Consider the following 41,566-nt stretch of genomic DNA (forward strand, 5'->3'; position numbering starts at 1 on the left):
CACTCATCCGTTGCTCAAGCGGAGCACGACTAGCGTACAAATACGGTTCAACGCAATACGAAAAAACAATGATAGCCAGTTTTGAGAGCGCAAAGCTTTCAACTAAATAAGTGCGGTGGCGATAGCGAGAAGGATACACCTGTTCCCATGCCGAACACAGAAGTTAAGCTTCTCTACGCCGAGAGTAGTTGGTGGGTGACTGCCTGCGAGGGTAGGAAGCTGCCGCGCAATTTGGAACCGGTCGAAAGATCGGTTTTTTTGTATGTTCACGACGCTGAAAACCTGCTAGACTACTGCTAACTGTTCGTTTTAAGGAGATGACCCTCATGCCAACTGCCGTTACCGCTAAAACGTTGCCGGATGCCGTGAAGACCGGTACCGTTATCGTCGATTTATGGGCGCCTTGGTGTGGCCCCTGCAAAATCTTGAGCCCGATTCTCGCGGAGCTTGAAACCGAGCTGCCACTGCGCGTCGTGACGTTGAACGTGGATGACGACAAAACGGTTGCCGCTCAGTATCAGGTCCAGTCAATTCCCACCATGCTGGTGTTTCAAAATGGCCAGGCCGTGGAGAAAATCACCGGTGCGTACCCGAAGGCGAAGCTAATGCAGCATTTTACTCAGGTATTGGAGCAGGCGCATGGCGGAAAGTGAGTTACTGACCACCTGCTTGTTGGCGGGGCGAATCATGATCGAAAGTGGCGCGGAGATGTACCGCGTCGATGACACGATGACCCGAATCGCGCACAATGGTGGGGAAGCCGCGGCGGTGGTGTTCACCACCCCGACTGGCTTGTTCATTGGCAGCGAGCACAGTCCGTTGGTGAAACTCGGGACGATTCGCAAGCGCACCATCGACATGGAAAAAGTCATGCGCGTGAATGCCTTATCGCGCCGCTTTGCCGCCGGGGAGTGTTCCCTGCATGAGTTGCATGAAGCCCTGATTGGCATCGATGCCAACACTCCGACGTTTCCCTTGTGGCTACAGGTCGTTGCTGCCGCGGTGTGCTCGGCGCTGTTGATGGTGTTGTTTGCGCAACAAAACGACTGGCGGGACCTGCCGCTAGCCGCCGTGGCCGGCGGGGCTGGGTTTTACGCCTTCGCTTGGTTAGATCGGGTCACCCGCGTGCAGTTTATCAGTTCCGTGGCCGGCGCCTTCGTTGTGGCGGCGCTGGCCTGGCTCGGCGTGCGCATCGGGATTGGCCGCAGCCTGGATAACATCATCATTGGCGCAGTGATGCCGCTGGTCCCTGGGGTGGCGATCACCAACTCGATTCGCGACATGTTAGCGGGCCATTTGGTGTCCGGCATGGTCCGCGGCATGGAAGCCATCTTGAGTGCGGCAGCGATTGGCGTGGGCGTGGCTGTCATCTTTCGCTTTTTCTAGGAGTCGGCATGGAAATCTTGATTCAAGCAAGTTTTAGTTACTTGGCGACGGTGGCGTTTGCCATCATCATCAACGTGCCTCGGCGCAACCTCAACCTCGCCGGGTGGGCCGGGCTGATCGGCTGGATGACCTATTGGGGGCTGATGGTGACCGTTCACCCTGGGCGGATGCTGGCCAACCTCCTGGGGGCGCTGGCGATTGGCTTAGCCGCGATGTGGTTCGCACGCTGGCAGAAAACACCGGTGATTCTGTTCACCATTCCAGGCCTCGTCCCCTTGGTGCCAGGCGCCACAGCCTACCAGGCGGTACGGGCGCTGGTGCTCGGCGAGCGGGCCGATGCCGGGATGTATTTCGTCCGCGTGGTGTTGGTGGCCGGCGCCATTGCGGTGGGGTTCATGCTGGCGCAACTGGTGGCCGAGCTAATGTACCGCACGGTGTGGCGGGCGCGGTGATGTGGTATACTATCTGTATGCGATGAGTCGAGTAACCATTTTAAAATGGTGAAAGCACAGCTGACGCGGCGCAAGCCACCCGCCGGATTTGCGGGGTCAGTGGGCACAGGTTGTGGAGCCGAGATACCCTTATTCGCTTCGGCGAGTACTGTGGCATGCGTGAGTCATTCTTGACCCACGCTTTTTTTGTGGCCGGCGGGATTCATGGTAAGATGAAGCTAATTTAGCACACAAAGGAGCAAGTCATGGATAAACCATTAGCAAAATACATTGATCACACGTTGTTGAAGCCGGACGCCACAGAGGCGCAAATCGACAACGTCCTCGCTGAGGCCAAGGCGCACGATTTCGCCTCGGTTTGCCTCAACCCATATTGGGTGCCGCGCGCCGTGGCCGCGCTGAAGGGCACGGACGTCAACGTCTGCACAGTGATCGGCTTCCCGCTGGGGGCGAACACGACCTTCATCAAGGTCGCCGAGGCTGATGAGGCGCTGGCTGCCGGCGCCAAAGAGGTCGACATGGTGCTGAACATCGGCGAGTTGAAGGCGGGCCACAATGAAGCCGTGCAGGCCGACATCGCTGCCGTCGCCGGCGCCGCCCACGCGAAAAATGGATTGCTGAAGGTGATTATCGAAGCCGTGTTGCTCACCGATGCGGAAAAGGTCACGGCTTGCCAGCTGGCCGAGGCCGCCGGCGCCGATTTTGTCAAAACTTCGACGGGCTTCGCCGCCGGTGGGGCCACGGTGCATGACGTGGCCTTAATGCGGCAAACGGTCGGGGACCGGCTCGGCGTCAAGGCCGCCGGTGGGATTCATAGTTATGCCGAAGCCAAGGCGCTGATCGACGCCGGGGCCAGCCGGCTCGGGGCCAGCGCCGGCATCAAGATCCTGGAGGAGGCGCCGCATGCCTAAGTTTGACCGCGTGATCGCGATTGTCACCGATTCGATTGGCATCGGCGAGGCCCCGGACGCCGCCAAGTTTCACGACACCGGCGCCGACACGTTGGGCCACATCGGCGCCCACTTCGGCGAAACCGGGTGGGCCTTGCCTAATTGGCAGCGCCTCGGCCTCGGCAACATTCAGCGGCCGACGCCGATTCCCGGCGTGCCGGCGGTTCCGGCACCGATTGGCTACTTTGGCAAAATGGCGGAGATTTCCGCGGGTAAGGACAGCATGGACGGCCACTGGGAGATGATGGGCCTGCCTGTCACCGAGCCGCTGGGCTTTTTTCCGAATGGGTTCCCTGCGGAGTTGATACAACAACTCGAGGATTTCTCCGGGCGGAAGGTCATCGTCAACCAGCCGTATTCCGGCACCGAGGTCATCAACGACTACGGCGAGCGCCAGCTGCAAACCGGCGAGCTGATTGTGTACACGTCAGGCGACTCGGTGCTGCAAATCGCCGCCAACACTGCCGTGATTCCGCTGGCCGAGCTGTACAAGATCTGTGAATACGCGCGTAAAATTACCACCGGCGCGCCGTATCGCATCGGGCGCATCATCGCGCGGCCTTACGTTGGCACGAACAAGGCCAACTTCACGCGCACCAGCGACCGGCACGACTACGCCTTGTTGCCGACAGCCGAAACCGACCTCGACCGCCTGCAAGCCGCCGGTGTCGCCACGTACGGCGTCGGGAAAATCAACGATATTTTCTCCGGTCAAGGGCTGGCTGATGGGGTGCACACCGTCAGCAACAGCGATGGCATGGACCAAACGATTGCCGCCGTGCAGTCGGCGCGCACCGGGTTTATTTTCACCAACCTGGTGGACTTCGACGCCATGTATGGACACCGCCGCAACCCGCAAGGCGACGGCGAAGCGCTGATGGCCTTCGATCGGCAGCTGGGCGACTTGCTGGCGGCAATACAGCCAAGCGACTTGCTACTGATCACGTCCGATCACGGCAACGATCCCGGCTTCACCGGCACCGACCACACACGCGAGTACGTGCCGCTGATTGCGTACTCGCCGAGCTTGCCGGGGAACGGCGACCTCGGGGTGCGGTCACCGTTTGCCGACCTGGGCGCCACCGTGCTGGAGAACTTCGGCGTGGCGGGGAATGGCGTTGGCCAGTCGTTTCTGGGGCTGTTGAAGTAACGGGAGTCCGGGTGACTATGTTTAAATGGAGGCAAATATAAGATGAGTACGCATATCGATGCACCGGCGGGAGCCATTGCCGATGTCGTGTTGTTGCCAGGGGATCCGCTGCGGGCGCAATACATTGCTGAGACCTATTTGACCAAGCCGGTGCGCTACAACACGGTGCGCAACGCCTTCGGGTACACCGGAGAGTATGCCGGCCGGCGGATTTCCGTGCAGGCGACGGGGATGGGTATTCCTTCCATTAGCATCTACGCCACGGAGCTGATTCAAGACTATGGCGTGCAAACCTTGATTCGCGTCGGTACCGCCGGCGGGTTGGGGCCAGACGTGCACGTGCGCGACGTGGTGCTGGCGCAAGGCAGCACCACCGACAGCAGTATCATCTTGAATACCTTCGGGGCGGGGATGTACTTCGCACCATTGGCCGATTTTGGCCTGTTACACGCGGCCTACGATCTGGCGGGGGATTCGCACCTGCCCGTGCAAGTCGGCAACGTGCTGGGCGAGGATCGCTTCTACAACGACGAGATGGATCGCCACAAGCTAATCAAGTATGGCGTGCTCGCCACGGAAATGGAGACCCCGGCGCTGTACCTGTTGGCCGCGAAGTACCACCGGCGGGCGTTATCGATTCTGACCGTTTCGAATCACCTGGTCACCGGCGAGGAGACAACAGCCGCCGAGCGGCAAACGAGTTTCGATGACATGATCAAGCTAGGCTTAGCGGTGGCAAAGCAGGCGTAACATAAATGTAATATAACCCGTTTGCTCGGTCTTAAGGCCGATGCGGCGGGCTTTTTTGTTGGCAATTCTGATAGAACTTTAATTTTTTTAGTGCATGGTGGTCCAGACCGTGGTAACCTACTTACAGACGCTTAAGAATTCTTTAAAATGATAATTTTCTCTAAAACAAACAAATGTTGAAACGGAGGAGTTTTCATGGAGAAGAACCCGATTAAAACTACACTAACATTAACTGCAGGACTGGCTGGTGCAGCCGGCCTCGCCGCTATCGCGACGACGCCGAATGCCACGCACGCAGCAACCACAACCGGCACCGTGACATACAAAGATGGCGCGACGACGGTGTGGGGCAGCCCTGAGTTCGACACGCAATCGGTTAAACGCTATGTCGTTTACAACCAAAGCGTGAATATTTTGGACCAGAAAACAGTTGATGGTGCCACCTGGTACAAGATCGGCGAGAATGAATGGATTCCTGCGCTGTATCTGAAGTCCGGTGATGACACCAAGACTGCTGACGAGAAGACCAATGACAACATTGATCTGAGTTTGTCGTACACCAAGAGTGCTGTCACCGTTTGGGCTGACCCAAGCTACGCCAACCCGACCGGCGACTATTTGACGACTGACGATACCAACATTACTGCTGTTTCTAAGGAAACTGTCAACGGTGAGGTTTGGTACAAGTTGAGTAATGGCGGTTACGTGCCTGCTCGCTACGCCGGCACGGCTAGTGAAGTGGCGGCGGCCCAAGCGGCTGCTGCGCAAACCAGCACGACCACCACGACTCAGGCGGCTCAGGCCACGACCGCGCAGCAAAGCACGGCGGCTAGCCAAAGCACTGACTCGACGACGACCACGAGTGCCGCGAAAACCGACACGACGGCCACCACGACGAAGCTGAAGGTCAACTACCCAGCTGGCCCTGTCACGGTTTGGCAGGATACCAGCTACGCGCAAGCAACTGGGACTTACCTGGATAACGGGAGCATCGTTTCTGCCGTTGCTTCCACGACGGTTAACGGCGAGGCTTGGTACCAACTGAGTAACGGCGGCTATGTGCCAGCGCGCTTCGTGACGACCAACCTCAACACGCCAACCACTACCAAGAAGGCTGCGACTACTACCGCCGCCAGCACGACGACGACTCAGCAGGCGCCGGCCAGCACCCAAAGCACGACGCCGGCCAAGCCTGCAACGCCAGCCGTTCAGACGACTACGATGAAGGTGGTTTACGCCGGTGGTGTCGTCACGGTGTGGAATTCTGCTAGCACGGCCAGCGGCGCCGCTTCTTACCTGTCCAATGGCCAAAAGGTCACGGTCACAGGGAGCAAGGTCGCTGGTGCTGACGGGCTCAGCTATTACAAGCTGAGTGATGGCGGCTATGTGCCTGCGCAATACGTTACCACGAACCTGAACCAGTCCGTTGCCACTAAGGCGGCGACGCCAGCTAAGGCAACCACGACGACCCGCAAGGCCTCGACTTATGTTGCCCCTAAGCGGACGACCACCACGACTCGCCGCACGACGACCGTGGCCAAGACGCCTACGTACAACACGAGCTCCAGCGCTTCCCGTTCCGCCAAGGTGCAAGCGGTCATCTCGATGGCCCGCGCCCAAATCGGCACGCCGTATGTCTGGGGTGGGAAAACCACGAGCGGCTTCGACTGTTCCGGGTTGATGTACTACGTCTTCCTGCATGCCGCAGGGAAGAACATCGGTGGCTGGACGGTACCACAAGAATCTTCTGGTTACCGCGTCTCCGTTTCTAACCTGCAGGCCGGCGACTTGGTCTTCTGGGGTTCCGCGGGTTCCACTTACCACGTTGGCCTGTACATCGGCGGTGGTCAGTACATCCACGCGCCACAACCAGGACAAACCGTCACGACCGCGTCGATCTCCAGTTACTTCCAGCCATCCTTCGGGGTGCACGTCAATATGTAATCGTTCCGCAGCCACGCGCAAGCGTGGCTGTTTTTAGTTTGTCGTCAACTCGGTGGCACCCGTTGCGGGTACCGCCATTTTTGTTCGGTAAAACGGCGCTTATGAAGCCACGTTCAGATAGTTGCAAGGACCACCCGGGTGGGGACTACAATTGGCGAGTAAGCATATTGAAAGCGGTGAATGCAGAAGGGGATGACCGTGTGAACGGCGCGTAACCATTAATGAACCGTGGTGAGAGGGCAGGTACACCTTGATTCGACCACAGTCGTTTCGTGTGATTAACTACAAGCCAAATCCTTGACATGGCGCTATTTAGAACCGATACGCCGTTTAGGAATGCGCTTGCTTGTGATAAATATTTCAACTTTTTTGTGCCACCTTCGTCATTTAGATATACAATTGTCCTGTAAGCAACCGATGTAACGCGAGACAGGAGATGAGTTCGTGAAATTACTTGCGATAGTTGGCAACAACGCGACGGTGTCGTACAACCGCCTGCTGTTGCAGTATATGAAGCGGCACTTTGCACCAACGGCTGAGATTGAATTGCAGGAGATCAAAGGGTTGCCTCTGTTTAACGAGGATGACCTGAAGCACTTCCCTGCTGCCATCGAGGCTTTGATTCAGCGGGTTAAGGCGGCGGATGGCGTGATTATTGCCACGCCGGAATACGATCACTCGATGACCGCCAGCCTGAAAAGCGTGATTGAGTGGCTGTCTGCCAGCTACCATTCACTGGCCGGCAAGCCGGTGATGGTGGTCGGCGCGTCGTTTGGTGCGCAAGGCACGGTGCGGGCGCAGATGGATCTGCGCCATGTGCTCGATGCACCAGGCGTTGATGCCCATGTGCTGCCGGGCAACGAGTTTATGTTGCCCAATTGCAAGACGGCCTTTGATGCCGCCGGTAACCTGAAGGACCAGTCAACCGTCAAGTTTCTCGAGGAATGCTTCACTGCATTTGTGAAATTTGTTCACCTCACAGAGGGGACAAAGAAGGAGGATACTGAAATGTCGGACAAGCGTAATTGGGATCAGAGTTTTGATGTCGTGGTCTTAGGCTTTGGTGGTGCCGGCGCGACCGCCGCGCGGTTTGCCGCTGATGCCGGCGCCAAGGTGCTGCTGGTAGATTCCGCACCGGAGGGCCACGAAGGCGGGAATACCCGCTATGCCGGCCAACTGGTGGGCTCCGGCAGTGACTTCGACCAGTTGAAGGCTTATTACAAGGCGTTAACCGCGCCGATGAACCTCGACGAAGACATGATTGATACCTATGTCACCGGGATGGTGAACATGCCGGATTACATGCGCAAGTATCTGGGTGTTGAGCCATTCAGCACGGTTAAGGATGGCAAGCAACTCTCCGGCGACTTGGATATCGGGTCGATGTCGCATGAATTCCCAGAGTATCCAGGGGCCAACTCATACGACATGCTGCTGGTTCACGCCGGGTACTTCGACAGCGCCTTGTGGAAGAAGCTGCGCAAGGCCGTGCTGGATCGGCGCGACAAGATCACCGTTTGGTACAGTTCACCGGCCAAGCACTTGATTCAAGACCCACACACCAATGCGGTGATTGGCGCGCAAATTGAGCACGACCACGTGTTGCTCGACGTTCAGGCACGCGGCGGCGTCATCCTGGCCACCGGCGGCTTTGAAAACAATCCTGAAATGATTCAGGACTACTTGAAGGCTTCGAAGCTGGCGCCCGTTGGCTCTATTTACAACAAAGGCGACGGCGTCAAAATGGGCCTGGAAGTCGGGGCCGACATGTGGCACATGGCCAATTACGAGTCTCTGGGCATGTTGCACGGCTTGACCATTGCGACGCCAGCCGGTGAGCGCGGACGCTTGATTCTGGCATGGCCGCACATCAACGACGGCAGTGTGTTCGTCGCCGGGGATGACGGTTCGCGGTACTTCAACGAAACCGAGGATAACCGGCATGGCCATCTGTACTACCATGGCATGTGGCAAGTGCCGATTGCCAACGACCATCCACACTTGATTTTCGACCAGACGCAGTGGGAGACCTTCAAGCAAAGCCAGCTGCCAATCGACAACTTTGACGATTTGACGGTGAAGGCCGATACACTAGAAGACCTGGCGAAGCTCATCAACGCCAAGCCGGACATCTTGGCCAAGACCCGCGCGGACTTCGATCACTTTACCGAGCTCGGTGAGGACTATGCCTATGGGCGCAAGATTGAGTCGATGCGCGCCTTCGATGACGGCCCGTATTACGCGCTGCCGCTTGAGCAGGCGATGCTCAACACCCAAGGCGGCCCGCGGCGCAACACGCGTGCCGAGGTCTTGGCGCCGAATGGCAAGCCAATCACCAACCTGTACTCCGCTGGTGAGCTGGGCGGGATCAACGCCAACCAGTATCAAGGCGGCAACAACATCGCCGAGTGCCTGATTTGGGGTAAAATCGCCGGTGAAAACGCGGCGCATGGCCTCACGCCGACCACGGCGAGTGAAGAACCGACCGCTGATGCGACGAGTGGCGCCTCCGAGGAGGAAGCTACGCCGACTGCCACCACCAGCTCTGCTGAATCGACCCAATTCCCGACTGGCCCGAACCAGTACATCGGCGTCAGCGATGAAGGCATGGGCAACGAAATCGTCGTGCGAGTCACCTACGCAGACGGCAAGCTCGAAAACGTCGAAGTGCTGAAGCAAAGCGAAAGCGCCGACGTGGGCTTGAAGGCCATCAAGACCTTGCCACAGGAAATGGTCGCGGCTAACTCCACCGACGTCGATGCCGTGTCTGGGGCGTCGGTCACCAGCCACGCCTTACAAGACGCCGTGGCGGATGCCTTGAAGAAAGCCAAGGCCACCGTTACCGCCTAATTGGCATGACGCAGGAAAGATCCCAGCGATGGGATCTTTTTTTCGTGACCAAAGTGACACTTGCCAAATTAAGCGCGTCACGATAAAACATCAGCCCTATAATAATCACGCGAGCTCGTTCACTGCTTCACCAAATTCAGCGGCTGAACGTGTGAAAACATGTGCATGAGGGAGGAACCAAAGAATGACAACGAACCAGAATTGGGATCAGACTTTTGATGTCGTCGTGCTCGGCTTTGGCGGTGCGGGCGCCACGGCGGCCCGCTTTGCCGCCGATGCCGGCGCCAAGGTGCTGCTGGTGGATGCCGCACCGGAAGGCCATGAAGGCGGCAACACCCGCTACGCCGGCCAAGTCGTCGGCGCCGGGACCGATTTTGACCAGCTGAAGACCTACTACAAGGCGATGACCGCGCCGATGCAGCTGGATGACGACATGATCGATACTTACGTCCAAGGTATGGTCGATATGCCGGATTACTTCCGCCGCTACCTCGGCGTGGAGCCATTGAGCATCGCCAAGGACTGGGACCACAGTAAGGTCGACTTGCACGGCATCCTGCACGAGTTCCCGGACTTCCCCGGCGTGAACGCCTATGATCTACTGGTCGTCCACGAGCGGCAATTCGACTCTGCGCTTTGGAAAAAGCTGCGGCAGGAAGTGCTGGCGCGGCAGGACAAGATCACGGTGTGGTACAGCTCACCGGCCAAGCACCTGATTCAAGCTGCCGATGGCGCCGTTACCGGGGCCCAAATCGAGCACGACCACGTGGTGTTGAACATCCAAGCACGCGGTGGGGTCGTGCTGGCCACCGGCGGGTTTGAGAACAACCCGTCGATGATCCAAGACTACCTGAAGGCGTCGCGCCTGGCGCCCATCGGCTCGCTTTACAACAAGGGTGATGGCATTCGCATGGGCCTGGAGGTCGGCGCCGATATGTGGCACATGGCCAACTACGAGTCGTTGGGGATGCTGCACGGGCTGACGTTTGCCGGCCCGGCCGGCACCCGCGGCCGGCTGCTGCTGAGCTGGCCAGAATCCGCCAATGGCAGCACCTTCACGGTTGGCGACGACGGGTCGCGGTACTTCAACGAAGCCGAGCCGAACAAGCACGGCCACATTTATTACCACGGCACGTGGCAGGTGCCGATTGCTAACGATCACCCGCATTTGATTTTCGACCAAACGCAGTGGCAGGCGATTCACGCCGGGAAGCTGCCGGTCGACAACTTCGATGCCATCACGGTGAAGGCGGCGACGCTTGAGGAATTGGCCAAGTTGATCGACGCCAAACCAGCCGTGCTGGCTAAGGCCCGCCAGGACTTCGACGACTTCGCCAAGGCCGGCCGCGACTACGCCTTCGACCGGCCAGCCGAAACGATGCGCGCCTTTGACGCCGGCCCGTACTACGCCGTGCCGCTGCGGCAAACCGTGCTGAACACGCAAGGCGGCCCGCGGCGCAACAGTCGCGCGCAGGTGCTTAACCCCCGCGGAGCGGCCATCGCCCACCTGTACTCGGCCGGCGAACTCGGCGGCATCAACGCCAATCAGTACCAAGGCGGCAACAACCTGGCCGAGTGCCTGATTTGGGGCAAGATCGCCGGTGAAAACGCGGCGCACAACCTCGGCCTGACCGCGACTACCGCTGACGCGAAGCCAGACGCCACCAGCGGCGCCTCGGCCACCGAAGCGGCCACGCCGGCGGCTAGCCAGTCGGCGTCGCAGTATCCCGTCGGCCCGAACCAGTACATCGGCAGAAGCGACGAGGGGATGGGCGACGGCATCGTCGTGCGCGTCACCTACGCGGATGGCAAGCTGGAAAACGTCGAGGTGCTGGAACAAAGCGAAAGCGCCGACGTGGGCTTGAAGGCCATCAAGACGTTGCCCCAGGCGATGGTCGCGGCCAACTCCACCGAAGTCGACGCGGTGTCCGGGGCGTCGGTCACCAGTCACGCCTTGAAGGCCGCCGTGGCGGATGCGTTGCAACAAGCCAAGGCTGGCGCCACGGCCTAATTGCATGCGTATGGAAAGATCCCGCGAACGGGATCTTTTTTTTGGCGCTGGCCTGAAAAAACCGCGACTCAGGATAGGCCTGAGCCGCGGTAGGCGGTTAGCGCGGTAACAATGGGGTCAACAGATCGATCAGGCCCACCGTGGCACTGGGGAAGGCAAAGATCTGTTGCTGCAGGGTGGTGGCGGTGTAGCGGCCGTTGATGATCAGCGTGAGCAGGTTGATCAAGTCCTCGCTGTCATCGGCATACAGGCTCGCGCCGACCAAGTAGCCCTGCTGGTCGAACACGAGAGTCGCTTCAGCGTCTAGCGCCCGCTTGTACTGGAAGGCCAGCTGTTGGCCGAATGGCACGACTTGCGTGTGGTACTGAGCGGGCTGGGCGGCGGCAGTGGCCGGGCTCACGCCCACTTCGGCCAATCGCGGCATCGTGAAGGCGACGCTTGGAATCGCCGGGTAGTGAATCGGTGCCGAGTTGCCGGCAATCACACTGGCGATATAGTTGGACTCGAATGTTGCGACAGGAGTCAACTTCGGTTGTGGCTTGTCGATGACATCGCCACTGGCGAAAATATTCGCCACCGTTGTTTGCAGGTGATCATTCACCTTGATCCCGCGCCGGGAGGCTTCAATCCCCAGGGCTTCAAGGCCCAGGCCTTCGACGTTGGCTACGCGACCGGTGGCGCCCAGGATGTAGTCTGTCTCGAGGGTCAAGCCGTTGGCCGTGGTGACCGTGTAGCCGGTCGCGGTTTTCGTGACGGCGTTGACGGCTTCGTTAAAGTGGAACTCGACGCCTTGCGCGCGCAGCTTCTCCCGCAGGCGGGCGACATAGGGCTGATGGAACGGGGCAAGGGCCTTGTCGCTGAATTCAACAATATGCACCTGCTTCCCCATGGTTGCAGCCATTGCGGCAAATTCCATGGCGATGATCCCGGCGCCGATGAAGACGAGGCGCTCTGGCATCTCGGGGAGGTCAAGGAACTCGCGGCTGTCGTGAATGTACTCGGCTCCGGGAATGGTCAGCTGCGCTGGCCGCTGCCCGGTCCCGATGACGATATACTCACTGGTGTAGGACTGGCCAGCGACTTCGACGGTATGCGCGTCACGAAGCTTGGCGCTGCCGGTGATCATGGTGATCCCGCCTTGGGCAAACAACTTCGTCATTGTTGGCGCCAGCGGGTCGATGATCTGGTGCTTGTAGGTCATCAAATCCGACCAGTTCACTGCCGGCAACGTTTCGACGCCGTGGCCTTGAAACCGGCGCAGCTGTTCAATCAATTGAAACGGGCCATCTAACGCGATTTTCGCATCGCAGCCGTAATTGGTGCACGTGCCACCGACCAAGTCACGCTCAACAATGGCAACGCGTTTGCCCTGTTGCAGTAAGGCGACTGCGGCGTGCCAGGTGGCATGGCCGGAGCCAATCATTAAGACATCAAAATCCATAGGTGTTACCTCCATTTTAGGCGTGCACGACTAATCGGGGAAAAGCGCATCCGGCTATGCGCGCATTGCGGCCATCAGTTTCTGATTCAAGGCGAGCGCCTGTTCATAGTCTGCAGCCGTCAGGTGGTAGCGGCCGAGGCATTCGGCAAGCGCCGCTTGAATCGGCGCCTCATCAGCCTTGGCCTTGGCCGTCAGGCTGACGATCAGCCGCCGCTTGTCCTCAGCCGGGTGCACCCGCGTCACCCAGCCGCGCGCCTCAAGCCGCTTCACCAGCGGGGTGAGGGTATTCGAGCTCAGCTTCAACCGCTCGCCTAAATCACGCAGTTCCTGGTGGTCTTGATTCCATAGTTCGGTGAGCAACAGGTATTGCGGGTAGGTGAGGTGATAAGCGCTAAGGGCCTCTTGGTAAAATTGGTTGAACAGGCGATTAACGTTATAGACACTGAAGCACAGCTGGTTGGCGAGATTAACATGAGTCGGCATAGTGGTTGCTCCTTATTAGTCGTGCACGATTAATACGAGCATACGCTTGTTCGGCTGCAATGGCAAGCCGGTGCGACCAGTTGACTTTTGCGGCCAATTTGGTATACTAAAGTTAGTAAAAGTTGTGTACAACCTAATCGTAGGAGGGATATTATGAACATCACCATTAAGCATGCGGCGAAGGATTATCTGGCAGGCAAGTTCATCGCCGGGCAGCACCTGTTCTTAGCCTTGGATGACGGTTCGAGCAAGTACTCGCAGCTCGGCGGCTCCTGTGCCATCGGGAATAAGTGGCAAATCGTCGTTGCCGACGCGCCGGATGCCGATTATGCCCTCCCGGTTGTTAACGACGCGGGCCTGGATCTGACCACAGGCGAAGAAGAAACCATGTACCTCGACAACGGCCTGGTGCTCGACTACCGCATGGGCGCGTTGGCTTTGCGCGCCGACTCCGGCATTCTCGACGGGGCGGTGACGGTGAGTCACGCCCAGCCGCAAACCGCAGGCGTGACCCAAGCCATCGGCGCCAAGACCTGCTAAATCGTCATCACGTTGCGCTTGCCCACTCGGCAGGCGCTTTTTAGTGTCCAGGCAGGAAAACTATGCACGCGCATAGTTTTGTGGTACACTCATGGCTGTTCACCGACACGCATCGCCAGGAGGCCATGATGAAACTCATTACCGTAGAAGAACATTACGATACCGACGCGAATATTGCCCAGTTCAAGCAGTACTCGACCGTCAAGAACAACAACCCACGCCAGGACCAGCTGCGGCCGGACCTGGTCGACTTCGACCGCAAAATCGCCTACATGGACGCGCATGGCATCGATATGCAGATCATCTCAGATGCCGGCAACTCGCCGCAGGTCTTGCCCGACCAATACGCCGTTGCAGGCGCCCATGCGCAAAATGAGGCGCTAGCTGAGGCCATCAGCCACCATCCCGACCGCTTTGCCGGCTTGGCGACGCTGCCGGCCAACCTGCCGGAGCAAGCCGCCGAAGAACTCGACTACGCCGTGACCAAGCTCGGACTGAAGGGCGCCATCATCAGCGGCAGCGTCGATGGCCAATTCCTCGACGCGCCGAAGTTCGACCCGATTTTTGCCGCCGCCGATCGGCTGGGCACCACGCTGTACTTGCACCCGGGCATCATCTCCAACCAGCAAAAGGCCGTGCTGTACGACAGCGAAGCTTACTCGGCGCTCACGGCGACCATGATGGCCGGGGCGATGTGGGGCTGGCACATGGAGGCCGGCATTCAACTCGTGCGCCTCATCACCGCCGGCGTGTTGGAGCGCTATCCCCATGTGAAAATTGCCACCGGCCACTGGGGTGAGTTCGTGCCGATGTTCATCGAGCGCATCGATGGCTTCGGCCCGTTCGTGTCCAAGCTGCCGCTGAAGTTCTCCGAGTACTACCGGCGCCAGGTGTACCTGTCACCATCGGGGATGTTCACGACACCACAAATGCAACTGGCCCTGGCGGAAGTCGGTGCCGATCACATCATGTGGTCCGAGGATTATCCTTATGTGCAAACCGGCGACACCACCCGCAGCTTCCTGGAGCAGGCGGCGCTCACCCAACCGGAGCGCGAACAAATCGCCCATGGCACCGCCGAAGCCGTGTTTGACCTCGAGGTGTAACTATGATCGACCAGCACGATGACACCATCACCAAGCAGCTGCACGTTGCCGCCACCACCGCCACGCGGCGGCTGGAGCGGCGGCTGGCCCCGCTTGGCGTCAACACCAGCCAGTTCTTCTTTATCCTGAAGCTGCACGACAATCCGGGGCTGTTGCAGGATCAGCTGGTGCGCCAGGACACGCTGCACCAAAGTAACGTCAACCGCGAAATCGCCAAGCTGGCTAAGCTCGGCCTCGTGGACAAGCAGCCGGCTACCGCCGACCGGCGCAAGTACACGCTGGCCTTGACCCCAGCAGGCGAGGCGCTGTACCCGCAGATCAAGGCGGCGCTGGCCGCGCAGGAAGCCGACTTGGCCGCCAGCCTCACCGGCACCGGGGTCACACCGGCCGCGCTAGTCGCGGCGTTGCGGCAACTCGGCCGTTAACCAAAGGAGATATCATGAAAAAAACGATTATCATTACTGGCGCCAACTCCGGTTTGGGCTATGAAACCACCCGGCAGCTGGCCGCGACCGGGGCCGACTACCAGCTCGTCATGGCCTGTCGCAATCAGGCCAAGGCCGAAGCCGCGCGCAAACAAATTCTGGCCGAATCCCCTCAGGCCGACATCGTTTGCCTGCCGCTAGACACCGCCGATTTGGCGGCGGTGCGGCGCTTTGTCACCGCATTCTCTGCGCTTGATACGCAGGTCTTCGGATTGGTGTTGAACGCCGGCATCGCCGGGACCAGCGTCACCACCACGGCTGATGGCTTCAACAACATCTTTGAAACCAACTACCTCGGCCATTTTTTGCTGACGCAGTTGTTGCTGCCCAAGCTGGCCAAGCAGCCGCGCATCATCATGGTCAGCAGCGACCGCCACGACGCCATCAAGCACCTGACTTGGCCCGGGGCGGAAACGGTGGCGCACGCCGGCCTCGATCCGGTGGTCGACCAGCGCAGCTACATCTACTCCAAGCTCTGCATGATTCTCTTCGCCTATGAGTTGAAGCGGCAGCTGACGGCGCAAGGCAAGCCCGCCGCCGTGAACGCGGTGAATCCAGGGCTGATGACCGAAACCGGTTTGGCCAAGGACAAGTCGCGCTTCACCCCGGAGATGCTGGCGAAGTTCGCCGACATCCTCAGTACCGCCAAAGACTCGGCCAAGATGGTCGTGGACCTACTGACGCTGCCCGAGTTTGCCACCGGGGCCGCGCGGTACTACGATCGCCGCAGCACCAACCCGATTCCGTCGTCGGCCTTGTCGCATGACGAAGCGGTAGCGCGCGGATTGTGGCATTACAGCATGAAGGCGGTTGGCTTAGTCGCTGACGCCTAACGCACAAATGGCGGTTGTTCCCAGTCGGGAGCAACCGCCATTTGTGTATTCAAGCCGAACCTGTGTTTCACGTGGAACGATTAGTCGAGTTGCAACAGCACCTGCAAAATCGGCTTTGCGTTAGCCTCGAGGTAATTTCGGCTCAGGGTGCCGGCCTGGGCGGCGGCCAAGAGGCGCTGCGGGTCGCCGTCTGGCATCTTCAAGTTGTTGCCCGCTTCAACTTCTTTGGCGTGGTCAACGAGGTTCCACCAGTCGGTCATGATCAGGCCTGCGTAGCCCCATTCGCCGCGCAGGATGCCTTGTAGCAGCTCGCGGTCGGCGGAAGGGTGGCGGCCGTTGACCTGATTGTAGCTGGTCATCAGGCACAGTGGCTTGGCTGTGGACACCGCGAGCTCAAAGCCGCGCAGGTAGATTTCGCGCAAGGCCCGCTCGGAGACGCGCGAGTCGGCGTGGTTGCGGTTGGTTTCCTTGTTATTGCAGGCAAAATGCTTGATGCACGCCGCCACGCCTTCGCCTTGCACGCCGCGAACGATGGCGGCGGCCATGGTCCCCGCCACCAGCGGGTCCTCGGCAAAGTATTCAAAGTTGCGCCCGGTCAGCGGGTTGCGGTGAATGTTCAGCGCTGGAGCCAGCCAGACGCCGATGTTGTTCTCCTTGACCTCGCGCGCCGCCCCGCGGCCGACCTCGGTGACCAACGCAGGATCCCAGGTTTGCGCCAGAAGCGTTGCGCTGGGCCAGGCCGTGGTGATGACGCCACGGTCAGGTGGGATTCGTAAGCCGGCCGGTCCATCGGCGGTCATCATATCGGGGATGCCGTAGTCGGGCAACGCCCCAAACCCGCCGGTGTCAGCGGCGCCGACGCAGGGCTGGCCACACAGCAGGTGCACCAAGTCGCCGTTGGTGAGTTGGGCGATGAAGTCGCCGAGCGTGGTTGCTCCGGTGGCGACATCTGCCAATTGCCACGGCTCCTCGCGGGAGATCGTGGCGCCTTGGTCCAGCCACTCCGCCACCGGCAACTGGAACGGCGCGTGGTGCGGGCCGGGGTCGCCGACACTGTATTCCGGCGGCTGTGGTCCGGTTGGCAACGCCTGCATGGCACCACTGGCCGTCAGCCGTTGGGCCAGCTGATTCGGGGCACAATAGTCATGCAGCTGGCGCACAATGCGGGTTGCCGGCTCAACATGAGTGACCGGTAGCAAGGCCGCCGAGCGCACATCCGTCCCGAGGTAAAACTGGTAGTCGCCGGCTTCAAGAATCATGGCGGCTTTTGCCACCACGCCGAGGTCGTCGAAGCTGGCACAATCGGAGAGTTGTACCGTCAACTGAACCTGCTGGGTTTCGCCTGGCTGTAGTATCCGTGTCTTCGCAAACGCCACGAGACTGCGGTGCGGCTTACCGAGTTTCCCTTGTGGCGCGGCCAAGTACAGCTGCACCACTTCCTGACCGGCACAAGCCCCTGTGTTCGTCACGGCGACGCTGACCTGGTAGGCGGCTGGCGAATCGGTTACCGTCGCGTCGGTCAGCGCGAAGGTCGTGTAGGACAGGCCGAAGCCAAAGGGGTAGTTCACGTGTTGTTGCTGATCGGGCAGGGTCTCGAAATAGCGGTAGCCGACGTAGATGTCTTCCGTGTAGTCGACCGCGTCGTCGCTTTGGTTGAACGTCGCGGAGCTCGGGTAGGCCGCGTAACTGTCGGCCAGCGTGTCGGTGAGTTTGCCAGACGGCGTGACCTTACCCGTCAGCAAATCGGCAATAGCACCGCCGCCTTGACTGCCGCCTTGCGCCGCCAGCAGCACCGCTTGAATGTGCGGATCGGCCACGAACCAAGACGTGTCCATCATGCCGCCGATGTTCAACACCACGACGATGTGGGCGAAGTGCTCACGCAGCGCCGCCAGTAAGGCCTGTTCCGTGTCGCTGAGGCTGTAATCCCCTGGCACCGCCTGGCGATCGCTGCCTTCCCCAGAAGTCCGACCCAGGACATACACCGCCGTATCCGCAAACGCGGCGGCGGATTTTACCGTGGCCTCAGGCACCGGTTCCTCGGCGTAAATGCTGGTAGGCTCGTCTGGTTTGACCAGCGGCAGTGCCTGGTAAAATTTGGACAATTCAGCGGCCAACCGCACGTCACCGGCGGCTTCGGCTTCGGTGAACGCGGCCAGCGGGGTCAGCGGGGTGGGGCCGGTGACCTCACCGCTACCCCAGCCGCCTTGAATGTAGTCGACTTGTGCCTTGCCAAACAGCGCGATGTGTTGCCCGCGGTGTAGCGGCAGAAAGGCGCCTTCATTCTTGAGTAACACTGCCCCGGCCGCAGCCGCGCGGCGTGACAACCCTAGCTGTGCCGGTGAGGCGGTCAGCAATTGATGATTCGGCCCCAGCGGCTTCACCGGTTGATAAAATGCCCGTGCCCATTTCGTCATATTGAGTCCTCCATTGTGTGGTGATCTGGTAATCGTGTAAACGCTAACACCTTAATTTGAAAAATGCAATTGTCTGTTCATTGTATTGATTGGTGGTTACAAAAACGCGCCACCCCAATTAGGGACAGGCGCTGAATGACTCATGTATTGTTTGAAAGTTCCTTATTAGATATCTCCAGAAAGAAATACTTTAACTTCGTAAGGGCGCAAAGAGTTTACTACTTCGTCAGTGTAGTTGCTTTGTATGATTCTGGCTCCTAAATCTGGGTTTGAACGACTTAATGTCTTACTAGTGAAGTTTGCCATGACCGTTAGTACTTGGTCATCTAGACGACGTTGGTAAATCCAAGATTCATCATCATCGGGATTCAACAACGAATAATTCCCATAGGTTATGATTGGGTACTGTCTACGTAGAAGATTCATTTTCTTGTAAAAAGAAAAAATCGAGTTGGGATCAGACACCTGGGCAATGGCATTAATTTCAGTGTAATTTGAGTTCACTTTGATCCATGGTGTGACATTGGCACTCGTAAACCCTGCGTTTGCAGTGGCATCCCACTGCATCGGTGTTCGAGCGTTATCCCGGCTGGAGCGCTGAATGGCGTTCATCATATCTGTCGTTGTGAGGATATGTCGAGCTTCAACTAGATCGTGGAACGCATTTAGAGTCTCAATATCACGATAATCGCTAATATCAGTAAAGTTTTTAACATTGGTCATGCCAATTTCTTCACCTTGGTATATGTAAGGAGTCCCTTGCTGATAATGCAGCACTGCCCCAAGCATTTTTGCAGATAACGCCCAGTATTTTGATGTGTCGTTACCGAATCGTGATACGATACGCGGCTGATCATGATTGTTCCAGTATAGTGAATTCCATGCCTTACCGTCTAACTCGATTTGCCACTGAGACATGATACGTTTCAATTCCCGTATGTCAAGAGACTTTGGTCGCCATTTTCCGAGTTCTGGGTCGGCGTCAACATCCATATGTTGAAATTGGAAAATCATATTTAGTTCGTGTGTCTTGAAACCGGCATACTGTAGAGCATCTTGGGGGGTAGTCCCACCCATTTCACCGACGGTCATTATGTCATAGTCTTGCAAGACTGCTTGATTCATCTCCTGCAAATATTCATGAACGTGTGGGCCGTTCGCTGGGGAGCTATGTGAGTCGGTTAAATCAGCAGGTTTAGAAATATCGTTGATGACATCCATACGAAAGCCATCAATTCCTCGATCTAACCACTTGCGCATCATTGAAAATATATTGCGCCGAACGTTCTTATTGTCCCAGTTTAAATCAGGCTGTTTTGTTGAAAATAGGTGAAGATAATATTGGCCAGAATGTTCATCAAATTGCCATGCGGATCCAGAAAATGAAGAATGCCACGTGTTTGGTTCATGTCCATTTACTGGGTCATGCCAAATGTAGTAGTCCCGATATTGATTGTTTTTGTCTTTTTTGCTTTCAGTGAACCAATAGTGTTCATCGCTTGTGTGGTTCACAACCAAATCCATCACGATTTTCAAACCTAAAGTATGGGCGTCATGTAACAAGTCTTCGAAATCCGACATTGTGCCAAATGCAGGCTGAATCGACTCGTAGTCACTAATATCATACCCGTTATCGTCATCGGGAGAAGAGTATATCGGATTGAGCCAGATGACGTCTACCCCCAGTTCTTTTATGTAAGGCAATCTTCTCCGGATGCCTTGGAGATCTCCAACTCCATCCCCATTTGAATCCTGAAACGATCGTGGATAAACCTGATATACGACAGCTTCTTGCCACCAGTGCTTTTCCATAATTGTCCTCCAATGTTATATTCTATGAATACGTGTAAACGCTAACATCAATAACCAATACTTTCAAGCAAAAAAAGAAATTTCGGTGTAATGGTATTGGTACATATTTGACGTATGTTATTTAAACACGTTGGTTTCAGGCCTTAATGTACTCAAAAATTTGCGACACACCGTTCAATATTGCGGCTTATAAATATTGGTGTGTTAATAAATATTCAGATAATTCAGGCCGTTGTGTTTGTATCTCCTGAGTTACTATTAATGACATTCATATTCTTTAAATTGGGGTCTCAACTTAGTTATTAATGACTAGGAACAGAATGTAGGTTATTGTAAACGCTTGACAATTTCTATTGGTCAGAATACACTACGATTGCAAACAACAAAATACGAGGAACTAGCGTACGCTCGAAAACGTTTTTGTAAGCGCACACATATTTTTGCGTTTGTTATGTTAAATTGGAGTGTTTTGGACGGGTCAAAATGCACACTAGGAGGGTGGCAACTATGAAGTGGAACCGCAAAGTTTCAGGATTTTTGCTAGCTGTCGGAGCGATTGCTGCATTTGCGCTAGCGGGCTGTGGCGCAAAGAATTCTTCGAACGACGGTGGAAGTAGTAAGACCCTAACCATTGGTTTCTGGAAAGGAGATTCACCACAGGAAAGTAAAGGGCGGAATACACTTTTCAAAAACTTCACTAAAGCTACAGGAATCAAAATTAAGCAGAAGGTGTACAACGATTACAATACTCAGCTGATGACAGATCTTGTTGGCGGAACAGCTCCCGATGTATTCTATGTTGATTCATCAGTTCTGGCATCTTTACAAACTAAAGGTGTTCTCGAGCCTTTGAACAGCTATATGAAGAAAGACAATTTCAAGACCGGTGATTTTTATACCCCTACATACAAAGCATTCACCGGTAATGATGGTAAACAGTACGGATTACCCAAAGATTACTCAACTATGGGCCTGTATTACAACAATGACTTACTGAAGAAAGCGGGATATTCCGCAAGCGATATTCCAAAGACGGATACTGAATTCTTTGCATTTCTCAAAAAATTAAAGACAAAATTACCCGGAATTACTCCTCTGACTATCAGTCCTTTGTTAGCACGGCAGATGTTCATTATGCAATCTACCGGCGCAAAAATTATTACAAAAACCGGTAAGTCGAATTTGGATGATCCACGAATTATCAAGGCGTTGCAGCCGTTAGTTGATGCTGATGCTAAAGATAAGACTGTTCGCACATTTAAAGAAATCGGTTTTGGTTCAGCCATGGATGCATTTGGCGGAGGGAAAACTGTATTTAGTGATGAGGGGGCGTGGCAGGTTTCGGGTCTAAAGACAAACTTTAAGAAACTAAACTGGGGTACCACCGAATTTCCGACTATCAATGGGAAAAAAGCCAATATGATTTTTACAGTAGGCTGGTCAATGAACGCTGACTCGAAGGACAAAAGTGATTCCTGGAAGTTTATCAAGTTTGTCACAAGTAAAAAGCAATCCCAACAGTATTCAACAACTGCTTCGGTATTGCCTTCACGTAAATCGGTAGCTAAGGCGATGGGCTTGAATGATGACAAGGACATGGCCCCGTTCGTTGAAGCGGCTAATTATGCGACGCCTTGGATTGCTGGTGTAAACCTTGATACTATTCAAGTTCGTTATGAGAACATCATCCCATCAGCATTCCAAGGAAAAATTTCTTTGAAAGATGCCCTGACGCAAGCAACAGAGTCTGCGAACAAGGATATCGATAAGCAGAAGTAGCCAGTTTGTCTTGGTGCTGATCTGTAATGCGTGCTTCGGTGGAATGCCAAGGAGGCACGCATTTTTAAGTGGAGGTGAGTCTTATGGCAAGAAGTAGTGAGAGAAAACGTGACATTACACAAGCGGCTGCATTTGTTTTACCTATGCTACTTGTATTGTTGATCTTTACGCTTTTTCCAATATTTTATTCATTGTATCTATCATTCAACAAGGTAAATCTGGTTGGGGATGTAAGCTACAATTTTGTGGGGTTTAAGAATTTTACGAATGCAATCACGGATGAGCGTGTGATTATCGCCTTAAAAAACACCTTAAAGTATGTTGTTGTGGTGGTTCCAATCCAGAGCATCTTAGCTTTAGTTCTCGCTACGGTATTGAATTCTGGCATCCGGTTTCAGAAAACATTTCGCTCTCTTTTGTTTATTCCAACATTAACATCGAGCTCGGCACTAACTTTGATATTCATGTTTATCTTCAGTTTAAATGGGCCATTAAATAGTCTGCTTCTCGATTTACACATTCTAAATAACCCGATCAATTACCTTAATGATCAGGGCTCCGTAATGTGGGCAATAATTGTTATGAACATCTGGTCCACTGTCCCGATGTTTATGACAATCTATCTATCGGGTCTTCAAGATATTGATTCGGCAATGTATGAGGCAGCAGATATTGATGGAGCGAATATGTTTCAGAAATGGTTTAAGATTACTGTTCCTCAGATTGCGCCCGTAACCAATTATGTTGTTATGATGGGATTGACGTCTACATTCCAGTTGTTTGATCAGCCCTATATCGTTTCTGGTGGTTCAGGAGGTCCTAATAACGCCACTCTCACTCTATCTCTGGTTATTTACCAATACGCTTTTCGTCAGTTTGGGACAATGGGATATGCATCTGCAATCGCGCTCCTGTTAACCATCGCAATTTTTGTTGTATCGATGATTTTCAGACACTTCTCCAGCGAGAATGTTACAGGGGAGGGACGATAGCATGCAAACAAAAAAGAAACGTATTACTCGAACAGTTGCATATGTATTGCTCACAATTTACTCAATAATTACTATCTATCCATTCTTGTGGGCGTTTTTGGCTTCATTTAAGCCCTATAGTGAGATTGTTCGGATTGGGGCACCTTTGTTCAGTTCAAACATGAGCTTAACTAATTATCAATATATTTTTACGCAGGATCCAATGTTCCCTCATTGGATAGTCAATTCTCTATTCATTGCCATCGTGGGTACTGCATTAAATATTCTTTTTAATAGTATGGGCGGTTATGCCCTGGCTCGGTTGAGCTTTCCGGGAAGACGAACATTGTTTATGGTGGTCTTAGTGTGCATTATGGTTCCTTCGCAGATTCTATTAATTCCAAACTATCTGATTATGAAGGCATTTGGGATCCTGGATTCTTATAATGCTTTGATATTGCCTTCAGCGATTAATTTTGCATATATTTTTATGATGCGACAGTTTTTCATTACATTTCCTAAGGAATTAGAAGAGTCAGCTCAATTGGATGGACTTGGTCGAATGGGTATATTTTTCCGAATTGTTGTACCAATGGCGAAATCATCAATTGCAACTCAAGGAATCTTTGTATTTATGGGCTTTTGGAATGATTTCATGCGTCCATTACTCTACATAACTTCAGAAAATAAATATACATTAACCTTGGGATTACAATCTTTCCAGACGCAGCATGGGATGCAATGGAACTACATTATGGCTGCAGCAATGATTACAATTTTACCGATTATATTTTTATACATAATCCTAAATAAGTACTTTATGACAGGAATGCGTATTGGCGGGGAAAAATAGTCTTGTGAGGGCATATGATGATGGTTTTCATTCAATTTGTGTCAGATGGAATCGAATTTTGGCGACCACATCTACATCCCCATCGCTCTGCAATCCAGTCACTGACTATGCTAATGACGTTGTTAGGGCTTGGAATGTTGTTGATGGTAGGCATACAGGGATACCGGGTTAATCAAGCAATTGGCCAGTCGATTATAGAAGTTGATCGAGCGGATATTAGATTGTTTCATAATCAGGCTATTCTCCAAGGAGATGTATCGGAGCTCAAAGTTCAGTCTCAAGGGCTTACGGTAAGTATGGATAAACATGCCATGACAATTTTGAATGAAACATTTATGTATGCTGATATGCCGACTTCTCCGCGGGGAAAGAGCGGGAGTGAGCGCATGAGCACTTGGTTAAAAGAAAATCGAGGAAAGATAGTTCAATCATCATTCTTATACGAATATATATATGCTGTTTCAATATTGTTTATAGGACTAGCAACTGTGGTGATTGGATCATACTTATATCGCAGTCAGGTTCAACGACAAATTCAGATGCCGCTGTTAGATGCACTGTATGTGGCTAGCTCTAATATTGTCATTCCGCTTCTAGCGCTGTTAGTTTTGAGCGGTTTTAACGTTCCGCATAGCCTTTCGACTGGACTTTTTCTTATTAGCTATTTGCTCTTACTATTTATTTCGGGCCGGAGCGCTCGGACGCCGATGGCTCAGACGGGGGCACAATCCTATGGAAAGCATCAATGATATTTTTGGTTACGACTCCTCAGGCGTAGGGACTTTAGTTGAGAAGCAGTTCAATTTAATGTGGCAGAATAAGATTGAATCTGTTTTCTCCCTTGGAAATGGATATTTAGGGCTAAGATCGGCTTTTGATGAAACATATCCTGGCCAGGTCCGTGGATTATATGTAGCTGGAACATTTCAAACTGCGGGTGGTTCAGAAATTTCGGAATTACCTAATTTTCCTGATGCAACAGCACTAAATGTTATCCTCGATGGGGAACCTATAGATCTTCGGCATGATGAATTCACTGATTATTCAAGGCAATTAAACCTCGCTAATGGCGAGTTATTACGTAAGTTTACAATTCGGCGGGAAGACAGGTCGTATGAACTATCTTTTCGGAGGTTTGTTTCATTCTCTCAAAAGCACTTGATTGTTACACAGCTACAAGTCATACCGAGTCATAATGGACAGTTAGTTTTTCAAGAAACGATTGATGGGACCCAGACTAATCATGGTGCACAACATTTTTTGGAAGGTGATAAGAGGGCAACGAATGATGGAATAGCGTATCAAACAGCTGCTCGTGATGGGAATCTTGAAGTGACACTATACCGATCAACAACTTTTAATTCGAAGCCCAGCCATGTTCGGACACTGTTTCCTAGGCGCCAAGTTAATCGCGAATGGACTTTATGCCTAGCTGCTGGACAGCCCTTGTCCATTACCAGTTGTGTGGTTGTTCTTACCTCACAAGATTCTGATCAACTCTACGTTGATAGAACCAGTCTTCTTAAACGTGCTGAAGATATTTCACAGGATGCGCAGACACAAGGTTATAAGAAAGAGCTTGAAAAAAGCGCATACGTTTGGAACCAACAAGTGTGGGCGGGCGTACCAGTAAGGATTACAAGTAATAACTCTTTTGATCAGTTTGTACTGAACTTTGGCCGTTATCATACTCATATTATGACTCCACAGGATAGTAGTCGGGTTAACATTGCAGCTAAAGGGCTCTCTGGGGAGGGATATCGGGGACATTCATTTTGGGATACCGATATATTTATGCTTCCATATTTTCAATATGAATACCCAAACATAGCCCGTAATTTACTGAAATACCGCGTATTGCAGTTGCCAAGCTGTCGGACCAATGCCGCTATCAATCACTATCAAGGTGCCCAGTATCCGTGGGAGTCAGCATTAATTTGCGAAGGAGAGACGACGCCAATCTGGGGAGATTTGGACGTTGATACTGGCAAGCCAATGAGAATCTGGACAGGCAAGATTGAGGCTCATATTACTGCAGATGTTGCTTATGCATTGTTGGCATATAGTAATTCCTTATCTGTAGGGGATAAATTTTACATCAATGACGCCTTTCCTGTATTAATCGACACTGCAAGATATTGGGCATCCCGGGTAACCTGGCGCACTGAGCACCGTCGATATGAGATTCTTGATGTGATTGGTCCAAACGAATATAAAGAGCACGTGGATAATAATGCCTATACAAATTATATGGCGTACTTCAATATGACGGCCGCATTATCTGCGATATCTGAGCTAAGAACGAATACGGAACAATACGATCAGCTCAATCAAAAATTCTTGCTCCAGGATTTGGAAAAACAACTAGCGTCTATTGTTTCTGCATTTTACCTACCAGTGCCGAACCGCGACCATATCTTGCCAGAGAATGACACATTTCTCGGTTTGAAGTCCCTGGATCTTTCTGCTTATCGTGAAAAGTCCGTTGGGAGTATTAGTGAGTCATTCAGCATGTCGTCGATTAATGAATACCAATTATGCAAACAGGCTGACGTCGTATTGGTTATGCAGATGTTTGCTGATAAGTTTGATTCAGAAACAAGAAAGCGCAACCTTGATTATTACGAAGCTCGAACACTGCACGACTCATCCTTATCCTTTGGCAGTCACGCAGTATTGTGTGCGCGTAATGAAGAAGTAGAAAAAGCCTATCAATATTTTGGCAAGGCCGGACTGATTGATTTGAACTCAGATCCCGTTGGGTCGGCGGAAGGTATCCATGCCGCTGCCATGGTGCAGTTGTGGAATGCTGTTGTGCAAGGATTTGCTGGTATATCTCAATTGGGTAGAATCTTGCAAATTGATCCTCATTTGCCTGAACAGTGGGCACAAGTTCAGTTTCCTATTCACTGGCAAGGAGCTTTGCTGAACATCACAATTAGTCATGATTCCGTACAGATTACAGGCAACGTTGAAGGACCGGTTCAACTGCAGGTCGGTCAGCATTCGGTAGAGTTTTCGGGTGATTGTACAGTTTCCCTCGATTAACCTTCCGGGTATTGTATACTCCATTGCGGGAGGTGGCCTTTTTGGTTGTTAAAATCTATGAAGTAGCACAAGTTGCAGGAGTGTCAGTGGCTACCGTTTCGCGAGTGTTTAATAATTATCCTGATGTGAGTGAGGAAACCAGGTTACGAGTCAGGGCAGCAGCAAATCAACTTGGATATGTGCCCAATGTGGCTGCACGCACATTATCTTCAAAATCCTTAAATAACGTTGCATTGATTCTCAATGAAGTAACACGGGGAAGAGAAGATGTGATTGGAATGCAGCTGATAGATGGCGTGTATCAGTATGCAACTAGTCACGACATTGGCTTTGTTTTGTACATGACTAATGCTGAAATACAGAAAAGGAAAACATTTGACCAGTTTTGCTTGGAACGAAATATAACTGGGACTGTGGTGCAAGGGTTAAGTACGGACGATCCCTTCATATGCCAAATTGAGAACAGTGAGATTCCGGTGGTGTCAGTTGATCTTGAAATACCGGGTCATAACACGGGATCAATATCTATAAATAACCAAGAAGCAGAACGAGTTGTGACCGAAAGAATGATACAGCAGGGAAGAAAGCACCTCATCATGATTAATGGATGGGCAAATGCGGAGGTTAGCCAGTCTCGGCAGCAGGGTTTTCTTCAGGCATTTGAGTCTTTGGGGTATTCACCTTTGGAATATACAATTCAGTATGCTGATTTCGATCAGCAACAAGCCAATACGATTGCACGGAGGCTGATGATTGAGCATCCCGAAATTGATGGATTTATTTGTGCTAGCGATGGAATGGCGATTGGGGTACTTAAAGCTGTACAGGCGTTGGGGATGAGGGTGCCAGAACAAGTAATGGTAGCGGGGTTTGATAACACAATTGCAAGTCAGTATCTTACGCCGTCACTGAGCACCGTTGAACAACATATGGATAGGATGGGGAATCGAGCTGCGAAGATGGTAGTTGACTTGATTAATCATCGGCTTCCGCGTGATCATGCTAAACGCCGTTTGTATACTTCATACGAATATATTCAAAGACGGAGTACGAACTTTGGTGGCTCCTCCAAATTACGCAATGGCCAAATATTTGATAAGGGTGAAACGGATGAAACTTGATATTCTCTCCTCAGATACAACAGTTGAAACGCAAAAGATGGAGCCAGGATTAAAGTTGTTAATATTCTCCTCTCCGGGGGAAATTATTTTCGATCTTACATGGCCGATGTTTGACATAGATGGGCAGTGGTATCCACTCAAACAATTTGATAATACAATTCATCCTGATTGGGTTGGACCGGTATCAATCAGTCCACATAGATCGGCCCCCGTCGTCTCGTATTATAATCGTCAGGGAGAAAATCGGCTTACAGTTGCACATGATGGACTCACAGCAATTACAGAATTGGGAGCTGGAGTCCACGAGGAAGATGGGACGTTGAGGGTTCGAATCAGCGCTAAACTTGACGCGTTGACTGTTCGTATTGACGAGAGACCTATTGAGTATCAGAACGCAATTCGAGAAGTGGTTAATTGGTGGCAACGAGGCATTTCCAATTATCCAAGTGTGCCTAGTCAAAGAGGCACCGTATTCTCTACTTGGTACGCGTATCACCAAGACATATCGCAGGTAATATTAGAAAAACTGATTCCCGATTTAGTTGAGTTAGGAATACACACTATAATTTTGGATGATGGTTGGCAAACTGATGACAACCATCGTGGATATGCTTACACAGGGGATTGGGACGTAGCTAAGAGCAAGTTTCCAGATTTCGGGAAGCTTGTTTCAGAATTGCACGAAAATGGAATTAAACTTGTAGTTTGGTTTAGTGTTCCGTATGTTGGTATGGCATCACGCCGGTGGCAAGAAGTGACGGGGCGAATGCTCTATGAGTTGCCAGAAGAACGTTGCGGAGTATTAGATATAAGATTTCAGTCCGTTATTGATGAATTGATTGGCCAATACCTTGAATTTATCGACAAGTATCACGTTGATGGCCTTAAGTTGGACTTTATTGATGCGTTTAGACAAGCCTCTACCTCTCCTGTGTTTGATCGGGGAAAAATGCAGTATGTCACTGTTGAAGATGGTTTGCTGACCTTGTTGTCCTCTCTCAAAGAACAGGTCTTACAACGGAATCCGAACTTTTTTATTGAATTCAGGCAATCATACATTGGCCCACTCATGCGACAATTTGCAAATGCATTTAGGGTGGCAGATTGTCCGTACTCTGCCCAAACAAATCATGTTGAAATTTGCGATTTGCGTTTACTAAGCGGTAACACCCCTGTTCATTCCGATATGATTATGTGGCATCCAGATGAGCGCCCGGAGGCAGTTGCGTTGCAGTTACAAGCGACCCTTTTCGGTGTACTTCAATTGTCGGTGCCCCCGGCGCGAATGACAAAGAATCAGCGCCAGGTAGTCCAACGGCATCTATCCTTGATTCGGAAGTATCAAGATGTCTTGCAGGAGGGGTACCTTCGGCCGACACACCCTGAGCTAAATTATCCAATGGTATACGCAACTATGGATGATACAACTTTTGTTCAACTTTCTGGAGGAGATTATCCAGTTGCTTTGAATACCAAACACGTTGTTATTTGCAATTCTAGTACCACTAAGTCAACTCGTGTCATCTGCAATCCGCTGGCTGAATATCAAGTAACCATTACCGATTGTTCTGGTCATCTGACTCGGCGTATGCATTTAATAAACCAGCATGAGGCCACTTTGCTTCAGGAGGTTGCTGGCATAACTACAATTGATATCCTTTGAAGGCGTAAGCTATACCCATAAATTGAAGTAATTCGTATAATTCGGAGATACCTCTGATTTGGTTCGAGTCATTATGCAGACTACTGTATTGCATTACCGAGTCTAGGCGGATGGATGATGATGAAAGGAACTGGATGAGCTTACTAGCGGTTGTGTAAAGCAGGACAATTAAGTTAACAGTTAAATTTACGCTTAAAAGAGACTGGTGAGAATCCTCAGCTGACGGGTGATTATCAGTTTTTTGTTGCTTCGTCTTGGGCCAGCGAGGACCAGGACGAAACACTATTAATAGTTTTAGCGTCAAGCTTACAGGGAATTGCGCCCAGAACTGCTCTGCACTTTTCTGGCGAGGTCATCACAATCCTCGAGAAATGAATGATAAACTAGCCTTCCAGTTGATATACTCAAAGTGTAGTCTGTTAAATGACCAGTGAGGGAACCGAATGACAGCAATAACTGATGAGCAGCGGAATGAAGCGCTGAAAATTTACGCGACGACAATTAAGAATTGTCAGAAGATGCGACCAAAGTTTGCGCCAGGCACATCCCAAGCTTCCCTGCTGACGAATCGAATCAAGGCGCTACAAGTGGTTGAGAGCATAGTACGAAACAGTGGCGAGTATTTTTCGCGTGACCAGCTGACCACCTCGGTAGCACCGATTAAATCAATCATCCATAAGACATCGGTGGCGAGAGGCAAGTATGCACCGGATCAGCCGGTGTATAAACGGTTTACGCCAATGATCAATGCAATGGAGATCGGGTTGGCTGCGTTAGCGCAACGGTTGAATCAAGAAGCGTGATAGTGACTAATCAGGTTTAAGGTCTAAGGCGTGTTTCGGGGCCGACAATCCGCGCGCTCAGCGTTTCCAAGGAGGCATGAACAATGATTCCAGACGAGTTAGCAAAGGCGCGCGAACTGTACGCGGTTCAACTGATCGTTCACCAGGTTGCGTACAGTGCCCATCATATTGGCACGTGTACGGAAGCCGAGGTGGCAGCAACGTGGCGCCGGGAACACCAGCAACCGACGTCCAAGCCAATGGCAGTGCTGTTGGCTGAGCTGGTGCGGCGCAAATACCTCATGGCTGTCGGCGGCCGAGCGACCGTCTACGCACCGGTGACTTCTGAGTTTTATGAAACGACCGGAGTGGGCGAAGAGTTGCCATCGCTGCGCATCGAACGCAATCCAGCCCAGGTTAAAGCACTGGTCGTGACTTGGCTGGCTGCTGAAATTGAGTCTCAGGGATCGCAAGACCAGGGGTTTACTAAATTTGGTGTCGGGGTTGGCTGGCCGCAAATTTCTAGGATGTTGGAGCGCGCGGGGATTGCCGGTCTGCACCCGACTCAACGGCCGTTGCTGAAGCGGACGTTTGATGAACTGGAGCGACGAGGCATCTGGCATCGCGAGAACTCAGATCACTACGACATGCGCACGTACTGGAAGGTCAATCCGGCGCTGTTAAAGCTTCCCACCACCCAGCGCGTTACCAAGATGCTACAAGCCTTGGCAACACATTGAGGCGCACATGTCGAAGCGCAACGGTTGGCGGCAGCAATGCCGCTATTTTTTCTTCCCCGTAAATCGCGTTTTCGCGCCCGTCACACCGGCATTCTTCGACACCAATAGTTTTCTGTTTCGCAAAACAGCGTCACACCGCGGCGAATTTGGCCAATTTGTGACTTTGTTTTGGATCCGCCGGCCGCCGTACACTGCTTCTATCATCAACGTTGGTGAAATTATCCGGCCCCGATCAGGCCATGAGGAGACGTTCACAATGAGAAGCTATGAGCGCGCATTCGCGTTTTATTTGGCGCATATGGGTGTGGTGGTGGCCGCCGTGAAGCGGCTAGGCATTTCGCCGCACACGGCCGAGTTTGACGATGTGGTGGCGGATGGGATGTTGATTTACGTCGATTATTACCGACGCTATCAGGATCACATCTCGACGGTAGAGGAGGTGAAGCAGTTCAATCAAATCGCCGGGTTTGTGGTGTTTCGGACGTTGCTACGGCGGCGCGAAGACATGCGCAAGCGGCAACAAGCCGATGCGGAGCGACCAATCGACCCGCTGGCCCCAACGGTGGTGCCGAGTGTGGAAGCTGACGTCGCAGTCAGTGCGGCGTTAGTGGATTTCATTGCCAGTCTGACTAGCGAAGAGCGGCAGGTCTTGAGCCAACTTTACGATGAGGACAGCACCTTGGCTGCCATTCCGAAGAAGCTTGGCATATCCATGTATCGGGTGCGGCAGATTCGTCGAAGCCTACAGAAGAAATACGTCGCAAGCCTGCACCGGCAACACTAGTCGGTTTACGCGCTTGTTTCACCAAAACTGGCCGGGAGGATCCAATCTGGTATCTTCCTGGCCGGTTTTTGGTGTCTGGTTATTTGAACTTGCCCCAGTAGTTGAGGCGCTTGTTGCCACTGGCTTGGCCCGAGGCGAGGTAGCCATACCCGCCGGTGCTCCGGGGCTGACGCAGCCAGACGTAGCCACCGAGGTAGGCGAAGGCGTTGTACTTAATGCTTTGGCCGGCCTTGATCTGGGCGATCACCTTGGCTGCCGTGCTGGGGCTGGTGCGCAGGTTGATGGTCCGGTCGGCGGTGAAGGTGCCGGTTTCCGCGTGCCAGGTAATGGCTGGTGCGGCCGGGGCCGCCGGCTTGGCGGCAGCCGGGGCGCTGTTGCTAGCTTTGGCCCAGCTTAACCAGCTGGCCTTGTCGCCGTTAAACCGGTCGAGGTCGAGGTTGCCGGCATACCCGGCGAGCCGCCCGGCGCTGGTGTATTGGTGCATCAAGGCACTGCCCCAGTACTTTGGGGCGCCGTTCAGGGCTCGGGTTTGGTACCCACTGACTAGCGCCATGGAATTATACTGCGCCACCCACAGCGGGTAGAGCTTGGCGACGGTGCTCCAATTGAGCGTGTTGGCCGGGCTGAGGCTCATGTAGATCAGCATGCGCACGCCGGTTTGTTGCTGGATGTACTGGAGAAACTTCAGGGCCTTGGCGGGGCCGGCGCTGTTTAAGAGGCCGGGGTCCTCGAAGTCGAGGGCGAGGATGGCCTGGCCCACGTAAGGCTTCACCTTGCTGAGAAAATACTTGGCCTCGGCTGCCGGGTCGTTGTTGGTTTGGTAGTGATACAGGCCGAACAGCTTGCCTGCGGCCTTAGCTTGTTGAATGTGCTTGGCCATGAGGGGATTGGTGTAGGTGGTGCCTTCGGTGGCCTTGACGACGGCGAAGTCGCCGGGGATTTTGGTCAAATCGAGGGGATTGTGGCTGGAGACGTCGATTCCGTTAAGAGTCATTGCGATTTACCTCCTGAGTTGGTGATGAAGCGGTCGAGTTCGGTCAGTAGCTTCTGGATCTCCGTTGTGAGTAGGTCGAATTTCTTCTCGAGGCGCAGTAAGACGACTATGGCGATGGCGAAGCCGCCGGCCTGTTCGAGAATCAGTTTTAAGGTTTCTGCGTCCATGATAGGGCTCCTTTCGTGAGAATGTTCTGCCGGCTGGTTCGGGTTCGCCTGGTGGGGTTAGTTTTGGAACAGCACGGTGGTGTTTGAATCGATCAAAGTGGCGCTAATGGGTCTGTCCATGATGTTGACGAAATCCACTTGGAACATGTTAGATGCCGAGATCAGCAGCATCGCGTTTTTGATCTGTTGCGGGGTGGGGTCGGCGGTGGCGTTGGGTACGCGCAGCGTGCTCAGATTGCCTCGGCGGTCGCTGAATTGTAAGAGATAAGTTTTCATGATGCGCTCCCTTCTAAGCGAGTTAGATTACTAAAGTCATAGCGCTCGATGGTAGTGGTCGTGGCATGATCGATGCGCATGCCGGCGTAAAATGTCTCTAACGCGCTGCCATAAACCAGAAAGCTTTGCGGGGGCGCATAGCTATCGATGCCGGTGAAGTGAACGGACAGCGTCTGGGTGGGGTCGTTAATACCCACCAACGTATAGGTTACGCTGGCCCCAACCAGCTCCGAGTAGTTAAATTTGTTATAGTCGTACATTGTGGCTCCTTTCTCAGCGGTTAGGCTGGTGGTCCTCGAGTCAGCCCCGCCGGCTAGGGTTAGTCGGCAGGGTGACTCGAGGACTGCGGGTTAGTTGGCCAGCAGGTCAGTTATCACGGTGCGCTCGGTTGACACGAGCTTGGCTGAATAAGCCGTTACGTAGTAGCTGACCCCGGCGCGGCTGATGATTCCGGCGGCAGCGATTTGATTCATCGCCTGCCGGACGCGCAGTGGCGAGATGGCCGGGTCGACGCCGGTCAGGCTCAGACTTTTCTTGGCGCCATTCGAGGCCAGAAACGTCATGGTTAAGACATCAGTCATGTGATCACCTCCCTTCTGGCGTCATGGGTTAGGCCGCGACCACTGGATTCTTGGAATCGTCGACCAGCACCTGCGTATCGGTTTGAATCAACTTTGCCGTGTAGATGGAACGGTAGTAGCGCACCCCGTTGCGGCCAATCAGGTCGGCGTTGATGATGCCGTTCATCGCGGCACGCAGCCGCGCGGCATCGACTGCCGAGTCGACATTGGGGATGGTGACGGTTTTGCGGGTACCGTCGCTGGCGACGAAGGTCATTTGGGCATTGAACATGAGTTCACCTCCTTTCTGTCAAAGTAATGGATTAGCGGCTGACTGCCGTGGTCGTGCTGAGCGTGATGCCTTTGAGCGGGCTGTCGTTGCGCAGCATTGCCAGAGCGTCGCCGAACTGGAACAGCCGCTCTTCGCTTGCGTCAGGGTCAACGTTACCGACGCGGCGCGTGATGTCGTGCTCGGGGTCTTGCGGATTGGCAAAGTGGAACACGGCGCCTTGGTTGAGAATTTCCTTGGCCATGGTGGTCACCTCCTTTGGTGGATTTGCAGGTCAATTGCCTACACCCATATAAAGCGCTCAGCTCAGAAAAGTGTTAAAAGTGCTCGAAAAACGCCGGTATGACTTGTTTTCAGAGCACAGCAAAAATCGCGGTTTTCAAAAAAATCTCACGACTTAGGGACCGATTCAGCGGGAAAATGGTGTGAGTTTGTCACGCACAATTCTTCACCAAAAGTATTCGCCAGAATTTACTTTTTCGGACGAGCGGGTTGCCTCACCCGCTTAATTTTCCCCGCAATCCTCAAAAATACGGTGTTGATATACCGGGCTTTGTGGGCTGTTTTTGACACTTTTCTGAGCTGAGCGCTTTATATGGGTGTAGGGCAAATGATCCAACACAAGCGATTTGACCTACTCACCGGAGCCGGCGAATCTGTGGCTGATCCAAGCTTGTGGGCCGCAGGTTTTAACGCTTTGGTGAGCTCCACCCTCCTCAATTAGGCTGCGCCACATGTGCTACTGGCTCGTGCTGCTTCGGCGGCGTGTCACCCGTACCACGCCAGGTCTTTGGCCGTTTCCCGAGGAGGCCGCTGGCCGTCACCCTTAGTCCGTCATGGGTATGTAAATTGCAAGCGGCGCTTATCGGCTGCGCCACATGTGCTACTGGCTCGTACTGTTTCGGCGGTGTGTCACCCGTACCACGCCAGGTCTTTGGCCCCAGCCGCTTGCGCGCATCCCATGACAATCATTGCCCCGCCGCGTCCGTCGCGAACGCGCGGCGGGGCCCTCGGTAGCCGGACGTCCGTTGCCGAGTGGGGCAAGCAGGCCACTTGCCCGGTGACACCAAAATGCCCTGACGACTGAAAAGTCGGCAGGGCATTTGGCGTGGCCTGGCAGTAATTGAGATCAGCTATCACATGGGCGAGTGTTGGATCAAGCCGGTCGGTGATGGCCCAGGCTGATCGAGATTACTGCGCGAAGACAATGTAGTTGGTGTTGGCTCCGATGCAAGTTTGCAGCGTGATTCGTTGCCCACCACCAGTACCGGTGATTTGATTCCAATAGTCTGTCCCATTGGCGGCTCGACTGTTGTCATCGACGGTGACCGTTGCATAAACCGTATATGTTCGCGGCTGTCCGGCGGCATCGGTCACGATAATCTGACTGCCCCGGTGAAGGCTGGCCACAACGCCGAAACTGCCGGGATTGTGGCCAATGAAGTGTGTGTTCTGGCCCGACGAATTGCTATAGTGCGCTTGCCCACCCCAGGTAGCGGCGCCACTGCCAGGGGCGGCACCGTTGGCCATGCTACCTTGAATGTAGTGGATGGCCACACCGTTAATATACAGGGTGTTGGCCGCATACTGACTGGCTGGGTGAGTCGTTGGCCGGCGGTGTTGGTACTGACGTTGTGCAGACGCTACGGTGGCTACCTGGCGATCGGTGTTGGTCGTGGTCCCTTGAGTGGTGGCGCCCGCCACTTGGGTTGGGCTGGTTTGGGCGGCGGGTGGCTCGGCTGCGGTCGCTTTAGCTTTGGCACTCGCGGTGGCTCGTTTCAGAGCTCGGGTGTGCTTAGCGAAGGCAATTTGGTCAATTTGGCGGCGGGCGGCCGATTGTGTCAATGGTTGAATGGTTGGGCCGGTGGCGACTGTTTCGGTCGGGACGGGATGCGTGTACAGCGGCCGCTGGCTCCCAAACACTAGAACGACAACACCAATCACGAATGCCAGTGCAGCGAAAATCCTTTTCATCATTAAGACCCCCAAATCTTAAGATTGAGAAACTGTGAACAACCTTGTTCACATGAATAAGCATAGGCGGGCGAACGGCTTTTCCCCCAAATGTAAATTCGTTGTAAAAGGATAATCTTATGACAATGATACCGGTGTGACGGCGCTTGCGGCGGATGAGTTCACAGACCACAAATATTTTTTTGCAAACTAGATTCGGCGGGAGCGGTGTATCTTTTGCAATATCTCGTTTGCTGGTGATAATGGAAAGCATAGTCATCTATGTGCACTTGTGGGGGAGTGCACAGGAGTGTGAGTACAAAAGACTGGGCGAACTTGATGGCTATGATGATTCACATGAGCAACGAACTGAACACCTAGTCAGGGCATGCTGGGGGAGGCATGCCTTTTGTTTGCCCACTGCAGACTAGGTGCGCGGTTGGCCCGCAACTCGGTATAATGGGGCCAAGAGATAGGAGGATTGCTGATGAAACTCGACTTAGCACCATTCACCTACGATGGCACCGGAGACTTTCACTTGAAGGACTGGGATACTGGCGTGCCGAAAGCCGCCAAGGGCCTCAGCGAAGCAGAGATCAAAACCGAAATCGCCAAGGACGTGGAAGCGTTCAGTGACGCCCAAGGCAAACTTTATGCGCAGAAACGCTACAGCCTGTTATTGATTTTCCAAGGGCTCGACGCGGCGGGGAAGGATGGCATGATTCGCCACGTGATGTCCGGGGTGAACCCGGAAGGCACGAATGTGGTGTCGTTCAAGCAGCCGACTGCCGAAGAGCTCGCGCACGACTACCTGTGGCGCACGCGGGTCGCGTTTCCGCCGGCCGGGAACATCACCATCTTCAACCGCTCGCACTACGAGGAGGTGCTGGTCGACCGGGTGCACCCGGAGAACCTGCTGGCCGAGCACTTGCCCGGCATCGACGCGGTAGGTGACGTCACGCCGCAGTTCTGGGCGCGGCGGTACAAGGACATTCGCCAGCTGGAGCACCTGGCCAGCCGCAACGGCATCGTCGTCGAGAAGTTCTTCTTGCACCTCAGCAAGGACGAACAGAAGCAGCGCTTCCTCGACCGCATTGAACAACCGGATAAAAACTGGAAGTTCTCCGCGGCCGACATCCGCGAGCGCCGCTACTGGGCGGAGTATCAACAGGCCTATGAGGACGCGATTGCCCACACGGCGACCAAGCGCGCGTCGTGGCACATCATTCCCGCCGACAACAAGTGGTTCGGCCGGCTGGTGGTGTCCAAGCTGATCCTGCAAAGCATGGCGCGCTTGCCGCTGGCTTATCCAGAGGTGACGGCTGAGCAAAAAGCCGAGTTGCACGCGGCCCTAGAAGAGTTAACGGACGGCAAGGGCGCATAACGCAACCAGCCGCATCACCAACAATTGGTTGGCGGTGCGGCTGGCTTTTTTTTTGCTATTCGACGCTGGCTTCCATCAGCCAGTCGCGTTGCGGGTCGCTGCCGACGACAAAGGCGTGTGCGCCGACTTTGTGGAACCCGCGCTTGGCGTAAAAGGCCTTGGCGGGTTCGTTGTGCTCCCAGACGCCTAGGGCAATGGTGTCCTTGTGTAGGCGCTGGGCCATGTGCAAGGCGTGATCGTACAGGCGGCTGCCGAGGCCCTGGTGCTTGTAGGCGGGCAGGATGTAGATGCGCTCGAGCTCCAAGGCGTTGGTGGCCTTGACGTCTGCGGTGACGGCGGCGTCGACGTTGAGCTTGAGGTAGCCGGCGACGGTGCCACCCACCGTGATGAACCAGAAGGTGGTGCCCGGGGTGTTGAGCTCGGCGGTTAAGGCCGCCGGCGAGTAGGCCGTGTCGAGAAAAGCCGCCATGTCGTCCGGGGCGGTGTTGGCGTTAAAGGTGTCGGCGAAGGTGGTGCGGGCCAGCTGCACGAGCTGGGGGATCTGGGCAACGGTAACGGGGATGATTTGCGGATTGGTCATGGGGGTTGCTCCTTGTGAATAGTCGCGGTGGCCGCCACGCTTGACGAGTTGCCAGTCGTGGTCGACGTTGGCGCACATTTGATTGAGTAGGCGTTCGAGCGTCTGCACCTCTTCTGGGCTCATGCCCGCCAGCGCTTGGTGCAGCGAGTACGCATTTTCTTGGTGAATCGGGACGTAGGCGGCTTGGCCGGCGGCGGTGGGGTAAAGGCGGTTGGCCTTGCCGTTGGCCGGGTCGGGGCGCTTGGTGACGAGGCCTTGGTCGGTGAGCTTGGCGACGCTGCGGGCAACGGTGGCGCGGTCGACCTTGAGCTGATTGACCAGCTGTTCTTGAATGATGCCGGGTTGCTCGACGATGCGCACCAGGTAGAGGTACTGGCCGCGGGTCAAGTTGAGGTCGCGGAATTCGATGTTGGCAATGCTGTCCAAGGCGCGGGCCACCACGCCGATTGCGCGTAAGGCGTCTAACATAGGCTCACCTGCTTTCTGGAATGAGTATACGCCTGTGTGTTGCAAATGCAATACCTGAGTTTGGAGCTAAAAAACGTCTTGCCCGCGGCACTGGTGGGCGAGATGTTGGTTATTTTGCTGAGGCCACTTGTCGATAATCGATTGTCCATGTGGGGTTGCGGCAGCCGGGGCCGGGTCTTATTCTGTGGGCAGGCGGAAGTGCTGATGACAAAATCTGTTCGATTCGTTGAAATGGTTGGCGCCGGGGTGACGGCGGTGGCGCTGACGGGCCTTGCCCACGCGACTGTGCGGCTGGCGCGTGGCAACCAGCCACAGTATGCGCCGGGGGCGGCGACGCTGGATCCAACGTCGCCGCTATATGGCAAGCGCATCGTGTTTCTCGGGTCGTCGATCACCTATGGCGCGGCGGCTCACGGCCGGTCATTCGTCGATGACCTGGCCGCCAGCGACGGGGTGATTGCTGGCAAGCTGGCAATCTCCGGCACGACGCTAGCGGGACACGAGGCGAGTAGCTACGTGTCGCGGCTGGCGGCGTTTCACCCTGCCGTGACCCCCGATGCATTCGTCTGTCAGCTGTCCACCAATGACGGGCGGCAAGGCAAGCCGCTGGGGATGATTGCCGAACCGGGAGTGACCCAGTTTGACGCCGACACGACCATCGGGGCCATTGAGACGATTGTCAGTCGGGTGCAACGGGACTGGGGCTGTCCGATCCTGTTTTACACCTGCCTGCTCCAACCGGATGCGGACTACTCGGCGTTGATCGCCGCGCTGAGGCAGTTACAAGCTAAATACCACTTCGCCATTCTCGACTTGCACGGGGATGCGGCGCTGGCTAGCGCCACGAAGCAACATCCCGGTGCGATGTTCGACGACGCGCACCCGACGCAGCTGGGTTACAGCAAGCTATGGACGCCGCTGTTCCGCCAGGCGTTAGGGAACTTGCTGGCGTGAGCTAAAGTCAAAACAACAGGCGTTGCCCGAGTAACGGGTAACGCCTGTTGTTTTGGCTAACTGGTTCTAATTGTGTTTCTTCCGGGGCTTGGCGAGGCCGAAGATGCCGGTGAGGAACATCAGCCCCAGCACCGCGTATTGCGTGCCTTGCGCGTCGCCGGTAGTCGGCAGCCTGTGCGCCGCGTCGCCGGTTTGCCCTTGCGAGGTGCCTGTCGCCCGCCGGCTCGAGGTGCCTGTCGCCTGACCGGTTGCGGTACCGCCAGGCTGCCCGGTCGTCTTGGACGAGCCCCCTGTCAAGCCGGTTTCCGGCAGGCCACCATGCGGCCCGCCAGTGCTTGGCTTCGTCAGCACGATGGTCAGGCGCTGGGTGGCGGTCCGATCGTCATCGAAGTGGGCGCCCTTTGCCGCATTGGTGACGACTTTGTAGCCCTTGGCCGTCAGCGCCGCCAGGATCGCCTGGTAGCTGCTGGTTGGAATCGCGCTACCCGATGGGCCGCTGACCGTCACGACATCATAAGTGCCGTGACCCTTGATGACAAAAATGATCTCAGCCGTTTGCTGATCGATGGTGTAGGTCACCGTCACCGCAGAATCCGTCAAGTCAGCCGGGTTAGTAGTCGTGCGAATGCCAACTTTTGCCACGCTGGTTTGATCTGGCGTGTAGCCCGGAATGGCCGGGGTCGGCACGGCAGGATAGCCGGCTTGGGCGGTGGCAATGACGCCGCCGGTGACGACATCTACGCTGGTCAACCACTTGACGGTTTGAACCACCGGCGCCGGTGACTGCGCGCCACCACCGATATAGGTGATCGTCCGCTTGGTGGTCCGGGAGCCGTGCTGAATGATGTGCTTCAGGTGCACCGTGACGTCTGGCGTCTGCGCCGAGAAGGTGACGGTGCCATTGGCCGGCTGATCTGGGGCCAGTTCGTAGCCGGTTGGGATGGTGGCGGTCCAATCCGCGGTGGTGTCGGTCTTGCCACTGAGCGTCTCGGGATTGCCGACTGGCGCGCCGCCTTTGTCGTCGTCGACGTACTTCACCTGGGTGGTTTGGTCGTCGGCGGTGTAGGTAACGGTGACATCAGTGTCCTTTATGGTTTGTGGATCGGTGACGGTTTGAATACCCACCTTAGCCACACTCGTTTTATCTGGCGTGTAGCCCGCGATGGTCGGCGTGTTTACTTCGGCATAATCACTGTTATCCGTTGCGATGAAGCTGTCCGTCGCCTTGTCAGTGCTGGTGTGCCAGGTCGTTGTTTGAACCACTTTCTCCGGTGTCTTGGTGCCCGCACCGGTATAGGTGATGGTCCGAGTGGTCGTTGTGGTGACGTGGTCAATCACGTGCTTCAGGTGGATGGTGACACTCGGTGTATTGGTTGTAAAGGTCACGGTACCAGTGGCTGGTTGATTGGATGCTAATTTGTAGCCATCAGGCACGGTGGCGGTCCAGTCAGTAGTGCCGCCAGTCTTCCCACTCAATTTTTGAGTGATGCCAACCTGCGCACCGTCTGCGTCATCATCGACGTACTTCAAGTCAGCGGTTTGGTCATTGCCAGTATAGGTGACCGTTACATCTTGTGGATTGGTTGGTTT

39 protein-coding genes, 1 rRNA gene and 1 pseudogene are annotated in these 41,566 nt (G+C 54.2%); 26 read left to right on the top strand and 15 right to left on the bottom strand.

The annotated features are described in order from the left end of the window. Positions 1 to 111 precede the first annotated feature (111 nt). From rrf to FD02_RS01605, 10 genes are all read left to right on the top strand, one after another. A 5S ribosomal RNA gene (gene rrf / locus FD02_RS01560) occupies positions 112 to 228 on the top strand. Positions 229 to 326: 98 nt separating this feature from the next. Continuing rightward, positions 327 to 653, top strand: coding sequence for a thioredoxin (trxA, locus tag FD02_RS01565; RefSeq protein WP_054723269.1), 327 nt, complete (start codon positions 327 to 329; stop codon positions 651 to 653). Continuing rightward, entirely contained in the window at positions 640 to 1,386 is a 747-nt protein-coding gene (locus tag FD02_RS01570) for a threonine/serine exporter family protein (RefSeq protein ID WP_054723268.1), read from the top strand. The genes trxA and FD02_RS01570 overlap by 14 nt, the downstream gene beginning before the upstream one ends. A gap of 8 nt (positions 1,387 to 1,394) precedes the next feature. Further along, entirely contained in the window at positions 1,395 to 1,838 is a 444-nt protein-coding gene (locus FD02_RS01575) for a threonine/serine exporter family protein (protein WP_056949963.1), read from the top strand. Positions 1,839 to 2,083: 245 nt separating this feature from the next. Next, a complete protein-coding gene (gene deoC, locus FD02_RS01580) occupies positions 2,084 to 2,749 on the top strand; it encodes a deoxyribose-phosphate aldolase (protein WP_056949964.1) in 666 nt (221 codons plus the stop codon). Continuing rightward, positions 2,742 to 3,938 carry a phosphopentomutase gene (locus FD02_RS01585; RefSeq protein ID WP_056949965.1) on the top strand — a complete coding sequence of 399 codons (1,197 nt, stop codon included), beginning with the start codon at positions 2,742 to 2,744 and terminating at the stop codon, positions 3,936 to 3,938. Before deoC ends, FD02_RS01585 begins: the two co-directional genes overlap by 8 nt. Positions 3,939 to 3,980: 42 nt before the next feature. After that, positions 3,981 to 4,688, top strand: coding sequence for a purine-nucleoside phosphorylase (gene deoD / locus FD02_RS01590; protein ID WP_054723266.1), 708 nt, complete (start codon positions 3,981 to 3,983; stop codon positions 4,686 to 4,688). A 195-nt stretch (positions 4,689 to 4,883) separates the two neighbouring features. Then, entirely contained in the window at positions 4,884 to 6,632 is a 1,749-nt protein-coding gene (locus FD02_RS01595) for a C40 family peptidase (RefSeq protein ID WP_054723265.1), read from the top strand. 444 nt (positions 6,633 to 7,076) lie between these two features. After that, on the top strand, positions 7,077 to 9,482 hold the full coding sequence (locus FD02_RS01600; RefSeq protein WP_054723264.1) for an NAD(P)H-dependent oxidoreductase: 2,406 nt from the start codon (positions 7,077 to 7,079) through the stop codon (positions 9,480 to 9,482). 184 nt (positions 9,483 to 9,666) lie between these two features. After that, the gene (locus FD02_RS01605; protein ID WP_054723263.1) at positions 9,667 to 11,493 is read left to right on the top strand and encodes an FAD-binding protein; all 1,827 of its coding nucleotides are present in this window, start codon (positions 9,667 to 9,669) and stop codon (positions 11,491 to 11,493) included. Positions 11,494 to 11,590: 97 nt separating this feature from the next. On the opposite strand, the gene FD02_RS01610 is transcribed toward FD02_RS01605, so the two are convergent. Both FD02_RS01610 and FD02_RS01615 read right to left on the bottom strand, forming a co-directional pair. Continuing rightward, positions 11,591 to 12,934, bottom strand: coding sequence for a dihydrolipoyl dehydrogenase family protein (locus FD02_RS01610; protein ID WP_054723262.1), 1,344 nt, complete (start codon positions 12,932 to 12,934; stop codon positions 11,591 to 11,593). 54 nt (positions 12,935 to 12,988) lie between these two features. Beyond that, positions 12,989 to 13,417, bottom strand: coding sequence for a MarR family winged helix-turn-helix transcriptional regulator (locus FD02_RS01615; protein WP_056949966.1), 429 nt, complete (start codon positions 13,415 to 13,417; stop codon positions 12,989 to 12,991). 153 nt (positions 13,418 to 13,570) lie between these two features. Here FD02_RS01615 and FD02_RS01620 point away from each other — a divergent pair, with 153 nt between their 5' ends. The 4 genes from FD02_RS01620 to FD02_RS01635 all read left to right on the top strand — a co-directional run bounded on the left by FD02_RS01620 (position 13,571) and on the right by FD02_RS01635 (position 16,381). Then, positions 13,571 to 13,957 carry an iron-sulfur cluster biosynthesis family protein gene (locus tag FD02_RS01620; protein WP_056949967.1) on the top strand — a complete coding sequence of 129 codons (387 nt, stop codon included), beginning with the start codon at positions 13,571 to 13,573 and terminating at the stop codon, positions 13,955 to 13,957. A 128-nt stretch (positions 13,958 to 14,085) separates the two neighbouring features. Further along, entirely contained in the window at positions 14,086 to 15,063 is a 978-nt protein-coding gene (locus tag FD02_RS01625; protein WP_054723261.1) for an amidohydrolase family protein, read from the top strand. 2 nt (positions 15,064 to 15,065) lie between these two features. Next, entirely contained in the window at positions 15,066 to 15,488 is a 423-nt protein-coding gene (locus FD02_RS01630) for a MarR family winged helix-turn-helix transcriptional regulator (RefSeq protein ID WP_056949968.1), read from the top strand. Positions 15,489 to 15,502: 14 nt separating this feature from the next. Further along, entirely contained in the window at positions 15,503 to 16,381 is an 879-nt protein-coding gene (locus FD02_RS01635; protein ID WP_056949969.1) for an SDR family NAD(P)-dependent oxidoreductase, read from the top strand. An 80-nt stretch (positions 16,382 to 16,461) separates the two neighbouring features. On the opposite strand, the gene FD02_RS01640 is transcribed toward FD02_RS01635, so the two are convergent. Then, entirely contained in the window at positions 16,462 to 18,798 is a 2,337-nt protein-coding gene (locus tag FD02_RS01640; protein ID WP_056949970.1) for a glycoside hydrolase family 3 protein, read from the bottom strand. A 165-nt stretch (positions 18,799 to 18,963) separates the two neighbouring features. Next, the gene (locus FD02_RS01645) at positions 18,964 to 20,610 is read right to left on the bottom strand and encodes an alpha-glucosidase (RefSeq protein ID WP_056949971.1); all 1,647 of its coding nucleotides are present in this window, start codon (positions 20,608 to 20,610) and stop codon (positions 18,964 to 18,966) included. Between the two features lie 507 nt (positions 20,611 to 21,117). Here FD02_RS01645 and FD02_RS01650 point away from each other — a divergent pair. The 10 genes from FD02_RS01650 to FD02_RS01695 all read left to right on the top strand — a co-directional run bounded on the left by FD02_RS01650 (position 21,118) and on the right by FD02_RS01695 (position 32,351). Further along, complete coding sequence (locus tag FD02_RS01650; protein WP_056949972.1) at positions 21,118 to 22,389, top strand: ABC transporter substrate-binding protein; 1,272 nt, start codon at positions 21,118 to 21,120, stop codon at positions 22,387 to 22,389. 83 nt (positions 22,390 to 22,472) lie between these two features. Then, positions 22,473 to 23,381, top strand: a complete 909-nt coding sequence (locus tag FD02_RS01655; protein ID WP_056949973.1) for a carbohydrate ABC transporter permease — start codon at positions 22,473 to 22,475, stop codon at positions 23,379 to 23,381. A 1-nt stretch (position 23,382) separates the two neighbouring features. Then, on the top strand, positions 23,383 to 24,213 hold the full coding sequence (locus tag FD02_RS01660) for a carbohydrate ABC transporter permease (RefSeq protein ID WP_056949974.1): 831 nt from the start codon (positions 23,383 to 23,385) through the stop codon (positions 24,211 to 24,213). A gap of 107 nt (positions 24,214 to 24,320) precedes the next feature. Next, positions 24,321 to 24,962, top strand: coding sequence for a hypothetical protein (locus FD02_RS01665; RefSeq protein ID WP_156408205.1), 642 nt, complete (start codon positions 24,321 to 24,323; stop codon positions 24,960 to 24,962). Continuing rightward, entirely contained in the window at positions 24,946 to 27,261 is a 2,316-nt protein-coding gene (locus FD02_RS01670) for a glycosyl hydrolase family 65 domain-containing protein (protein WP_056949976.1), read from the top strand. Before FD02_RS01665 ends, FD02_RS01670 begins: the two co-directional genes overlap by 17 nt. 41 nt (positions 27,262 to 27,302) lie before the next feature. After that, positions 27,303 to 28,382: a LacI family DNA-binding transcriptional regulator gene (locus FD02_RS01675; RefSeq protein WP_162255563.1), complete on the top strand. Its 1,080-nt coding sequence runs from the start codon at positions 27,303 to 27,305 to the stop codon at positions 28,380 to 28,382. Further along, positions 28,372 to 30,045 (top strand): glycoside hydrolase family 36 protein, encoded by a 1,674-nt coding sequence (locus FD02_RS01680; RefSeq protein WP_056949978.1) that lies wholly within the window; start codon positions 28,372 to 28,374, stop codon positions 30,043 to 30,045. Before FD02_RS01675 ends, FD02_RS01680 begins: the two co-directional genes overlap by 11 nt. A 443-nt stretch (positions 30,046 to 30,488) precedes the next feature. Further along, positions 30,489 to 30,848 (top strand): hypothetical protein, encoded by a 360-nt coding sequence (locus tag FD02_RS01685; protein ID WP_054723200.1) that lies wholly within the window; start codon positions 30,489 to 30,491, stop codon positions 30,846 to 30,848. An 83-nt stretch (positions 30,849 to 30,931) separates the two neighbouring features. Next, entirely contained in the window at positions 30,932 to 31,567 is a 636-nt protein-coding gene (locus FD02_RS01690; RefSeq protein WP_054723201.1) for a hypothetical protein, read from the top strand. Between the two features lie 256 nt (positions 31,568 to 31,823). Next, a complete protein-coding gene (locus tag FD02_RS01695) occupies positions 31,824 to 32,351 on the top strand; it encodes a sigma-70 family RNA polymerase sigma factor (RefSeq protein WP_054723202.1) in 528 nt (175 codons plus the stop codon). 79 nt (positions 32,352 to 32,430) lie between these two features. Here the strand turns inward: FD02_RS01695 and FD02_RS01700 are convergent, their stop codons facing one another. The 8 genes from FD02_RS01700 to FD02_RS11650 form a co-directional block, all read right to left on the bottom strand. Continuing rightward, complete coding sequence (locus tag FD02_RS01700) at positions 32,431 to 33,345, bottom strand: GH25 family lysozyme (protein ID WP_056949980.1); 915 nt, start codon at positions 33,343 to 33,345, stop codon at positions 32,431 to 32,433. After that, on the bottom strand, positions 33,342 to 33,512 hold the full coding sequence (locus FD02_RS11340) for a hypothetical protein (RefSeq protein WP_175265361.1): 171 nt from the start codon (positions 33,510 to 33,512) through the stop codon (positions 33,342 to 33,344). Before FD02_RS11340 ends, FD02_RS01700 begins: the two co-directional genes overlap by 4 nt. A gap of 57 nt (positions 33,513 to 33,569) precedes the next feature. Continuing rightward, positions 33,570 to 33,788: a DUF2922 domain-containing protein gene (locus tag FD02_RS01705; RefSeq protein WP_054723685.1), complete on the bottom strand. Its 219-nt coding sequence runs from the start codon at positions 33,786 to 33,788 to the stop codon at positions 33,570 to 33,572. After that, positions 33,785 to 34,048 (bottom strand): hypothetical protein, encoded by a 264-nt coding sequence (locus tag FD02_RS01710; RefSeq protein WP_054723687.1) that lies wholly within the window; start codon positions 34,046 to 34,048, stop codon positions 33,785 to 33,787. The genes FD02_RS01705 and FD02_RS01710 overlap by 4 nt, the downstream gene beginning before the upstream one ends. A 90-nt stretch (positions 34,049 to 34,138) precedes the next feature. Beyond that, positions 34,139 to 34,369 (bottom strand): DUF2922 domain-containing protein, encoded by a 231-nt coding sequence (locus FD02_RS01715; protein WP_054723689.1) that lies wholly within the window; start codon positions 34,367 to 34,369, stop codon positions 34,139 to 34,141. A 28-nt stretch (positions 34,370 to 34,397) separates the two neighbouring features. After that, positions 34,398 to 34,640: a DUF2922 domain-containing protein gene (locus FD02_RS01720; protein ID WP_056949981.1), complete on the bottom strand. Its 243-nt coding sequence runs from the start codon at positions 34,638 to 34,640 to the stop codon at positions 34,398 to 34,400. Positions 34,641 to 34,671: 31 nt separating this feature from the next. Next, entirely contained in the window at positions 34,672 to 34,881 is a 210-nt protein-coding gene (locus tag FD02_RS01725; RefSeq protein WP_054723691.1) for a DUF1659 domain-containing protein, read from the bottom strand. A 947-nt stretch (positions 34,882 to 35,828) separates the two neighbouring features. Next, positions 35,829 to 36,614 carry a sortase domain-containing protein gene (locus tag FD02_RS11650; RefSeq protein WP_054723572.1) on the bottom strand — a complete coding sequence of 262 codons (786 nt, stop codon included), beginning with the start codon at positions 36,612 to 36,614 and terminating at the stop codon, positions 35,829 to 35,831. A 463-nt stretch (positions 36,615 to 37,077) separates the two neighbouring features. Between FD02_RS11650 and FD02_RS01735 the strand changes: the two genes are divergently transcribed. Then, a complete protein-coding gene (locus FD02_RS01735; protein WP_054723571.1) occupies positions 37,078 to 37,974 on the top strand; it encodes a PPK2 family polyphosphate kinase in 897 nt (298 codons plus the stop codon). 55 nt (positions 37,975 to 38,029) lie between these two features. On the opposite strand, the gene FD02_RS11025 is transcribed toward FD02_RS01735, so the two are convergent. Both FD02_RS11025 and FD02_RS01740 read right to left on the bottom strand, forming a co-directional pair. Then, positions 38,030 to 38,554, bottom strand: coding sequence for a GNAT family N-acetyltransferase (locus FD02_RS11025; RefSeq protein WP_054723573.1), 525 nt, complete (start codon positions 38,552 to 38,554; stop codon positions 38,030 to 38,032). Between the two features lie 18 nt (positions 38,555 to 38,572). Then, positions 38,573 to 39,022, bottom strand: a pseudogene (locus FD02_RS01740) (MarR family winged helix-turn-helix transcriptional regulator); the annotation flags it as partial. Between the two features lie 204 nt (positions 39,023 to 39,226). On the opposite strand from FD02_RS01740, the gene FD02_RS01745 reads away from it, so the two are divergent. Beyond that, positions 39,227 to 39,976, top strand: a complete 750-nt coding sequence (locus FD02_RS01745; protein WP_056949986.1) for an SGNH/GDSL hydrolase family protein — start codon at positions 39,227 to 39,229, stop codon at positions 39,974 to 39,976. Between the two features lie 66 nt (positions 39,977 to 40,042). Here the strand turns inward: FD02_RS01745 and FD02_RS01750 are convergent. Further along, a partial coding sequence (locus tag FD02_RS01750) for a mucin-binding protein (protein ID WP_156408206.1) occupies positions 40,043 to 41,566 on the bottom strand: 1,524 nt, incomplete at its 5' end.

This window comes from Lacticaseibacillus nasuensis JCM 17158 (genome assembly GCF_001434705.1).
In the GTDB taxonomy this organism is placed as follows: Bacteria; Bacillota; Bacilli; order Lactobacillales; family Lactobacillaceae; genus Lacticaseibacillus; species Lacticaseibacillus nasuensis.

Excerpts from the sequence above, each read along its gene's own strand:
- trxA (WP_054723269.1), top strand. The coding sequence starts at position 327 with ATGCCAACTGCCGTTACCGCTAAAACGTTGCCGGATGCCGTGAAGACC.
- FD02_RS01570 (WP_054723268.1), top strand. The coding sequence starts at position 640 with ATGGCGGAAAGTGAGTTACTGACCACCTGCTTGTTGGCGGGGCGAATC.
- FD02_RS01575 (WP_056949963.1), top strand. The coding sequence starts at position 1,395 with ATGGAAATCTTGATTCAAGCAAGTTTTAGTTACTTGGCGACGGTGGCG.
- deoC (WP_056949964.1), top strand. The coding sequence starts at position 2,084 with ATGGATAAACCATTAGCAAAATACATTGATCACACGTTGTTGAAGCCG.
- FD02_RS01585 (WP_056949965.1), top strand. The coding sequence starts at position 2,742 with ATGCCTAAGTTTGACCGCGTGATCGCGATTGTCACCGATTCGATTGGC.
- deoD (WP_054723266.1), top strand. The coding sequence starts at position 3,981 with ATGAGTACGCATATCGATGCACCGGCGGGAGCCATTGCCGATGTCGTG.
- FD02_RS01595 (WP_054723265.1), top strand. The coding sequence starts at position 4,884 with ATGGAGAAGAACCCGATTAAAACTACACTAACATTAACTGCAGGACTG.
- FD02_RS01605 (WP_054723263.1), top strand. The coding sequence starts at position 9,667 with ATGACAACGAACCAGAATTGGGATCAGACTTTTGATGTCGTCGTGCTC.
- FD02_RS01610 (WP_054723262.1), bottom strand. The coding sequence starts at position 12,934 with ATGGATTTTGATGTCTTAATGATTGGCTCCGGCCATGCCACCTGGCAC.
- FD02_RS01615 (WP_056949966.1), bottom strand. The coding sequence starts at position 13,417 with ATGCCGACTCATGTTAATCTCGCCAACCAGCTGTGCTTCAGTGTCTAT.
- FD02_RS01620 (WP_056949967.1), top strand. The coding sequence starts at position 13,571 with ATGAACATCACCATTAAGCATGCGGCGAAGGATTATCTGGCAGGCAAG.
- FD02_RS01625 (WP_054723261.1), top strand. The coding sequence starts at position 14,086 with ATGAAACTCATTACCGTAGAAGAACATTACGATACCGACGCGAATATT.
- FD02_RS01630 (WP_056949968.1), top strand. The coding sequence starts at position 15,066 with ATGATCGACCAGCACGATGACACCATCACCAAGCAGCTGCACGTTGCC.
- FD02_RS01635 (WP_056949969.1), top strand. The coding sequence starts at position 15,503 with ATGAAAAAAACGATTATCATTACTGGCGCCAACTCCGGTTTGGGCTAT.
- FD02_RS01640 (WP_056949970.1), bottom strand. The coding sequence starts at position 18,798 with ATGACGAAATGGGCACGGGCATTTTATCAACCGGTGAAGCCGCTGGGG.
- FD02_RS01645 (WP_056949971.1), bottom strand. The coding sequence starts at position 20,610 with ATGGAAAAGCACTGGTGGCAAGAAGCTGTCGTATATCAGGTTTATCCA.
- FD02_RS01650 (WP_056949972.1), top strand. The coding sequence starts at position 21,118 with ATGAAGTGGAACCGCAAAGTTTCAGGATTTTTGCTAGCTGTCGGAGCG.
- FD02_RS01655 (WP_056949973.1), top strand. The coding sequence starts at position 22,473 with ATGGCAAGAAGTAGTGAGAGAAAACGTGACATTACACAAGCGGCTGCA.
- FD02_RS01660 (WP_056949974.1), top strand. The coding sequence starts at position 23,383 with ATGCAAACAAAAAAGAAACGTATTACTCGAACAGTTGCATATGTATTG.
- FD02_RS01665 (WP_156408205.1), top strand. The coding sequence starts at position 24,321 with ATGCTAATGACGTTGTTAGGGCTTGGAATGTTGTTGATGGTAGGCATA.
- FD02_RS01670 (WP_056949976.1), top strand. The coding sequence starts at position 24,946 with ATGGAAAGCATCAATGATATTTTTGGTTACGACTCCTCAGGCGTAGGG.
- FD02_RS01680 (WP_056949978.1), top strand. The coding sequence starts at position 28,372 with ATGAAACTTGATATTCTCTCCTCAGATACAACAGTTGAAACGCAAAAG.
- FD02_RS01685 (WP_054723200.1), top strand. The coding sequence starts at position 30,489 with ATGACAGCAATAACTGATGAGCAGCGGAATGAAGCGCTGAAAATTTAC.
- FD02_RS01690 (WP_054723201.1), top strand. The coding sequence starts at position 30,932 with ATGATTCCAGACGAGTTAGCAAAGGCGCGCGAACTGTACGCGGTTCAA.
- FD02_RS01695 (WP_054723202.1), top strand. The coding sequence starts at position 31,824 with ATGAGAAGCTATGAGCGCGCATTCGCGTTTTATTTGGCGCATATGGGT.
- FD02_RS01700 (WP_056949980.1), bottom strand. The coding sequence starts at position 33,345 with ATGACTCTTAACGGAATCGACGTCTCCAGCCACAATCCCCTCGATTTG.
- FD02_RS11340 (WP_175265361.1), bottom strand. The coding sequence starts at position 33,512 with ATGGACGCAGAAACCTTAAAACTGATTCTCGAACAGGCCGGCGGCTTC.
- FD02_RS01705 (WP_054723685.1), bottom strand. The coding sequence starts at position 33,788 with ATGAAAACTTATCTCTTACAATTCAGCGACCGCCGAGGCAATCTGAGC.
- FD02_RS01710 (WP_054723687.1), bottom strand. The coding sequence starts at position 34,048 with ATGTACGACTATAACAAATTTAACTACTCGGAGCTGGTTGGGGCCAGC.
- FD02_RS01715 (WP_054723689.1), bottom strand. The coding sequence starts at position 34,369 with ATGACTGATGTCTTAACCATGACGTTTCTGGCCTCGAATGGCGCCAAG.
- FD02_RS01720 (WP_056949981.1), bottom strand. The coding sequence starts at position 34,640 with ATGTTCAATGCCCAAATGACCTTCGTCGCCAGCGACGGTACCCGCAAA.
- FD02_RS01725 (WP_054723691.1), bottom strand. The coding sequence starts at position 34,881 with ATGGCCAAGGAAATTCTCAACCAAGGCGCCGTGTTCCACTTTGCCAAT.
- FD02_RS11650 (WP_054723572.1), bottom strand. The coding sequence starts at position 36,614 with ATGATGAAAAGGATTTTCGCTGCACTGGCATTCGTGATTGGTGTTGTC.
- FD02_RS01735 (WP_054723571.1), top strand. The coding sequence starts at position 37,078 with ATGAAACTCGACTTAGCACCATTCACCTACGATGGCACCGGAGACTTT.
- FD02_RS11025 (WP_054723573.1), bottom strand. The coding sequence starts at position 38,554 with ATGACCAATCCGCAAATCATCCCCGTTACCGTTGCCCAGATCCCCCAG.
- FD02_RS01745 (WP_056949986.1), top strand. The coding sequence starts at position 39,227 with ATGACAAAATCTGTTCGATTCGTTGAAATGGTTGGCGCCGGGGTGACG.